This is a genomic window from Vibrio sp. 05-20-BW147 (assembly GCF_013369385.1).
Lineage (GTDB): Bacteria > Pseudomonadota > Gammaproteobacteria > Enterobacterales > Vibrionaceae > Vibrio > Vibrio floridensis.
This window is the reverse complement of record NZ_SZTO01000023.1, coordinates 1-42924: the sequence shown is the minus strand read 5'-3', so window position 1 is coordinate 42924 and position 42924 is coordinate 1. Positions and strand designations below refer to the sequence as shown.

Sequence of the window (42924 nt, the reverse complement as noted above, 5' to 3'; positions counted from 1 at the left end):
GCTGTTGAAAACATCGCGTTGTTTAGACGTTTTGTCATGAATATGCTCAAGCAATGCGACTGTGGTGCTCCGAGCCAAAAAGTGAAGATGAAGAAAGCGGGTTGGAACGATGATTATAGGGCAAGAGTCTTCTTGGGGTTATAAATCCACCAAAGTATGCTCCCGCCCTGTTTTTTAACCGACTTCACAATTCTGTTGGCATGGGTGTGAGCTCGTCCTAATCACAATGAAAAAAAGGGATGCTTGTTAAAGCATCCCAAACTAGCGGGCAGTGGTGCCCAGCTCTATGCCGCCGAGTTGGCGTTACTCAGCACATTTTGATGCCATCATGTTCAATGGCGCTCCTTGTTCGTTAAACTGTAAACTCCACACATAAAGACCTTCATCCATGATGGTAATGGTAGTGTCTTTGCCATAGCCACCGTAGCTGAGTGCACTCTCTTGGCCAAGCATCAAACTCTGTCCCGTTGCGGTAAACTGTGGTTCCCAAGTTTTTGTGGCATATTGCATGCGGTAGCTACCGGGTTTCTCCGTGGTCACGACTTGATAGACGCCGCTGCCTTTGTAGTCGAATTGACGATGCGTTTGGTGTTGCCAGCCGGAATCGCTGAAATCGCCGACCACATAAAGAGTTTGCTTCAATGGGCCTGATTCATTGACGCTAGGGTTGTCACATTGCGCCATAAACCCCTCACCCACGCCACTGGTTGAAGCCGCTGTTTTTTTCGTTGGGCCTGCAGCAGAAGGCAGATTGACTTTGAGGAAGCGTGCTTCTAATGGGGCCAAAGTAATCTGATATTGACCGTCGGTCAGTGTGATTTCTTCGTCATTGATGAGGTCTGTTAAGCTGCCCTCAGAGCCGGCTTGGATGGCATCGAGCGATACGTGTTGCAAGTTCTTACTGATGTTTGCCACGTAGATGATGGTTTCATCATCGGTGCTTTTGTGGTCTGAATAGGTTTTCGCATCCGCGAGCAGATTCACTCGTTTTCCTTTGGAGAGTGCAGGATGTGCCGCTCTCATCTCCATCAAACGTTTGACGTAGTGTTTGAGCTCTTGCTCGTTGGCATTCAGGGTCGCTGTCACACCTTCAATTTTGCCACTTGAGCGCGCAACGTGATCATCGCATAAGCCTTTGACCGCACAATCTAGTTCCACTTTTGTTGCGAAGTTATCGACTTGGTCACCGATTTCGTCACCGTAATAGAAAGTGATAGGGCCGGTATACGCGGCTTGAAAAGCAAACACCGCTTTGTGTCGTAGCCAATACTCTTCGTCTTGTGGCTGAGCAATATTGCCACGCTGTAGGAGGTCGCCAAAGCGAACCAGGTCGTGGTTGCCGATCATCAGATTCGGTTGGGCATGCTCAGGATAAAGCCCATGGAGATTCATGCCTTCTGCTAGCCATTGTCCCGATTTACCGCCAACACCCGCTTCATTCACACCAAAAGTCTCTACCAAACGGTAGCGGACCGGAAAATCAAACGCGGAGCAAAGGGCCGGACTTTCATTGCTGCCATAGCCGGTTTCAATGATGCGGTTTTCTCCCGCCCAGATTTCCGCCACCATGTATCCAAGCGGATTGACGGTTTCGCCTTTGCTGTTGGTGTACGTCACGGCTTTAGAAGCGTTATCTACCGTTTTGCGAATCTCCACCCAAGCCTCTTTTGGTACTTGATAGGCTTGGTCTAAACGCCAACCATCAATCTTCAACTCTTTGATCCAAAATTCGGCCACTTCTTGATAGAAGGCGAGGCTCTCTGGATAGTCGACCGGGTTGTTGCTTCCTGCAGGCAGCTTGCCTGTGGGGGATGCCGCTACATTGCCTTTGTGATGACCAAATACGCCATCAAAGAACACGTACAAGCCACGGGCATGCGCTTCTTCGACCAAACGTTTAGCGTCTTGCATCGTGCCAAAACGCGGATCGACCTCGAAGTAATTGGTGGCAAAGTAGCCAGTGGCATCAAGGCGATCTGCCCAATGGTCTTGCCCTGCTTTAGGCTCGGAATTGAAAATCGGCGTCAGCCAAATGCCATTCATACCCAAAGATTGAATGTAATCGAGCGAATCAATAATCCCTTGAATATCGCCTTGGTGATGACTGGTTCCATAACCAGTGCCATGGCCAATTTGATCATCGCCGTTGACAAAGCTCTCCACCATCACCTGATAGATACGTAAGTCATCGGCTTGCTCCGTTGCGAATATGTCGCAGCGGTATGGGTTGTCGATAACCGGTATCTCAATGTTAGAGGAAGTATTACAACCAATGAGTAAAGCGGTGGTTATAGCCAATGGGAGCGTTGTCAGTGCCAGTTTCACGTTGATTTCCTTGTTAGATTTTTATCCAAGTATTGATGAATAATTAATTAATATAATCAGCCTCTTAACGTGAAATTGAGGAGGAGATAAAAGGATGAGAGATCGGAATCACAACGATTGGCCACTTTTGTTATACAAAGCATCTAGCCGGTCACGAAATGGGCAGGTGTATAAAAAAACACCTTCTAAAAAAGAAGGTGTTTTTGTCGTCAGTGTCACAAAGGTGTTTTTTTGAGCACTGGCTGCAATCTTATTATCGGCTGCGGTTGTGGTATCGCGCAGCTTCCGCCACTTCGACCGGCACGATGGTTTGGCCAATCGGTGCCAGTGAGATCACCGCCAGTTTGAGATGTTGCAGCGCGAATGGAATACCAATGATGGTAATAAAACACGCTACAGCAGAGAGAATATGACCAATGGCCAGCCACACGCCTGCGACCAAGAACCAAATCACGTTGCCAATGAGCCCTAGTGGTCCTGTGCCAATATCGCGCTTATTGGTCAGTTCGTCACGATAGACCGCCTCTGAACCAAAAGGAAAGAAGGAGAAATTACCGATGACGAAGCACGCTCTTCCCCACGGGATCCCGATGATACTGATAAAAGCCAAAATGCCGAAAAACCACCAAGCGAGCCCCATAAAAACGCCGCCAAACAAAAACCAAATAATATTTCCGAGAGTTCGCATATGTGTTCCTAAACCCAGTGAAATGAAGCGTTGAGTATCCATAGACTAGATTAATCTGAGATGAACGAGAAGCGGGTAAGCCAAATAAAAACGTCATAAAACAAAGGGGGCCAATTTAGGCCCCTAGTATAATATTGCTCTTTATTTGTCCTTATTGAGCACGACACTGCATAAAGAGATCAAGGGTCGCATCGTACTCACTGGTACTCACATCCATCACGCCGAGCAGTGAATGGAAAATGTAATCATGCGAGTAGGTATCGGTTTGCTTGGCTTGCTGCTTAAGGCAGTCAGCATTGATCTGTTTTGCCTGGGCAAAACCCGGTGACATCCAAAGCATCAGCGGTACTTTTGTTTGGTATTCCGGGGCTAAACTGTAAGGCATGCCATGTAGGAACAAACCATTCTCGCCAAGAGATTCCCCGTGGTCAGAAACGTAAATCAGCGCCGTGTTGTAACGCTCCTCAAGTGCCTTGAGCTTATTGATAGTTTGGCTCAGTACATAATCGGTATAGAGAATGGTGTTGTCGTAAGTGTTGACGATCTGTTCTACCGAACAGTTTTCGATGTCGGCACGCGGACAATCGGGCATAAAGGCCGCTTTGTCTTTCGGATAACGTTGGAAATACGTTGGGCCGTGGCTGCCAATCAAATGGAGTGCCAACACACGGTTACCCTTTAGATTCTCGACATCCTGCTCGAAGTTTTCCAGTAACGCCATGTCATAGCAGGTGCTGCCATTACAAAGCGCATCTTTACGAGAGCGATCGACGGTAAACAGAGGAATGTTTTTCGCCACATCTTTGTCGCCACCGTCATTTTCTTTCCACAGAAGTGACACACCTGCACGGTTTAAGATGTCCAGTGCATTATCTTGATTGTCTGCTGTTGGGCGGTCAAAGTTTGAGCGTGTCATGTTAGAGAACATACATGGTACGGAGACTGCGGTTGCGGTACCACATGAGCTGACATCTTGGAATGAGATCATGCCCAATTCGTTGGTGTATTGGTTCGTAGGACGGGCATAACCGTTCGCTTGGTAGTTTTGCGAACGTGCCGTTTCACCGACGACAAAAACCAGCAAGGTCGGCTTTTGCTCCGCTTGTTGTAGAGCCTGTTCTGACTGTTTGGCATCAAGGCCCAATTGGCGGTAGGGCTGCGGTGTGGAAAAGTAGGTATCGCGAACATACTTTGTGGCACTGTACACATACTGAGTCGGGATGATCATCTTTTTCAGATGGGTATTGTTTCGCCCAATAGATGCGTAATCTTGGTAATAAAGGCCTGCAATCACCGCGATCACGGCCAAAGAAGCGAGCATACTCGCTGCTTTCTTCGCCACCATGTGCAGCGTAGAGCCTGATAGGCTCAAATTCAGTTTGCACACCAACAGCGCAGGTACTACGCCCATCAACAAGGTCCAGATGACAGAATATGTGCTGAGGTATGATCCTGCTTCGCTGCTGTCTGTTTCCATGATGTTGGCAATCATGCCGTAATCAAACAAAGTGCCATAGTTGTAGCCGGCATAGCTTACCATCGCAGAGAGCAGAAGCAGCACCGCAAAGAAAGGCTTACTTAGCCAAGGCCAACTGAATAAGTTGAACAAGAAGTTCAATGCCGCAAGGAAGAAGATAGGGACTGAAATTACAAAACCCACCTTGACAGAGTCAAGGTGGCTAATGATGCTGAACAGTTCTTTGTAAATCGGCAAATTAACGATGGTGGCGAAATAGATCGCCAGCACCAAAGTGAATGTGGTGTAAGAGCATTCACGATTAAACAAGGTTTTGATTCGATTCATTGTGGTCACAGCAATACACTCGCCCAAACAAACAGCGCCAGTGCTAAGGCGACGAAGACGGCAGCAGAGCCGATGTCTTTCGCTCGGCCGCTGAGTTCATGCCAATCGTCACTAATGCGGTCTACGACGGCTTCTACCGCAGAGTTGATCAGCTCAACAATAACCACCAACAATAAGCTAGAAACCATGAGAATTCGCTCAATGGTCGTCACTGGGAGGAAGAACGCGGTGATGGTTAGCGCGGCGGTCAGAAGAATTTCCTGACGAAAAGCAGCCTCGTTAATCCATGCGGCTTTCAAGCCTTTCATTGAATAGCCCGTTGCGTCGACAATACGACGAATACCTGTTTTTCCTGGTTTCAAAATATAACCCTACTACTTGTTATTAATGGGAAGCTCAAAGCTGGTTGTGGCAAATGAGTAGTTAGCGGTCGCTAAGCGACTTCAACGCTCGTCAAGCAAATGTGAAAAGAAGTGAAAATAGAGGCGTTGGGAAAGATTAAGCTCGTCAACTGCGCGTTTCGGCACCAGTAACGTAAGAATCACAACGTAAAGTTGTCCTTGTTATCACTTCTGTCAATGACTAGGTTGAAATGTACAGCGTTTTATTATGGAAATCAGTCACGCACGTGTAATGAATTGTCGCGCTTTGTAAGATTGGTAAGGTGAATGATGCCGAGGGCATCATTCTGTGTTAGAGGGAAAAACGAATGATGAAGCAGGCACCGCCCAGCGGGCTATGGGCAACGTGTGCACTGCCGTTGTGAATCTGGCAAATCTGTTTGACGATCGCCAATCCCAAGCCATAACCGCTGGTGGATTTGTTACGCGATTTGTCGGCGCTGTAAAAGGCATCGAACAGGTAAGGCCAATCTTGTTCGGCGACGCCTTTGCCATCATCGTGTACTTGAAATTCCAACTGCTCGGCAGTGTGTGTCACTTGAATGCGAACTTGTGTTTGGGTGTAGCGCATCGCATTACGCACCAAATTGTCGAGCGCTCTTTTCACAAGGTGAGGATCAACATTGACTTGATCACAACAGCTCTCGATCTGCAAATGGATGGGATGATAGGTTTCGCTCTGCCATTTTCTCACGAGGGTTTCACACCAAGGCTGGAGAGAAATCGCCTGTGTGTGCAACTGAGCTTCGGGCCTTTCCATTTTTGCGTAGTAGAGCATCTCTTCTACCATGGCTTCCATTTCATCAATGTCTTCCACCATGCTGGAAACCGATTTTTGTTGCTTCTCGTTGAGTGGCGAGTCGGCAAGTAAATCGGCTTGCCATTGCAGACGAAAAATGGGTGTGCGTAGCTCATGAGCCACAGCATTAGTCAAAACCTTGTTGCTGGTGATCAGATTGGCGATCTTATCCGCCATGACGTTGAAGCTTTTGTTCAAGGAGCCGACGGAATACCGGGCGGTGGTACGGGCTCGCGCGGACAAATCACCCGATGCAAAGGCCAATGTCACGCGTTCTAACTCACGAACTCGGCGACTTAGAAACCAAATCAAAATGACGCAATAGATAGCAAAGCCGATAATGAAGAACACCCAAACTAAATTACCGCTAAAATCGATGGCTTGCCTTAACGGTGATTGCAGATCTTCTTCTAAGTGATAGATGGTCGAGTTGGCGGAAAAGCGCATCCAAACATCAAAATCATCATCCAGATAAACCAGCATTGCAGGATCAACAAAAACCGCAGCAATCTCTTTTGGCAGCTGCTTTTGCTCGTAGATGGTTAAAATAGAACGCGTGGCTTCGGCGTAATTTTCCATCGCTTCGGTGAAATAGGCTTGGCCTTTTTCCTGATATAGCGGCGTTAGTAGATCATGAAACGCATTGATCTCGAATTCTGTCAGTAAACGATCGTAGTCGGTATTTAACTGATAGACGATAACCTCGTAGCCCCACAATGTGGCAAAAAACAAAAGAATCAGGCCAAAAAAGGCTTCCAGATAAATGCGCTTCATTTTCGGTGTTTATTCATTCCATGTGTCTGGCATAAACATATAGCCCTTGCCTCGAACCGTGAGAATTTTCTTTGGTGGTGTGGTGGTATCGTTGAGTTTTTTCCTCAATGTGACCACACGATTGTCAATGGTGCGATCCACGCCATCGTATTCGATGCCTCGCAAAGCCTTGGTCAAAGATTCGCGCGACAGCACTTGTTCTGCTGACGTGGCCAGCAGCCAGAGCAAATCAAACTCGCCATCGGTTAAATTGATGGTTTGATCGGCCAGTTGGCACTCTCGACGAATACGATTGAGTTTCAGCGCACCGTATCGGCAGTTGTTGGCGTCTTGGTTAACGGCCACATCTGGTCGTCTCAGTAGCATCCTCACCCGAGCCAGCAAAACGCGTGGTTTAATGGGTTTATTGACAAAGTCATCCGCGCCAATTTCCAACGCAGCCACGTGATCGAAATCGTCATCGCTGGCGGTTAACATCAGGATTTTTCCATTATAGGCGTCGCGAATTTGTCGACACGCGCTCAACCCATCTTGACCAGGTAACATCAGGTCAAGCAGGACGAGTGCAGGCTTTTCGTTGAGGATCATTTCAGGCGCATCCGTGCCATTATCAACGGTGATCACTGAAAATCCTTGTGACATAAAATAGTCACTTAACATCTGTTGGAGCTTGATGTCATCTTCAACAATGATCAACTTCTGGTCTTCTACCATGGTGTCATTCTATGCTTTGTTTTGTTGTTATATTGAGTACGTCATCAGAAGTACTGATATGAAACGAGAAGTTATACGACTCACTTCACCTTTTCAAATATAAATGACCACCAAGGAGATTGACAGCAGGAGGTTATCAGAATGGGCACAAAATCAATGTCGTCGTTTTGTATGACTTTGTCATGATCTTGAAGGGGCAACAGACAATGAGGCGCACACCTGAGCGCTTAATACGCTCAGGTGTGCTTGGTCAATTGAAGGGGCAACGGGCGGTGAGTTTAGTAAGCTACGCCAATACGCTGATTGAGGTACTGGTTCGTTTCTAATACATCGAGCATTGCCGCTGCGTAATCTGCCACGGAAATTTGGCTCTTACCTTCGTCGTCGCTGAGCAGTTGATCGCCTCCGACTCGGTAGTGATGGCGTTTCTCTCCCGGAAAAATTTCTGCCGCTGGACTGACAAAGGTCCAATCAACGTCGCTAGAGAGGGAACGAAATTGATCCAGTGCGTCTGATTGTGCTAACGCTTCTGCTTTATATTCTTCAGGAAACTCTGGCACGGTGACAAGTTTGACACCGGGTGCAACTTCCAAAGATCCTGCTCCACCTACCCATAAAAGACGCTTAACACCGACGTTGGCCAACTGCGTCAGTAACAATTGAGCGGTTTCAGCCACGATGCTGTGATCGTTGTTTGCTCTGCCACCAACGGCGGCAATAACGTAATCGGCATCTTGGAATGTTTGCGCCAGGTTGTGTGGCTGGCGAATATCAAATGGACGTCTCTCTACATCATCGCGTTCAATGGCATTGGGATTGCGAGCGATAGCAATCACATCATGACCGCGTTCGCGTGCTTCGTTGACAAGAGTACTGCCGATCCAACCTGTTGCGCCTAATATTGCTATTTTCATTTCTCTTCTCCGGTTCTACGAGGGTTCGTTATGGAGAGAGTCTACTCATGAGATATATCGGGATAAATAAACTTAAATGATATAGATTGTTTCAATAAATCGATCTAATAGAGATAGAAATGGACAGACTCGACGCCATCAAGAGCTTTATTGAAGTGGCTAATTGCCGCAGTTTTACCCAAGCAGCAGAAACTTTATCGCTAAGTCGGCTTCAGGTAACTCGGCATGTTCAAGAAGTAGAAAGCTGGCTTCAACAGCGTTTGCTGCATCGCACGACTCGAAAAGTCAGCCTGACGCACGCAGGCGAGCAAGCATTTATTCGATGCCAGCGAATTTTAGATGAAGCCGCGGCTTTGGAGTTGGATGCGGTTCAAAGCCGGGATTCGCTAACGGGGTCGATTCGCATTTCTGCTCCGATTGGTTTTTCGCAGCACCATCTTATTGATGCGGTCAGTGCATTTACCGAGTTGCATCCGCTTGTAATGGTTGACATCTTGGCCTCTGATCGCTTTTCGCAATTGGTTGATGAGCGCGTAGACGTCGCCTTGCGATATACCGATCAACCCGATGAGACGTTAATTGCGAGAAAACTGATGGATATCGATGCGGTCGTGTGTGCGACACAGGGGTATTTGGATGAACATGAGCCCATTGTCGTGCCGGAAGATTTAGCCAACCACAATTGCTTAGTCCATTTGAGTACCCACTTATGGCGATTCGTTGCCGATAATCAAATCTCAGAAGTATCCGTAAAAGGCAATATTCGGGCGAATGATCTCAGTACCTTATTAGGTGCGGCGCTGGCAGGGAAAGGTGTGATCCGTTTGCCATGTGATTTGGCCAATCCGCTTTTGCAACAGGGTAAGCTTGTCGCACTATTTACCCCCTATACTTTGCCTTCATCTTCCTTGTGGGCTGTTTATCTTTCTCGCAGTTATCAAACCCCGGTGGTGCGTCAGTTTATTGATTTTATTGCGCAGCGATGGGATCAGAATGTGCAATTGTGGCAAAGGCCTGCGTAGTTACAGGCCTTTGTGATGTGATAAGCATGAGCGGTTATGGCTGCTGCTTGGTCGGTGCTAGAGCGATTTCACGAATACAGACGTTTTGAGGTTGTTGGTAGGCAAACAACACAGTTCTCGCGACATCGTCTGCTGCCAACACGCCACCCATATCCACTTTCCATGCATCGTAACCGTCTTTGATTTGTTGCGATGTGGTGTGTGAAAGCAATTCGGTTTCGACCGCACCCGGTGCGATGGTCGTGACACGTACGTTAGAGGCCGCCACTTCTTCACGCACATTTTCAGAAATGGCATGCACAGCGAATTTGGTGCCACAGTATGCCGCGTGATCTGGGAAGGTTTTCTTACCTGCGATCGAGCTGATGTTAATAATGGTGCCGCTGTTGCGTGCTTTCATTGGCGCTAGCACCGCTTGCATACCATTTAGCAAACCAAGGACATTAACATCAAACATACGTTGCCATTCATTGGCTTCTTGAGTGTCAATCTGGCCAAGTAACATCACACCCGCGTTGTTTACTAATACGTCCGCCGGGCCATAGATTTCTTCTGCACGAGTAATCGCAGCATCAAAGGTGTTTTTATCGGTCACGTCCACTTGAGCACAAAGTGTGTTTGGCAAATTAAGCGCTTCTAGGCGCTCGACGCGACGTGCCAAGAGTAACAGTGGATGACCTTCTTCACTGAAACGACGCGCGATGGCTTCACCAATACCAGAGCTTGCACCTGTAATAACGACTAATTTTTTCATTTTGTGATCCTCTTTAAAAGCCGTTTTGGCTTGTTGATGCGTAGTTTATGAAAAGAATTTTTGTTGATATATATCGATCTAGTTGAAACTCTGTTGTTATATGGCAACAATAAAACATCAAAAGAAAAGAGAAACCGCCGATGCAAACACAGATCAATCTAGCGGATATCCGCTCCTTTGTGCTGATCGCACAACTTGGCAATTTCACCAAAGCCGCAGAAGCACTGGGAGTGTCACGCTCGCATGTGTCTCGCCAAATTAGCCAACTGGAGAAACAAATGGGGGTGACGTTGTTGATCAGAACCACGCGCACGCTCAAATTAACGGATGCGGGAAAAGCACTGTTTGCTCAGTGTGAGATGGCGCTGCATAGCATTGATCAAGCGGTATTGGCCGCGGTGGATGATATTGAAGCCGTTCGGGGTGAAATCCGGATTAACTGTGTGGGCGGTTACTTAGGGGAAGAGGTGATTGCGGAGGTCGTGGGTCAGTTTATGCAGCAATATCCGCAAGTACGAGTGGATTTGGATTTTAGCAGCCATCGTGTTGACCTGATTGAGGATGAATTTGATATCGCGTTTCGCATGGGCAAACTGGAAGATTCTGGTTTTGTCGCCCGCAAGCTGATTGATGTGGAAATGGGCACTTATGCCAGCCCGAACTACTTAGCGACGCACGGACGACCAGAACATCCGAAAGAACTGGATAAACACGCTTGTTTAACGGGCTCGGTGACGCGCTGGATCTTCCAACATCGGCAAACCAAGCAAACATCAGATTGCCAGGTGCGTGGGAAACTGCGTTGCAAAAATGGCCGAGTGATGCTGAAAGGGGCTTTGGCCGGAAACGGCATCATTCGTGTACCCACGCTTTACTGTATGCCAGAACTAGAACAAGGCTTACTGCAAGAAGTGTTTGAGGATTGGCATATTCCAAGTGTGGCGTTCTCTGCGCTGTATCATCGTGAACGTTATCAACCTAAGCGCATTCGAACGTTTATCGAGTTCACCAGCGATTATTTTCGTCAGTTACAAAAGAGCATTAAGTCAGTTTGATGCCAAAGTTTTTAACAATGAAAGCCACGCAGGCAAAGGAACTGATGGAAATCAGTGCGCAAAAGAATAAGGAAATCCAGAAGCTAAATCGTTCCATGAGATACGGAAAAATCAGAAACATGGGAAGCGTAGGGAGCACATACCAAAATGTGTAGTAGGCGTGATTCGTCAACTTATCATTACCTTGTCCTTCAAGGTGCATCCAAATCAGCGCGAGAATGGTCACGGTGGGGAGAGCGGCGATAAGCGCGCCCGCTTTGTCACTGCGTTTGGCGACCTCAGAAATAAACACCACGATCGCGGCGGTGATTAAGTATTTGGTGACAATCCAGTACATTGCATTTCCTTTGTTGTTTATTCGGCTCTCCTTACCGTGTTTTGCATAGTAGAGTGACTGAGCAAAAACTCAATGAAAAAAGGCGCATTTTGCGCCTTTCAACTCGATAGAGTGGCCATTGATTGGCCATTATTCGCTGGTCAAGACGAAACCATTGTCGCTACCAAAACTGTTGGCAACATAGCCATCAGCCTGCGGATCGTTACCCCATTGGTTTTGATTGAACAGATAGCGGAACTCCACTTTTTGTTCTTTCGGCAGGCGCGTCTTGAATTTAAATAAGCCACTTTTTTTCACCAAAGTCATAGGCTCTGGCTTCCAGTTGTTAAACTCCCCAACAACGTGCGCGCTTTCCCAGTTTTCTTGTTGAACCTCAAACGTCACTTCAACTTCGTCTTTGGTTTTGAAAAAGCGTTTTTTTAACATAACAATATCCTTATATTTCTCATAACAACGGCATAAGTATTACTCCTGTTTCATAGCGTTTGCAAGTTACCGAAGCTTGTTCGTAAAGATCGTGATAGGCATAGGGAACTGATAGGCAGAGAGAGAGTCTTACTGAGTTGTTTGCTGATAAGCTTTTGTTGTCTGGATTTTTGTTGTTACTCTAATGCCAACGCTGGAACCCAAGGAGAGATCACTTTTGTATTCGATTTTAAAAATGCCGTTTGTGATGGTGTTGGCTTTGATGCTGACGCTATTGGCATCGACAGAAATCGTCAAAAATACGGTGTTGCTCTCTTCTGAAGCGGTGGAACACGTGCAGGAGTCCAACTGCCCAGACGTTCATCATGAAATTCAGTTGGAAAGTCAGCAACCCTCTCATGGTTGCCATTCGGTTTGCATTGGTAAAATGCCCGCATCAAAAGGCAATCACGGGGCTTTTCAACAAGACTATTCCTTGGCATTGATGTCGAAAGATCAATCTGCCAAAGCAACTTCGATGCAAGAAGAGCGCTTTCGCCCTCCGATTTCTTCCCTTGTCTAATGTTCGGAAATTTATAACCACAATTCGATTATTCAAGGTATTAACATGATCAAAAAATTTGTTTTCATGCTCTCAGCGCTTTTGCTGAGTGTATCGGCTTATGCAGCGAAATTTGAGCAAGGCACTCATTACACGGTATTACCTACCGCCAAATCGCAGAAACCTGTCGTGACGGAATATTTCTCTTTCTACTGCCCACACTGTTACCGCTTTGAGGGTGTGGTGGAAAGCATGAAGAAATCTCTGCCTGAAGAGGCAAGATTTGAGAAAGTGCATGTTTCCTTTATGGGAGGCGAGATGGGGGTTCCTGTCGCCAAAGCGTACGCCACCATGGTGTCGCTGGATGCAGAAAAAACCATGGTTCCGGCGATGTTCACGCAAATCCACGAAAAACGCAAAGCACCACAAACGGAAGCTGAGTTGCGTCAACTCTTCATCGATAATGGTGTTGATGCCAAGAAATACGATGCGGCTTACAACAGCTTTGCTGTTAACTCGATGCAAAAGCGTTTTGATAAGCAGTTTAAGGAAAGTACCTTAACGGGTGTTCCGGGCGTGATCGTAAATAACAAGTACATCGTGAAAGCAGACAAAATCACGACAATTCAAGAATACAATGAATTGGTGAATTATCTGCTGACACTGTAAAGCAGAAAGAACCGCGAAGGCCAGCAACGCTGGCCTTATTCATACAGTATCTTTGAAGGTATTTTACGCCAATTTGAGATCGTACTGATTGCGGTACATCACCATGTCTTCAATGGTGAGCACTGGCATATTGTGCTGCTTGCCGAAGGCAATAATCTCGGGCGTTTTGGCCATGGTTCCGTCAGGATTGGTCAACTCGCACAATACACCCGCAGGTTGTAATCCAGCCATTTGCATCAGATCAACCGTGCCTTCGGTATGACCGCGACGAGCCAACACACCGCCTGGACGAGCACGCAACGGGAAGACATGACCCGGGCGCGCTAAGTCGTCTGCTTTTGCTAACGGGTTGGCCGCGGTTTTGATGGTGGTTACTCGGTCTTGTGCAGAAACACCTGTGGTGACACCTTGCTTTGCTTCAATGGAGACGGTAAACGCGGTTTGGTTGGCACTGTTGTTGTTAACGACCATGGGTGGCAGTTCCAACTTGTTGGCGTGCTCGTCGGTGAGGCACAAACACACAATGCCGCTGCATTCGCGAATCATCAACGCCATTTGTGCGTTAGTAAGGTGTTCAACGGAATAGATAATGTCGCCTTCGTTTTCACGATCTTCATCATCGAGCAGCAGTACGCCACGGCCCTCTTTGAGCGCAAGCAAAGCGTTTTCAACGCGAGTAATCGGATCGCCAAATTCGGCAAGTAGAGATGACTGATTCATGGTTAACTCCTAATAATCACCAGAATCAGGGCAGCATGAGGCTGGAAGTGTTTCTTCCAAAACGAAATGCACCAGAGCCAGAGGGCACTGGTGAAGTTTCATTCTCTCTCATCCGGACTATAACCGTCGGCTCTGGCCTCTCACCAGATCTGCTGACCTCGACGAATCGAGCGCTCGCGGGCTCACCTCATTCGGTATACCGCCGGTGGGGAATTTCGCCCCGCCCTGAGAATAAAAAATAATTTAGCTAAACGTCTGTCTCATACAGCACGTCAGCCGAAGTATGTTACTGCGGAAAAAGCATCAGGAAAAGTCACGCGTGTCTGTTTGTTTGATTTATGCACAGCTCTTATTGGCCTTTGGTCGTGATGTAGGCAACTGAAAAGCAAGCTATAGTGAAAGCAAACAGACGGGTTGGATGGATAGAGGTCAGCATGCTAGAGAAAGAAAAAACTGGGCTAATTGTAGTGGATGTGCAAGGGAAACTGGCGCAGATGGTGGATCAAAGTGAACAGATGATCACCAACATCACTAAGTTGATTGAAGGGGCAAAAATTTTGGGTCTGCCCATCATCTGGTTGGAACAAATCCCTGAAAACTTAGGTGCTACGGTTGCGCCTATCGCCAATGCGTTGCAGGGGCTTGAACCATTGCATAAATCGACTTTTTCTGGATGCGGTACAGCAGCTATCTGCAATGCCATCCAAGCGTGCAAAGTAGAGCAGTGGTTACTATGCGGCATTGAAGCGCACATTTGTGTCTATCAAACGGCAATGGACTTAAAGCAGCAAGGCTTTGAAGCCCATATTGTATGTGATGGGGTATCGTCTCGAGATCCGCAGAACAAAGCCTTAGCATTGAGAAAATTTGAAGCCAATGGCATCGCTTTGACGGGGGTGGAAATGTGCTTGTTCGAACTACTAAAAGATGGAAAAACGGCTGAATTTAAGCGCATGCTCCCTTTGTTTAGGTAGCGTCTATTCATTGAGTAAGACACTTTAGCAGTAAGCACGCTACCCTACGTGCTCTGTACATTTGAGCTAATTTCTGTTCACATGACAGCGTTTTTATCCATTTGAGCTTGAATGAAATGTCGTTACCAGAAATCAAATTTATTGCTGCCGATATGGACGGTACCTTGTTAGACGAATCGGGCCATTTAGACCCGATGTTTTTTGAACTTTTCCAGGCGCTTGATGAGCGAGGAATACTTTTCTCGGCCGCTTCTGGACGCCAATACTATAGTTTGCTTGAGACCTTCAAACCCATCAAAGATCAAATGATGTTTATTGCTGAAAATGGCACTTTGGTGATGCATCAAGACAAAGAGCTTTACAGTTGTGTGATTGATGATCATGACATCGTTGAGATTATTCAAGCTGCGCGTTCAGTCAAAGGCGCTCATATCGTTTTGTGTGGCAAAGATTCTGCTTACGTTGAAACAGACGATTCGCGTGCTTTGCAAGAGATCAGCAAATATTACCACCGTTGTCAGTCAGTGCCCGATTTGCTCGAGGTAAAAGGACCTTTTATCAAAGTCGCTATTTGTCATTTCGAAGGCTCACAAGAAAAGATTTTTCCAACAATGAATGCTGCATTTGGTCAAACGCATCAGGTGGTGATCAGCGCGAAGATTTGGCTCGACGTTATGAATGCCGAGGCGTCGAAAGGGTCGGCGATTAAGTACTTGCAACAATCGTTGGGTTTCACCTACGAGCAGACGATGAGTTTTGGTGACTATCTCAACGACGTTGAAATGCTAAAACAGAGCTACCATTCCTATGCGATGGCGAATGCTCACGAAACGGTCAAGCAAATAGCACGATTTGAAGCGCCAAGTAATCGTGAGGCTGGGGTTATGCACATCATTAAACAGCAAGTTTTAGGCTGATTTTCTCCTTACGGTGAGTTGCTATATCGAATAGCGCATTAGTTGGGGCTTTCTTAACTTGGATCAACATAAGGGGTGATTTCTCTTTGGGTTGTGTTTTTCTCTTCTACACTAACGTTGGGTTGCTACAAAAATGTTTGGAGGGAATCATGATTACGGTACATAGGGAATATCGGGTCAGCACCAAGCCAGAGCAATATGCGCACGTTGAAATCAATCCTGTTGGTCAGCTTGATGTTGAGATGATGGGAGAACAGAAACACTACGTTGCTGATTTTGAGCATTTGTCTTTCTCCAGTCATAGCCATGGTGTGGTCATCGAGTGCCAAAAGCTAAGTTCGCCTTGGAAAATGATGCTTGAGAAGGCAGACGCGCAAGAATTACGACATCTTGTTGAAGACGCTCAAGAAGAGTTTGAAATATTGATGCGAGATCTTTGACTAAGCAGTGCTGACAACTCAACATCATTGAACATTTGATATCTTCATTCAATCCTTCACCTTTTTGTGAGGGATTTTTTATATGTACTGATAAAGTTAGTATTCATTAAACAAATGGGTTGATCCTGGATGATTAATATAGGATGTTATCTTCTATTTTTGGGGTGGCGAGGTGGTTATAAAATGATATTGTCTAGATTTATTGGTATCAATAATTGATGCATATCGATTGTTTCTTGTGCTTTTTGAGCCTTATTGATAATAATAATAACGGATGATATGTGAAAGGATTCCGCTAAAGTCGGACCACTTTTTGTTGTTAGGACCTTGAGCCAACGTAAGGGAAGCGATAGGATTTGCCTGCTTTTAGCAGGAGGGGATTATGCCAAGAGTTAGTCAAGCTACGGCCAAAAAAACACGTCAAGCCATCGTTGATGCCTCATTTAAAATACTCCTGTTGGAAGGGTATGAGCATCTCACCTACAGCAGAATTGCAGAAAAAACAGGGGTGAGTCGTTCCTGCGTTAATGGCCATTTTAAGCGTAAAGAAGAATTATTAGGTGAGCTGAAGCCGAAAGCTGTTGAACAGATTGTTCAAGCACTTGAGTTCTCATCACCTGACGAGTTTTACAGCTCTTGGGTGAAGGCAGTGAACGAAGACCGTATGTTTAGAAATCTGATCCAAAATGTTGGTGAAATGATTTGCAGTGCAGAAGGGCGACAGTCGTTAATGAGCCGAATTTCAGGAGATCAAGAAGAAGTAGAGAAGGCGCTCTATATGGCGATAGGTTACGCAATCGTCCATATTAGCTGCCCGATATGCTGAGCTTTAAAGGAAAGTGTTCTTTGCAATAAATAGCCTATTATTCCTTATGTCAATATCACAAAAAAAACAGTAAATAACGGATGATAGGTTTTATTTCTTTCTTTTCCAATTCGTGTCGCTATAATGACCCCGTCTAAGTGAGTTGGTCCTCACAGACAACACTTTCTATGCTTTGGTTGTAAAACTAACTTAGCTTAAATAGCTTTTGGTCGCTTGGTTGTCCTACTTTTACCAATCGACCTTCTTTTCTCTCCCATTTTGAACACTATTCAGTTTTTGTCATTTTACCGCTTCATTATTGATCCCCATTTCTACCGTTTGCCTAATCTTGCCTCTTTGAGTTTTCGTCGGAAGCGATGATGCCCTTATCCAACAAAGTTTTCTCAATGTACTCAGGCAGTGGTAGCGAGTGGGGTAGAAGCAAGACCATCAAGAAGATAAATGCCAATGAGCCATAGAGATCGGCTGGGTGGTGCATACCCAACCACAAGCGGCTGTATGCCACAGCTATTGCCCAAGTGAGCGTCAACGTCAAAGCCAAATAGCGTTTTTGGTTAAGAAAAATACCACCAAAGAAAGCAACACAAAGGCTTGCAAATAGAGTGTGACCTGAAGGGAAAGAATAGTCAGTTTCTCCTAACCAATGTTGAAGTCGCCATTGACTCACTTCACCATCAAGGCGTTTTATGACCTCGTTTTGTTGCAGTCGGCTTAACTGATAGAAAGCACCGGGCGAATCAATCAGTTGGTGTGTGCTGATGACTTCCGTATAGGGGCGAGGTACTTCGGTCCCGAGTTTGAGAGCAGATTTACCGACAAAACTGAGTAAGAGCAATAGAACCAAAATAGGCATTTGTTTTACTACCGCAGCCCTTGTTATTGTTTTCGATAAGGCCAGTAGGGAAAAGGCGATAAGCGTAATGATGAAGCCTTTGCTGCCTGCTGAGTCGGTGAGCAGTGAAAAGAGTAATCCGTTTGCATCGGAGACACGAGAGAACAGGTCGATATGTTGTCCCAAGATAATGATCGGTACAAGGCCCAAACTCAAAACAGTCAGGGCCAGTAATCGTTGGCGTTTGGCAATCAGTAGCGTTTTCATTAAATGGCTTATGTGATGAAAAACGCTGATTATAGGCGACGGGGTCGTTCCTCTATATCAAGTTGCTGTCAAATCATGTGGATAAAAGAAAGATGAGTTTTCATAATTCAACGAACATGCATGTGCCCAGCAAAAAAGTGGTTAACAGGCCCTCTTCCTTTGCCGACAGAAAGTTCGTCAGCATGTGAAATGGCTTGCGATATATACTGTTTCGCAAGAAACACCGCTTTGTGCAGGCGATGTCCTTGGGCCAGATACGATGCGATGGCCGATGAAAGTGTGCATCCGGTGCCGTGTGTGTTGCGAGTCGCGTGTCTTTTACTGCGAATAAACTCACACACGTCAGGGGTGATCAAGAGATCACTGCTGTTTTCCCCATATTCTAAATGCCCTCCTTTGAGCAACACATTGCGACAGCCCAAATGCATTAACTCAGAGATCCCTTCGCTCATTTCGGTTTCACTATTGGGTAAAGGTTGGCCAGTCAGTTCCACATACTCAGGTAGGTTTGGCGTGATGATATCGGCCAACGGAATGAGTTCCTGCTTGAGTGCTGATACAGCTTTAGGTTCGAGTAAGGCGTGCCCGCTGGTGGATATCATCACAGGATCAAGAACGACATTTGAAGGGCGATAGTGACGAATTTTGTCTGCGACAAGTTGAATGATTTGGCTATCTGCCAGCATACCGATTTTTACGGCTTGGACATTTAAATCTGAAAACACCGCATCAAGTTGTGCAGCAATATGTTGTTCAGGAATAGGGAATACAGCGGTGACCCCTTGAGTATTTTGAGCGGTAATAGCGGTGATCACAGAGCACGCATAACCGCCAGTCGCGGAAATGGCCTTGATATCGGCTTGAATGCCAGCTCCTCCACTGCTATCTGAGCCTGCAATGGTTAAAACGGTGGGAATGGAAGGTCGATTGAGAGAAGTCAGTATCATCTTGCATCCTATGACAAGACGTACAGGAACTGTGTTTATCACGGTTTAGATGATAGAGCATGGACGAAAACGCCCCCGCTTCACAATAGTTCCCTACGTCAGTATTAACTGAATCAGGTTCTACGGGTCTCGCGCTGCGATCTCAGCCTCATGGCTCCCCGACTATATGGGCCGAATCATAGCAGCGAACAGAGAGGATGTAACTAGAGAATCTCAGGGAGAGAAAAATCTTTATCTGTGTCGTAAGGGAAGGCAGAAAGCAAGATCGCAAAGGAACTGAGCGATGATGAGGTGGATGGTTTTTAAATGAACGTTGGATAGAAAAGTAGAGATTTGGCTCATCCCATATAACGCATCAACTCATTCACAATGTTAACTATTTCTGGTCAGAAGGTGGAATAGGACGATAAAATTCAGTGGTGATTGCTAACCCAAATGGACGTGAAATGGTTTTAAATGCGCTTAAAGCAGCATTGCTTTGTCTCTGTTTTTTTTCCCCAATCGCAGTGGCGATTCCCAGTAGCTTATTACTTGGCATGACAGAAGAGCAAAATGTCAGTGCGACCACCGCCAGTGATGCGGAGCTCTCGTTGCCCTATCAGTATAAAGACAGCTTACAACGCGACACGCCTCGCGGCGCGTTGAATGGCTTTTTGGAATCTGCGTATGCGCAAAATTATGCCAAGGCGGCGAAATATCTTGATATGCGCTATTTGCCCTCTCATTTGAATCCAAATCAAGCCGAAGAGTACGCCCGTCAGCTGCACGCGATTATTGAGCGTAACGTTTGGATTAATTTGCAAGAGATCAATGACACGCCCGCTGGTGCACAAGAGGATTTTCTCCCGGAATATCGAGACTCGTTTGGTATCATCACCATCAAGGATGCCGATATTACCTTGTTGTTGCAGCAAGTACCGAGTAAAAGCCTAGGAAAAATTTGGAAAATCTCCAATGCCACGGTGTCGATGGTACCCAAACTTTATGAAGAACTGGGTTATGGGCCACTCAGCGAGTGGTTCATTGAGAACGTGCCACGTGGATATGTTTTCAAACTTAATTTGTGGGAGATCGCGTTACTGCTTTCCTATCTTGTTGCTTCATTCTTAGTGATTACCCCATTCGCTCTTTTGGTGAGTTGGTTGGTCCGGCGCAGCAAAATGAAGATGAAAGAGGATTTAGCCAATCTTTTTTCTGGCCCACTGCTTTTTTTCTTGGCGTTGGGGCTGGATCACTCATTGCTCTCCAACACGACGCTTACCGTAACGGCACGAGACTTTATTGATAACGGTTACCTGTTTTTCATTTCCAGCTTGTGGTTAGGGTGGGCGCTCATCGGTTTATTGCAGTATGCGATGCGTGAGCGTTTGATTGGCAAAGGCAATAAGCAAAGTGCCGCGATGGTGAGGCCATTTCTTACTTTCTTTCGCATTATCGTACTCGTGTTTGCTGTGCTTGCTTGGATGGAGTATCACGGTTTTAACGCAACTGCGTTGTTAGCGGGGATGGGGGTTGGTGGTGTTGCTTTAGCGTTGGCGTCGAAGCAGTCATTGGAGAACTTCATCGGTACCATGACGCTCTATTCTGCCGCTCCCGTTAAAGTAGGTAACTTCTGCAGTTTTGGCAGTATTCGTGGCACGGTAGAAGAGATTGGCCTGCGCTGTACTCGTGTGCGAACGATTGACCGCACCGTGATCCATGTGCCCAATGCCAAGTTGGCTGAGATGGAAATTGAGAACATTTCCGAACGAGAAAAAATCCGTTTTAAAACAGACATTCGTTTGGATTACAGCACCACCACGGCACAGTTAAAAAAGATCATCGAAGAGATCAAAGCGCTGCTGGAAAATCACGAAAAAGTAGATAAAAAACCGCTGCGCGTGACCTTTAGAGGATTCGGTGCCCATGGTTTAGAGATTAACGTGTTTGCCTACATTGGCAGCAAGAGCTTACCTGTCTATCAAGTGGCGGCGCAGGAGCTTCATTTAGGCATTATGGAAATTGTTGAAAACAATGGTTCTCGTATCGTGCCTGCCACGTTTGACGCACAAGCCTTGCCGTAGGGGTTTCGTGATACAACGCCGCGAATGACCACGATGCTCAAGCACACTGTTTGAGCTTTTCGTGACTTAACTCCCCAACTCGCACAATGAAAAAGCCCTATTCTTCGCAGGACAAGTCGTCTGCAAGAGAACAGGGCTTTGTTGTTGGGATAATGGCAACGCGCAGTGCTATTTTTTCTTGGTTCTGGTGTAAAGACGAGCGGTTGATTTGGCGCTTTGTGGCTGTTTTTGCCCTAACTTAAGCACCGCTTTTTGCAACATCAAGTTATTGGGGTAGGTGATCACATGGCCATTATCGTGCTTGATCAGCACATGGAACATGCTGATATCGAGAATTTCCCCGCTTATGTCTTCATCTTTGTCCACCACTTTGATTCGATCGCCCACTTTGTAAGGGAAGACGAAAAAGATCAAAAAACTGGCGGTGACATTGCTAAGAATTGACCACTGAGCAATGAAGGCGACCCCTAAGACCGCAAAGATAGAAGAGAGGAACAGCGACACATCACCGTATCCGATTCCCGCGATCACCGAAAAAATCGAGGCGAACAGGAAGAGTAACGCGGTGTTAAACGCCCGTTGAATAAAGCTTTGCCTTGCCTTATTCACACCCTTTGAGAGGGCTAAATTGGCCACCGCACGGTTGGTGATTTTTTTGACAACCTGATACGCGGCGAGCAGCACCAGCGCCATAAGGAGTTTAAAGAGGAAGGAGTCAGAAGGAATGTACTGACTCCACTGTTCAAAATTAGTCCACTGATTCATCAAGCTGTTACTCATTGGTTTGTTGAGCGTTTTTATAACCTATTTATGCTAAAGCACCAATAAAAAAGAGTGTTCATAATAAGTGTCAATGGCTTGGTTCGTATCTATTCTTTTTTAAGAGTAAATCCACCATAAAGATCCATTCGTCGATGACGTAAGTTGGTCACTGAGCCTTCCATGTTCAGTTGCTTGAGTTTATCCAAATCTACATCGGCAAAGATGATCATTTCCGTATTTGGGCTTGCTTCTGCAATGGTGGCGTCGTGTGGGAAGAACACGTCTGAAGGTGAGAACACTGCCGATTGAGCGTATTGGATATCGACGTTATCGACCCTAGGCAGGTTGCCAACACTACCACCAATGGCGACATAACATTCATTTTCAATCGCGCGCGCTTGGGAGCAAATTCTCACACGTTGATAACCATTTTTGGTATCCGTCCAGAACGGAACAAAAATGATCTGCACGCCTTGTTCAGCCAGCATACGTCCGAGCTCTGGAAACTCACTGTCGTAACAAATCAAAATCCCAATACGTCCCGCATCGGTGTCAAACACAGAAACTTTGTCGCCGCCATCGATAACCCAATCTCGTTGTTCATGCGGGGTAATGTGGATTTTATGCTGGGACTCGACCGTGCCATCACGACGAAGCAAGTAAGAAATGTTGTAAAGCTGGCCGTTTTCTAAAACAGGCATGCTGCCTGCGATGATATTAATGTTGTAGGTCACGGCAAGTTGAGACATGGTCAGTTTGACACGCTCAGAGAACGAGGCGAGGAAGCGAATCGCTTCAACAGAGTTTTGATCTTCTGCCAATCCCATTAAAGGCGCGTTAAAGAACTCCGGAAAGAGTGCGAAATCCGCTTTGTATTTTGACAGCGAATCAATAAAAAACTCCGCCTGATCCAACAAGTCTTCCAAATCGTTCACCATGCGCATTTGCCACTGCACAATGCCGATACGAACAATCGTTTTCTCGATGTCATGAACGGAATAGACGTCTTCTTCATAAAAGAAGTTGTCCCATTCCAGTAACGTTGCGTAACCGTGTGAGCTGTCATCTTCGGGAAGATAATGGCGCATGATGCGCTTCACATCGAAATCGTTTGAGAGCTGAAATGAGAGAATTGGGTCATGAAGCTCTTTGCGTGAGACTTTTTCTATGTACTCTGCCACAGGCAGTTTTCCACCGTATGGCTTGTATCCGGGAATTCGACCACCTGCCAAGATGGCTTTGAGGTTATTGCTTCGACACAGCTCTTTTCGCGCTTCATACAGTCTTCGACCTAAACGTAGCCCGCGATAATCCGGGTGAACAAATACGTCGAGGCCATACAAGGCATCGCCATTTGATTTGTGTTGTATTACGTTGTTTTCATTGATGATATCGGTATAGACATGGGGGAGAGAGAAGCGGTTATAATCCACTTTGATGGTGAGCGCTGCCGCAATGATTTTACCGGAATCCTCTATGCAGATTTGTCCATCAGGGAATTGATGAATGAGATCCATTATGGTCATTCTTGGCCAAGCGCCGCCGACGTCGTGAAAAACCAAATCCATTAAACTGGCCACTTGATCGTAATCACTTTTTTTCAATATGCGTAATGAAAGCTTTGGGGTGGGTGTCTTCATATATCCTTATCCTGAATAACCGTTTTTTATACTCTAACATTATCGCAACGGTTTTTTCAAAGCGGGGGCTTTGGCGAATTTTTCTACGCAGTCAACTCAGTGAGTGCGCTCATTGCCTCGTGAGCTTTTCCTTTTGGTACAAAAATATGATCGTGATAATAACCAGCAATCACGTTGGCGCTAATGCCATAACTGGCTAACTTGCTGGCAAAAGCGGCGGTTAGCCCGACGGCTTCTAAGCTTGAATGGACGGTGAGGGTAATCAAACAAAAACGGCTATCGGTAGTCAACCCTGCTTGTTCGGCTTGCTGAGCTTCGAGCACCAAAGTGAGCCCTTCTTGCTCACGAAATGTGGCGATGGGGTTAAGGTGTAGATAGTCCTTAAGTGGGCCGTCGACGGTGCAAAAAACATATTCGCCCTCAATCAATTTCGGGGACATTGATTGAAGTAAGCGCTGTAAATCGGTTATGCCGGCCATGATCTTTCCTTGTATTGCGTGACGGGATATGTGTTCACGCAGCATAGGAAGCAAGAGAGAATAAGTCCATTGAATCAAACTAATGGCGGATCAGTTTAGCTAATTTGAGTGAGCATTCAAAAAAAAAAGATCCGCCCTTTGAGCGGATCTTTCGGCAAAACAAGCATTAAAGAAGTGCAGGAATGCCCGGTAATTGACCCACCGCCGCTAATGCGCCAACACAAACCAATACGGTTGCGAGTGGAATGCCTAAACGGTCAGTACGGTTTAAGGTTTCGCTGCGTTCACGGTTGCCAATGAGGCCGGTATTATCAAGCAGCATGGTAATTGCCCAACCGAAAACGGGGTTAACCAGCGCACAAGCAAACATACAAATCCCCGCACTTTGCGAGTTACGAGCGTTACGTACCATCTGCATGCCCGCTTCCAGTAGCGGTAGGAATACGCCCACTAACAGCGCAACGCGCAGTACCGGTTCCCACATCGCCAGATCCATCGGATAGCCCAACACAGCAGCAACGATACAGAGAATACCCGTAAGCAGAGCACCTCCTGGGATGGGGCGTTTGGCAATCGCCGCAGGGATCATGTACGTTCCCCAAGAAGAGGCGAGGTTACCGCCACCAAGGCCAGCACCGATGATCTGACGAATAGAACAAACCGTCATGGTGTCGTCCACATCCATCAGTGCATCTTTGGCGGTTTTTGGGTAGTTCAGTTCTTGGAATACGCGGTGGCCAAGAAAATCGGGTGACCACATGGCAACCGCCAAAATCGCGAAAGGAATCACCGCAATGTAGTGCTCAAACTCAGGCCAGCCCAATTGCCACCCTGTCTCTTCGCCCCACCAGTAGAATGGGCTCATGTTTGGTAAGCCAGGCTCTGTGGTGAACTCAAAAGGCACGCCCATTAAGTAGGAAACCACGCCAGCAATTAACGAACACAGCGGGATCGCCAACCAGCGTTTTTCAATTTTTGCCAAATAGGCGTAGATCACGATAGTCGTAGAGATCACCACAAACGAAACGGATTCCATACCCGAAGCGATAGACCAGTTTTCAAAGCTGCTCAGTTGGCTAATCAGCCCCACCGCGCCCAAGTAGATTAGCAATCCACCGCGAACCCCTTCACCGGTTAAGCGAACCAGTTTTGAGCCGCCTTTGGTGGCGCTGAGGATCAAACCAAACACGCCAACCATGATGCCTAGAGCGAGTGGGTGTCCACCCGCTGCGGCAACAAGTGGAATCAATGGAATCATGGGCCCGTGCGTGCCGGCTAAGTTGGCTCTAGGGTTTAAAATCGCGGAAAAAAAGATAACAAACAAAAGACCTGCGATGATCAACTCATAGCGTACGTTTTCAGCAACAAATTCAGGTGAAAGGCCAAACTGGGCGGCGAAAGCGGCCACCATTGCGGTGACCATCACCACTTTACCAATAGTCGCGGCAATGGCAGGTACCCAGTCTTCGATCTCAATACCGAAGTCACGGAAAGGTAAGTGTACACGCCATTTTTTGAAAGAAAGAATATTCAGCTCATGCTCTAAGTATTCCGATCGAGTTGAAAACTCGTTCGCCTTGCGACGACGAGACTGATAGCTAGATGATTCGTGTTGGCTCATGGTAACTCCATAATAAATCCTTTTTGATTGATTTATTATTAGAGGTGGAAGGTGATTTATTTTTGACGTGAATCATTATTTGTTTTTCATTGATTGAACGAAGTTAATTAAGTCGAGCCAGTGCACGTTTTTAGTAAAATAGAATATAAAACCAAATGTATGCATGTGTTTTTACACTAAAAAAACATGATGTGTACATCATGTTTATTGGTGGTGTTTCATATGTGCCACAAGATTTTGTTTATTTAAGTTGTTGTTTTTAAGTGAAATTTAATTTTTTCTGGATGAGTTTGTAAACTTCTTATTGTTAGGGATTAATAAGAATATTCATCTGACTATCAATTTGTTGGAGATATTTAAATCGGTATGGCTATTATTAAATATATTCTTACACTTTTTAGGTTGAGTGACTATTTTAAACAAACGTGGATATGTGTTGGTTAATTGTTCTATTGGTTGCATATTTAATGAGGGATTAATAACAGCGATCAAATATTTAGGTACTATTATTTAATTAAGACTGTGTTTAACTGCCGTTGTTCATTCAGATCGAGTTTTTTGCTTTGCACCATAAACAACTCCGCACAAGCCAGGGCATCACTGGCGGCAGAATGAGAATGGTAATCGGGTAAGTGATAACAACGACGTAAATCATCAAGTTGAAAACTGCTGCGTTGGCCGCTTTTCCCTGCGTAGCTAAAGCGCTTTTCAATTTGCAGTGTATCCACGAAGTGGCAAGGCAATTTGGCAAGCTGAAAATGTTGTTGAGCAAAGGCTTGGAGAAAACCTTGTTCAATGATTGCGCTGTGCGCGAGCAGAACTTTGCCTTGCGCACGTTCAAATAAACGCATCATCCCTTGCTCTAGCGAGCAACCTTGCTCCAGCGCCTGTGGCGTTAAGCCATTAATGCGCGCAGATTCGGCTTTAATGTACGCGCCATGGTTGAGCAGGATCTCTTCTGCGCTTGAGAGGTTAATGCCTTCGAGCGTCAAATCCACCATGCCGATGGACAGTATTTTATCGCGTTTTGCGTCAAGCCCAGTGGTTTCAAAATCCAAAGCAAGAAACGAGACTTGATGAAGCGGCGTCACTTCAGCAATGAGCGGCGTATTCAGGTAGTTTTGCAGTGCTTCGGGCCACGCCGACTCAACGACGATCTGTTGGCGTATCTGTTCTTGGCTGGGCATGGTGTCCCAGCGCTTGAACCATTTCTTTATCATCATCTAGCCTTTAACAAACTTCAGTTTAGCGACATCTTGCAATTCGCTGATGATCTTAAAGGCATCTTTGAGGTGTTTGCGCTCAAAGCTGCTGATCTCATCCGGAGAGATATGATTGTCGGGTGTTTTTCCTGCCAAAATGGCATTCAACTGGTGACGAAAACGGACCTGAGTAATGAAACGATAAGCGCCAATGATGTTGTCGCAACTGCCTTTCGATAGGGTGCCGTGTTCGACCGCAAAACGGAACCGCTCTTCGGTGCCGGTTAGGGAACCACCTGCGGCCAAGCTGAAAATACGCGCCAGATCGATGATGAGATTAAGTGCGTATTTCTTGATGTTTAACGTGTTGCTGTTTTGGCCGCCTTTTTCCAGCACCAAATGGTTAAAAATGCCCAATGGCGGTTGAGTGTCGATCGCATCGCGCACCAAAACAGGAATAAAACTCGGACTTTGCTGAATACAATGGTGCAGATGCTGTTGGATCTGCTCTACCAATTCACGGCTGCCGTGAATTGAGCGAACTTCTAAGAACACGCTGATGGAGAGCAGTTTGTTGTATTCCGGGCTCGCCACCCACTTTTGGTAATACTCTTTCCAACGTGAGACAGGCTGGCACCATTTGGGAGACGCCGCCATGTATTTGCCATCGCAGAGCGGATAGCCACACGCAGCGAGCCCATTACACACGCGCATCGCCAAATGGGTAAAGTAGAGCTTGTGTTCTTCGGTTGCGTCGTCGGAAAGGACGATCGCACTGTCTTGATCTGAGAGCATGTGTACTTCGTTGCGCGCGTGCGATCCTGCCACCATCCAAGCGTAATCGCATGGGGGAGGGCCAAGTACCTCTTCGTTGAGTTGAATGAGACGACGGGTAAAGGCATCCATGATCATCGACATCACTTTGCCTTGGATCTCTGCGCTGACGCCGCTTTCGACCAATGCTTGGAAAATGGTTTGGCGCTCTTCTTTTAACGCCGCTAACGCGTTGATCGAGCTGGCGTATTTGATTTTCTCAATCAAAAACAGCGATTGGGTGCGGTGGTTGTGTACCAAATGTGTTGTGGTGAGTAAGCCCGACACCTTGCCATTGTTCACCACGGGTAAGCAGCGAATGTTGTATTGCAGCATGAGGGAGATCGCTTGGATCACTTTGGCATCACTTTCAATCAGCACGGGGTTGAGGGTCATGACCGTTTCAATGCTGTCGCTGACATCTCGCTCTAGTGCAACGACGAAAGCTGTCATATCGCGATCGGTCACCAAACCGACAATGTCATTGCCATCCATCACCACCGCACAAGAACTGCGCTGTTTGCCACACATGGTGCGCGCGACATCACGGATGGAATCCGTCACGCTGACAATGGCAATGTTTTCGCTCGCGATCTCACCAACCGTGCGGAAAAACAGCCCTTTTTCTTCTTTCTGACAGACGAAGTTGACCGCTGAACTCAAGCGCAGGTTAGCTTGCGCCGCGAAGTAATCGGCAAACTCAGGATGCGAGTCGCACACTTTCTTCAGTTCATGATGTGGGATCAAGTAAAGCAGGGCATCTTCAATGGCTTCGGCTTGATAACCGTTTTCGGCACTATCGAGAGGGGCGAGGAAGGTAAAACCAAACTGATCCTCGTGGCCAAGCCGAGCACGAAGTTCACCCGTTGGCGTGCGCTGTTCAATCGCACCCGTGCGAATGATGTAGAGATAACGCCTTTCGCAAAGTGAGCTAAAACTGATGGTTTCACCTTTCACCAGATATTTGATCTGTACTGAATTGGCTAGGGACTCAACCAAAGCCTTGGGTAACTTATCAAACGGATCAATGCGGATTAGGAAATCAACAATGTTTGGAGTAACGGATGTGCCCATCGCTCACCTCTAAATTAAAACGGCGTTTCATCATTTAATGTTGCGCCCAAAAAAAGCAGCCCGAGGGCTGCTCGTCAATCATTAAGCAGGGTAGCTGTGGTAGCCAAGCTGCTCAGAAACGTTTTTACCCGCTTGATGAAGCAGACCCACATAGTAATCTTTGCGCTCTTCATCAAAACGGATGGTTGGGAATGAAATCGACACCGCCGCAATGATATGACCAAAACGATCATAAATCGGAGCCGCGATACAACGTAAACCCGGTTCTTGCTCTTCGTTATCTTCAGCGAAATGTTGCTCACGCACTTTCGCCAGTTCTTCAAGCACTTGTTCCGTGTTTTCTAGTGTTTTTTCTGTGTGTTTGATGAACTCAACATCGGCAAGAGATTCACGGATAAAGCTCTCTTCACGTTCGGAAAGTAACACTTTGCCAATGGCAGTACTGTAAAGAGGGTTGCGACGGCCAATGCGCGATTGCATGCGCAGGTTGTAACCGGAATCTATCTTATGGATATAAATAATGGCATTGTCATCGAGTGCTCCCAAGTGAAGCGCTTCATTGGTCAGTTGAGAGATTTGGCGCATTTCTTTGTCGGCCAATTCAATCAGATCAACGTATTCCAGTGAGCGAGCACCCAGCTCAAACACTTTTAACGTGAGTGAATACTTATCCGCTTCGCCTTCTTGAGAAACATACCCAAGTGACTTCATGGTTTGTAAAAAGCGGTAAGTGGTTGCCTTAGACATCATAAGACGTTGCGACAATTCTGATACGCCAATCGCTTTCTGCTCACCCAGTGCTTGAAGGATGTGGAACACCTTCATCACTGACGAAACAGCTTCTGGCTGTGTCGACTTTTCCATTGTTTTCCCTTCTTTAGTTGTATTTTTTGCCATTATATCGTTGATTTTCTGTATCACCACTATTTTTAAAATACCTTTTCATAATTTTGAAACCGCTCACTTAGTTCGTTTTATTAAAATTCGATCTCTATCTATATTTTTGAAACGTCTTTTCAAAAATATTTGCAAGGGTTGCCGTTTTACTGTTATGTTTGCCCTACCACAGTGAACAACAACCAGAACGTCGGTTCACTTCTTTCAGTATTCTAGAGGATGCATTACATGATTCTTGATTCATTTAGCTTGCAAGGCAAAGTAGCAGTCGTCACGGGGTGTGATACCGGTTTAGGTCAAGGCATGGCGCTGGGTTTAGCAAAGGCAGGTTGCGATATCGTTGGTGTAAACATCAGTGAACCAACAGAAACCATGGAAAAAATCCAAGCAACAGGACGTAAGTTCGTCGATATCCGCGCTAACCTAATGAAACTAGATGATATTCCTTCAATTGTTGATCGCGCAGTGACTGAGCTTGGCCGCATCGACATTTTGGTGAACAACGCAGGCATCATTCGCCGCAACGACGCGATCGAGTTCTCTGAGCAAGATTGGGATGACGTCATGAACATCAACATCAAATCGGTGTTCTTTATGTCTCAAGCGGTGGCGAAACAATTTATTGCGCAAGGCGAAGGCGGCAAGATCATCAACATCGCATCCATGCTTTCTTTCCAAGGCGGTATCCGTGTTCCTTCATACACTGCGTCTAAGAGTGGTGTGATGGGTGTGACTCGCCTTATGGCAAACGAGTGGGCAAAACACGGCATCAATGTGAACGCGATTGCACCGGGCTACATGGCAACCAACAACACCGCGGCACTGCGAGCCGATGAGCAACGCAACCAAGAAATCCTAGAGCGTATTCCTGCAAACCGCTGGGGCACGCCAGAAGATTTGGCTGGCCCATGTGTGTTCCTAGCATCAAAAGCGTCTGACTACATTAACGGTTACACCGTTGCGGTAGATGGCGGCTGGCTATCACGCTAATCCAATTGTGAGAAGATGATGGCTGAGATTGATTTGGCACAAGCGTTAGGGTTTCTCAGTTTTGGTTTGGGAATCTCCACCTTTTACCAGAAAAATGACAGGCATTTGAAAATCCTAATGCTGGTGTTCAATCTCAATCATCTTCTCCATTTTTTGCTGCTTGGATCGATGCTTTCGGCGCTCAGCGCACTGCTTTCTGCGTTACGAACCACAACATCGATCTTCACCTCTTCCAAATGGGTGGCAGCCATTTTTATTCTTATCGGTATCGTTAGCGGCCTAGGAATGGCTGAGCACTGGTGGGAACTATGGCCAATTGTTGGGACGGTAATTGGTACATATTCACTGTTCGTATTGAGTGGCATCCGCATGCGGATTGGCTTTCTAGCAGGGGCAACCTGCTGGTTAATCAACAACATATTGGTGGGCTCTATCGGCGGTACCTTACTAGAGATGACGGTCATCATAATGAACCTCATCACGATTTATCGGCTCTATCGGCAACCATTATTGCCGGTGACCCAAAAAACAGGCTAATAGGTGAACCATGTTTGTATTGAATCACGACATCGCGCTGGAAGATCTTGGCCAAGGCATTTCGCGCAAAGTGCTGGCACACAGCGACAACATGATGTCAGTCGAAGTGCATTTTGAAACGGGTGCGATTGGTGCCATGCACTCACATCCTCACGAGCAACTGACTTACGTGCTGTCAGGTGAATTTGAGTTCACCATTGGCGATGAGAAAAAAATCGTCAAAACAGGCGATACTATGTACAAAGAGCCAAACATCGAACATGGCTGTGTTTGTCTGAAAGCGGGTGTACTGATTGATACCTTCACCCCTATGCGTAAAGATTTCGTTTAAGATTTATTTTTGAATTGCGGCTTAACCGCAGGAGTAACCGATGAAAATTGCACTAATGATGGAAAACAGCCAAGCACCGAAAAACGCGATGGTTGCAGCAGAGTTAAACAGCGTAGCGGGTGGCCTAGGCCACGACGTGTTCAACGTTGGCATGAAAGATGAAAATGACCACCATCTGACTTACATCCACCTAGGCATCATGGCAAGCATTCTACTGAACTCAAAAGCGGTAGACTTTGTGGTCACGGGTTGTGGTACTGGTCAAGGTGCAATGATGTCGAGCAACCTGCACCCAGGTGTGGTGTGTGGCTACTGCCTAGAGCCGTCAGATGCGTTTTTGTTCAACCAAATCAACAACGGCAATGCGATTTCTCTCGCGTTTGCCAAAGGTTTTGGCTGGGCAGGCGAGCTTAATGTCCGTTACATCTTCGAAAAAGCATTCACTGGTAACCGTGGTGAAGGCTACCCAATCGAGCGTGCGGCACCACAGCAAGCGAATGCGGCGATCCTAAACAACGTAAAAGCAGCGGTTGCGAAAGATGTGGTTGAAGGCCTACGCGCAATTGACCAAGAGTTGGTGAAAACAGCGGTTGGCGGTGCACAGTTCCAAGAGTGCTTCTTCGCAAACTGCCAAGTGCCAGAAATCGCCGAGTACGTACGCTCGCTGATCGACTAAGCACTCAGTTATCACTACTTTTTCGGGAACTAATACAAAGCCAGCACTCGCTGGCTTTTGTTTTATTTGGGAGCTTGGGGATGGTTTTTCTGAGGTATTTTTCCCCCCAACTTTGCTAGAGTCGGATCGAACTTGATATCAAATTGTGCGTTGTAGATTACTCTTCCTTACGCTTTAAAAGTCGAGCTAAATGGCCAAATGTGCTCATCCATTATAGACGGTGACGAAGGGCAAAATGGTATTTAATCTAAACTGCATCGTCGTAGTGTCTTCTTGCGCCACTACTATCGGCACAAGACATTATTACTTCTACAGTTGTAGGAACTCATCCTACATACACGATTAACGTACTTTCTTGAGTGCGATTAGCCTAGTTGGGTGTCAAACCCACTAAGGCAGATTTGTGGCTTCTCTCGTTCAAAAACTCGTTGGAATTTCTGTATTCGTCTTCATACCGTTTGGGGACGTATTGGCTGCCGAATTTACTATTCAAGGTTTATCCAAACCGCTTGAGCGGAATCTGGAATATCACCTCATGCCGTTAGCGAATACTTCAGCCAATGACATTCCCGTAAGTCAGCTCAGTAAGTTGGTTAGGTCAGCATTGAACCCTTATGGCTACTACCATTCTAAGCTCAGTGTTCAGAGAGAGCCGAACGATCTCATTGTATTAGATGTGGAGCTTGGTGAGGTCGTGTTGGTAGCAAAATCTAATATCGTCGTGTCTGGTGAAGCCTCAAACGATGAAGATTTCCTCGGGTTAGTCAATCAAGCCCAGCTTAAACAAGGGCAGCCGCTACTGCATTCTGAGTATGATACGCTAAAACGAAACTTGACTTCATTAGCCCAGAAAAAAGGTTACTTGGATGGGCGCTTTATCGAATCGTCTTTGGAAGTCATCCCGAGCATGAATCAAGCAAATGTGAACCTACATTTCTCGAGTGGTTCTCGTTACCAGTTTGGTTCGTTATCGGTACCAACGTCGGGTATTGAGCCAGCTCGAATAGAAATAATGCGAACGTTTGAGCGGGGTGACGATTTCGACACCTTGAAACTGAACCAATATCAAGCAAATCTCTCTGAGACCAATTGGTTTCGTAGTGTAATTGTGAAAGCGGATTTTGATGGGATATCCAATAACCTTGAGGTGCCGATAGAAGTGATTGCAGAGCCAAACGCACGAAATATCGTGCAAGTCGGTGGTGGATATTCGACAGACTTGGGATTACGCGCTTCGTTGAATTGGACCAAACCATGGTACAACACGCGAGGACATAGCTTTGAGACACAGGCGTACGCGTCAAAAGCGGAACAGTCGCTATTGCTTGGTTACAAAATTCCGACCCAAAATGTCCTGACGGATTACTACGGTATTCAGTTTGAATCTAAACATGTCGACTATCGTGATACGTCGAGTTTTTCCAATGATTTGTCGTTTGAAAAGCATTGGCAGCTAGACAGTGATTGGCAAAGCACTATGCACGTTCGTTATTTGCAAGAGCGTTATCAACAAGCGTCGGAAAATAACGACTCACAGATGCTATTGCCGGGAGTAACGTTTTCATTGCTTGATCGCAAGAATGATCAATTAGAAATAAAACACCGTCACGTTTACTCATTGGAATACTCGGATCCGAACTTTTTCTCGGATTCTCGTTTGCTGCGTATTGAAGGCAACAGTGTGCTGTCTTGGGATATCAGCGAAAAACATAAGTTTCACTTTCGTTCGAATGTCGGTATCAATGTCGCTGACGCTCTGAGCGATATCCCCTCATCATTACGCTTCTTTGCGGGCGGTGATGGCAACCTTCGTGGTTATGGTTATGAGTCAATCTCTCCGAGAGATGAAAATGGCGATTTAACGGGTGCCCGTTACATGTTTACTGCTGGTTTGGAATATCAATATCAGGTCTACCACCAACTATGGCTTGGTGCATTTTACGATGTTGGTGATGCCTTCAACGATAGCGTAGATTGGAAAAGTGGAACAGGGTTGAGTTTGATATGGAACTCAAAATACGTGCCCGTTAAAGTGGATTTTGCTTACGGTTTAGATGCTCCTCAAGGAGACCAATTCCGCGTTCACTTCTCACTAGGCACGCAGTTTTAGCGGGCATAAAAAAGGCTCTCATCCATGTAGATAGAGAGCCTTTTTTATGTTTGATGGCTCAGAGTTCGAACTCACCATTCAGTTGCTTGAATATCCAGTTAGGCGCTTTGTGCCATCCACCATAGTTTGGATTCTTAGTATGGGTTTCATTCATTGATTGCCACTGAGTTTGGCCTTGTTCATCTCGAGATACTCGCCAAAACAGTTCATCTTGTTGTCGAGTTAAGTAGTGCATGACATGTTCTGCAAAGGTTTCGCTTTGGATCAACACACCAAATTCCACATTGAGGAAGTCCGATCTCGGGTCGAAGTTTGATGAGCCTATATAAGTCAGCCGATCATCGAGTATCACGGTCTTGTTGTGATAATAAGTATCCGCATGGAAGTAGTGGTCGTCATTTTTCGCTTGTTTTTTGTACTCCAGTATATTTACGCCTTTATCCAACAACGTTTGACGATGTTCCTCGTAATAAGCCGGAATAAACCCAGAATCATTAGAAGCAGAGGAGTTCGTTATTAAAGTGATGTCCGTTTTTTGCTCCATTAAGGTATCAATAAAGGTAAACTCATGGTTGCTTGGTACCACGTAAGGGGTTGAAATCACCGCTTTGTTCGCTGTAGTTATTTGTTGCCAAACTTGGCGCTCTGCCCGCTTTCTAAAGTAAGGCTTGTTGTTCTCTAACTTTTTTAATGAATCGAAAACAGGGGTGACTTGCGCAGTGATGAAATTGGGGCTGGTCAGTTGTTTAACCTGTTTTTCAACTTCAGCCAGAATGATGTTTCTGTCTATCTCCTCTTTATTGACTGCTTTGGCAAACGCGGAATAGTTTGGGTTTACTTTAACGATATTTTCTATTGGTGTGACATGCTTGCTGTGCCAAAGCTGTTGGTAGTTTTGATCGAACGCTTGAATGATGCTGCCTTTAAACAACACATCCATATCAAAGAAGTTGGCTTTGCGGCTGTAACCAAAATAGTCGTTGCCAATGTTGCGTCCACCTAGAATCATCCATTGATGGTCGACGTTGAAATACTTCTCGTGTAGACGATTGTCCAAACGTTGTTGATGAGTAGAGAAGTTGATGGCGCGCCCAATCCAGCCTGACTTACGTGAATCAAACGGATTGAATAAACGGATTTGAATGTTGTTGTGAGCGCTGAGATCAGCAAGCCATTTCTCATTAAACACCAATAAATCATCGAGAGTGAGTCGAACTTGCACGCCTCGATCCGCTGCATGTTTGAGCTCATTGAGTAGCATCAAGCCAAGCGTATCACTTTCCCAAGAAAAGTAGGTCATATCGATGCTTTGTTGAGCATTTCTAACCAGTTCAACGCGACGAGCAAAGGCTTCTGGAGCGGTAGGAATTAAGTAAACATCGGCTTGATGCTGAGTAGTTTGCCAATTGGCTTCAAAATCCGGTTCAACTTCAGGGTAAGGCTGGGCACAGCCGACCAATAGCGTGCTGAAGGTAAAGATCAGCAGAGCACGAAGGGCGTTAGGAAACATGAGTAAACCTTCCTAATTATGTTCAAGGAATAAGGATGAAAAAAGCCAGCGAACTGGCTTTTAGACATTCGGTAATGAGTTTTTAGTGACTGAGGATGACGTTACATGTGACTAAGAATCAGCCCAAGTTCCTCGAGACCGTTGAGGCGGCCTTTGCGCAGTTTCGGATCGATGCCTGAGTGATGAGCATTGTCCCAGTCTTGTGTGGATTGAATACCGCCATCGTTATCGATCAGCAATACTCGGTCAGTCGCGGTGTTGTATTGGAAGTCCTCAAATAGACGTTCGCTAAACCACACGCGAGAGAGTTTGTTCATCATCGCTTTGTCTTTGCTGCTTGGTCGAACACTTGAGCCATCAAGCTTAAATGCTTTGTTAAATACAAATGGTAGTTCCGATGCATTGCAAGCGGCCACAATACAACTGATGCTCTTAAGTAAATCGCCAACATCGAGATCGCCATTTTCACCTTTGGTGTTGTAAGTCCATACGTTGAATCCAGGTGTGTAGTCAAAGTAGTAGAAGCTTGGTGTCGCTCCTGTTGCTTCTTCACGTGAGACCTTATGACGATTTGGACCCGTGAAGAGCAAATCATGCAACACAGTTTTGAATTGCTGCATGTTTTTGGCCGCACCATTCAGTTCGCGTTCATCGTTGGGGAAGAAGTCAGCCAGAGCAAGTAACTCAGTGGTCGAATCAGAGTTCCCCAAACCGAAGAACAACTTAGTCATCGCCTCATATGCTGTACTCGGCAGCAGTTCCAATAAGTCAGAAAGATCGAGTTCAACCGATGCCGAATCGCTGAGTAGTGAACGATATTCCGCGCGCAAGCGATTCAGATTTGTTTCCGATTCTAGCCACTCCACCATGGATTCGACAATTAAGGTCTCATCGCCACTTTCAATGATTTCTGGCGCTTCTTGGCTCAAGATTTCAAGGATAGTAGGGATCAAAAAAGTCAGGCTCGGCAGCATGCCCAGAGTATTGCTTTCTGCACTGTTTGAGCCAATTACAGTCGGTACGATCCAATCACTCTCAATGGCTTGTTCAATAAAGTGATGGCCTGGTACTTCTTTCACTAGAAACGCCGGTGGGCGGTGCTCGATGTAAGGAGCAAATGGCATCAACGTGGCTAATGGGCTGTTGTCTCGTGTTGGACTTATAACCGGAATATTCGCAGCGGTCAGTACCCAGTTCTTAAGGCGTTGAATAGGGTCAAGCATGTCGCTCTGAACTTTCATGACCTCATCAAGTGGTACTAATGCAAGATCTTCAACGCTTTGCTCTGGTCGTTGGCTCTTGGCAACATCGTAACTTTTGTACTCAAAGCCGTAAGCGTTGCTTTGCATGATGGCACGTTGAAAGTGCTCACCAGCGATTGCAGCATCGCCTTTTGATTGCTGCAAAATACCTACCGACATTGCACCTGCCCCTTGACCCATAAGTGTCACGTTTTGCGGATTACCGCCAAATGCCGCTATGTTTTGCTGAACCCATTCAAGCGCGTGTTTTTGATCGCCTAGACCAAAGTTACCACCTTCTGGGTTGTCCAAACCATCGACCCAAACACTGCCCAACAAGCCCAAACGATAGTTAAAAGTAACAGCAATAAACGGGTTACCATCGTCTGCACCTTGTGCAACAACCATATCACCATGAATGAGAGGTTCTGAGCCCGCGCCGTGTTCAAAGTCTCCACCGTGAATAAAGACGTAAACCGGTAAATCAGCGTACGCTTCTGTCCCGGCTGGTCGCCAAATGTTCAGGTTCAAGCAATCTTCTGATTGCGTTTGGGCCGTGGTTTTTAACTGCGGACACGCATCACCGAACTGAGTTGCATCAATGTTGCCTTCAAGCGGTGCGACAATACTGTGTTGAAAGCGGTCTGCTTGCGCAAACTGGATACCTTTGAACGCTTCTACTGCTGCCAGTTTTTCACCTGAATCAAGAGGCGTGATGACAAGAGACTCTTTGGTGGCTTGAATGGTCGCATCGCCAATTTCCAAAGAGATTTGCTCTGGTGGTGACGGTTGCAACGGCTGTGGATTGTAAGGAACGCTTGGTTTACTTGAATCATCACCACAGGCAGCTAAGGCAAGAGTGATAGTAATAGCTAAAGTTGAGCGATTGAGTAAAGTCATTGTTATGTCCAAAAAGTCATTTGGTGCGTGCACCGAAAATGTTAAACGGCATCGAACAAGCGACGTCCTAACGCTTTGGTATTAATCCGTGAATGATTGGATGGCTTGCTGTATTGATGGCTCAAATGGTAGGGCATTGATGACAAATTCAATAATCGCCTTTGTAGGATTCAGTCCTACCATCCAATGGCCTACCAATGTGTGTTGTTTCTTTGTGTGCTATTTCTTTGTGTGATTAGAAGCGATAACCCAAGTTCAAGGTCAGTGAGTCACGTGTTTCGCCTTTGTTGTAAAGCATGGTCAAGTTGTAGTTCTTACCTATTTGCTTATTGAAACCTGCCAGGAATGCCCACTCGTCAAGCTCGACACCGATGTCGTAATCGAACTCGATATCACCGGTTTTTACTCGGCCATCCATACGAGAGTCCAAACCTTGGTATTCAGCACCCACAAAGAACTGAGTCCGGTAATCCACTAACTGATAGCCAAGCATTGGTTGAACGGTATAAATGCCGTCACCCCAGTCGTCTAAGCCCTTTAAACGTGTTTGAGAGTACGTGCCGGTAACGGAAGCAAAAAACTCTCTGTAACCAACTGATAACGTTGTACCCACACCGCGCAAGTCGTACTCAAGATGAATCGGCACATTGACTCGTCCGCGATTACATAGAGCAGACAATCCATCGCAGAACTTATCCCCCAAGCCTGGTAGACGGTCATTGAGCTTGTCTTTGAGGTATTGGCCTCCTTCGCCTGTGTAAGCTGCATCCACATTGGCATCGACATTGATTTTGCCGACATAACCAAAAACATTCCAAAAGGGAAGAATGTTAACGTCACCACGAATACTGAAACTTTCTGCGTTTACAATACCAACAGTGTCTTCTGGATCGAATAGGTCGTTCAAACGTACGCCATCAATAACGAAATCGTTAAAAGGGATGTTCATATTCTGGTTACGGTAAGCCATCGACACGCCAAACGGCAGAGGCAAATCGATACCTTGACGGCGTACTATATCGCCCATTAACGGGAAAGTGCGGTCAAGCTTTACACCTGTTTCTTGCATGCGTGGGTCAGAAACTTCATTCAAGTGTTTCTCATCCAACACTTGCACACCAATGTCATCCTCATAGATGGCAACAGGCTTAAGAGTGCTGACCACTTTGAGCGGTTTCTTTTTGCTTGAGCCAACGATTTCAGTGTGTTTGCTCGCAATCACAAGCTTGCCAGAATCCAGCTTTTGAAAGCGGATCTCTTGGTGGTACGTATCCACGTTGTATATGTGGTGTGTGAATGGCTTATCGTTGGTAATGACCATGCGCTTTGGTTCGCCGTTGACGATTTGGATATCAACGCTTAAGAAACGAAAATAGGCGATATCTTGCGGAAGGCCGTATTTCGAGTAGTTGAAGCTGACAATGACATTGCCGTTTTTATCTTCTTTTGCTCGTACCGATGAAGGATCAAAGCTCTCTGCGTAGTTGCGTAGACGATATTCTGTACGCGTGAAGGCTTCGATTTCATCGAGCACTTTTTCGTTCTTATCGAGCTCCTTAGGGTTGTATTTGATGCGTAGATCGATATTGCCCTTGCTGTCCGTGTTCTTTACAAGAAACACCGAAGAGTCACGTGCCTCGTTGCCGATTTGAACGGTTCGGTGAACATGCTCAACCAAGTGTTCACCTTGTGCTAGAGAACTGATGGCCAGTTTCGGTAGATCACGGCTGATACCGTATTTGTCGAATAGCTCGCGACCTTGTTCCATAACTTCACGATAAGTTGTCTCTTCTGCGGCGAAGCTAAAAGTGGGGGTAGTAAGCATTAGTGCGCTCGCTAGCACAGTAAGAGAAGATGTCTTGCTAGCGCGTATTTCAAAAAAACTCATGACGATTTCCACTCTGAATAGCCTCAAACCTTTGAGACTCAGACAGTTAATGTGTCACTGAACATCTTGTTCAGTTAGATAGATGCGTTTGCTGTGATTGACATTGTGAATGCAGTGTTTTTAATTGCATTTCGTTAATCAATGAGAGGATTTTATGAGGAGCAGAGAAATCCCGTTAATCGCTTTTGATGGATAGTATCCTCGCTTTATGGGTGAGGTAGGAATCGAGCCCAGCGAAAAAACAAAACGCCCCGCAGAGCAGAAGCAATGCAGGGCTTTAGTGTTAAAAACAGAGACGATAGTTAGGCGATAACGCGAGCACGGAACAGATCAGTAAATACCTTGGCAATCATCAAAATGATCAGAATGTTTACCAGCATCAGCAAAGGTGTTTCGATACGATATACAGGGGTTAAGTTGAGTGCACCCGATGTCAAAACAACCAGTAAATTAACGCCTAAAATTCTGTGCACCATCAGCTTTGGTGTCGCAAAAATTTTCCAAATTACGATGATGTTGATGAAGTAGAACAGTCCAAGTTGCCATAGCTCGGTCATCATTGGCATTAAGAAAATGTATTGCAGAAGAATCACTGTGCCAGTACCTATTACACCAAAAAAAGCATCCTTAATAATGCTTGGTGGCATGGTAGGGACGAGTGACGAGAATATGCCAGCCATCATCGGGAATATGAACCCGCCGGGAACCGGAAGATAAATCCAAATCAATAATGACGTGATGAACATGGAGATACCTTGCAGTACCTTTCTGCCATCTTCATGCCAATGCTGTATGAAAGTACGGTGATCATGATGCCACATGGAGTCTTTATCTGTCTTTACCACAAAAGGTACTTGACCGATTAAGGACGTACTAGGCTTGGCCATATCAAAGCATTGAAGTTGCTGAGCAAGAGTTGGCCAATCGATCTTACTTCGTTGCTGTTTTTCCACTTGTTCAAGCAGTCTCTCTTGGATCTGAGCCATTTCACTTAAGCGTAGGCGCCATAATTGACGATGCTCTTTCAAGTAGTAGGCACCAGTAAGTGGTAAGCTGAGCAGTTGGAACAATTTCTCTATGTTAGCGGTGTTGGTTTCCAGTGCTTTGATATCAATTTGGTTGGGCGTTTTCATGGCGTTAAGCAAAATCTCACGGCTTGCCTCAAAGCGGTGAATGAAGTTCTGTTCGGTGTTAATTGGCCATACTAAACGGTACACCACAGAGAAGGAGATTACGCCAAGAATGGTTTCCTGCATGCGCAGTACAGCGAAGTGGAATGTTGCTTGGTTATCAAATCCCCCCATACAGGCGATGATCGAACACACTGAAAAACCGACGGTAAACACATCACCATATTTTTTGTCACTCGACATATAAATGCACACACCTAGAAACAAAGTGAAAAAGGTGAGAAACAAAAAACGGTCTTGAGAGAACATTGCGATTAGGAAAAAGGCATAACCGGTGCCCAATAGGGTTCCACGCAACCTGTTATGGCCTTTGTTTATCGAGTGAGCGAAGCTTTCATTCAACGCCATTACCCCGACAGCGATGGCTGCCCAATAAGGTTTCTCCCATTGAAACCAGAAGGCAAGGGAGATTGCGACAACAATGGATAGCGCAGCTTTGATCGCTTCTTTGGTTGAGGTGTTGAACATAACAATCACCTAATTACTTAATGATTTTAATGGAAGCGGTCATACCCACACGAAGCTGTAGATCGTCTGGCAGTTCATCCAGTTTTACTTTGATGGGAATACGTTGAGCTAAACGAATCCACTGGAAGTTCGGATTGACATTAGGCAGGAGGTCGTTGCCTGTGCTGCCATCTTGCTTCGCAATACCGTAGCCAATACTTTTGATTTCACCTTTCAGTTGCACATCGCTGTGCATCATCAAAGTTACATAAGCGGTGTCTTCAGGATTGACGCCAACCAGATCTGTCTCTTTGAAGTAACCTTCTACCCAGAAACTGTCTTCATCTATTAAAGCAACAATCGGAGAGTTGGCCACAACTTGAGAGCCTACTCGTAAGTTCAAATTAGTGATGTAACCGTTGGTTGGCGCATAAATTTTGGTGTAATCGAGGTTCAACTTCGCTTCTTCAATATTGGCTTTCGCGAGTTCTACGTTGGCGACCGCCGTTTCTACCGCATTGTTTAGGTTATTCAATGTCAGTACCGGAACAGCGCCTGGCGTGCGTTTTTCTAGCTCGAGTGCGCGCTTTTCTTCGTTATTTGCTTTTGCTAACAGAGCCACAGCTTGCTTTTGAGTCGCCAACGCTTTGTGGTATGCCGCTTTATAGATGCTAGGGTCGATCTCAAACAGTAAATCACCTTGCTTCACTTGCGAGTTGTCTTCGACATACACGTTAATGACTTGTCCTGTTACACGGGGTGTTATCGAAACGATGTGCGCGCTGACCTGACCATCTCTCGTCCAAGGGTTGTTTGTGTATGATTGGTAGTAGCTGAAAATAACAGTGCCAGCGGAACACAGTAATAACAGAGTGATGAGATAACGTTTAATCACGGGATTTGCCTCAAAAGATGGTAATGAATTGACCAATAACGCCAGTAAAAATCACAGTTAGGCTCAGCTCAGCGAGTGCAGGAAATGCAACGTATTTATGGAACCCCAGTTTTGTCGCAACGGTTCCAACCAAAATGGTGAGCATATAAGCCAATGTGATAACCAGCAACAAGGGTGGGAAGTAGACTTCGCCCCACACGAGTTCATGTGGCATTGAGTTCATGGTGCTTTTCTCTATTAACTTGATGAATGGAAAGATAAGGCAAATGATGATGGCGGTGATAATCGCATTTGTAGGGCCGAACCCATCAAACGAAAGGTGTTATGTGCTATATGGAGTGAATCAGGGCGGGATCGCACTTTGTTAACAAATATGATCTAATTGTGCCAAACCCTCAGCAGCACAGTCATTTTGAACCTTATTGAACACTTATCTGTTGTAGAAGATACTCGCTCGGACATCAACCAAAAACACGACCTTATCGATGTTATGTTCCTTGTTATTAGCGCTA

At 46.0% G+C, this 42924-nt stretch carries 40 protein-coding genes, 1 pseudogene and 2 riboswitches; of the genes and pseudogenes, 15 read left to right on the top strand and 26 right to left on the bottom strand.

The window, feature by feature from the left end:
- Window positions 1-144 (top strand): annotated as a pseudogene (locus FC652_RS17735) (ISAs1 family transposase); the annotation flags it as partial.
- A gap of 159 nt (window positions 145-303) precedes the next feature.
- On the opposite strand, the gene FC652_RS17730 reads toward FC652_RS17735, so the two are convergent.
- The 7 genes from FC652_RS17730 to FC652_RS17700 all read right to left on the bottom strand — a co-directional run bounded on the left by FC652_RS17730 (window position 304) and on the right by FC652_RS17700 (window position 8419).
- Window positions 304-2325 carry an alpha-amylase family glycosyl hydrolase gene (locus tag FC652_RS17730; RefSeq protein WP_176299617.1) on the bottom strand — a complete coding sequence of 674 codons (2022 nt, stop codon included), beginning with the start codon at window positions 2323-2325 and terminating at the stop codon, window positions 304-306.
- A gap of 253 nt (window positions 2326-2578) precedes the next feature.
- Window positions 2579-3013 (bottom strand): YccF domain-containing protein, encoded by a 435-nt coding sequence (locus tag FC652_RS17725; RefSeq protein ID WP_011151663.1) that lies wholly within the window; start codon window positions 3011-3013, stop codon window positions 2579-2581.
- Window positions 3014-3164: 151 nt separating this feature from the next.
- Entirely contained in the window at window positions 3165-4817 is a 1653-nt protein-coding gene (locus tag FC652_RS17720; RefSeq protein WP_176299616.1) for a phosphoethanolamine transferase, read from the bottom strand.
- Between the two features lie 5 nt (window positions 4818-4822).
- Window positions 4823-5179: a diacylglycerol kinase gene (locus tag FC652_RS17715; protein ID WP_011082289.1), complete on the bottom strand. Its 357-nt coding sequence runs from the start codon at window positions 5177-5179 to the stop codon at window positions 4823-4825.
- 331 nt (window positions 5180-5510) lie between these two features.
- Window positions 5511-6791 carry an ATP-binding protein gene (locus FC652_RS17710; protein ID WP_176299615.1) on the bottom strand — a complete coding sequence of 427 codons (1281 nt, stop codon included), beginning with the start codon at window positions 6789-6791 and terminating at the stop codon, window positions 5511-5513.
- A 9-nt stretch (window positions 6792-6800) separates the two neighbouring features.
- The gene (locus FC652_RS17705; protein ID WP_176299614.1) at window positions 6801-7505 is read right to left on the bottom strand and encodes a response regulator; all 705 of its coding nucleotides are present in this window, start codon (window positions 7503-7505) and stop codon (window positions 6801-6803) included.
- Window positions 7506-7783: 278 nt separating this feature from the next.
- The gene (locus tag FC652_RS17700; RefSeq protein WP_176299613.1) at window positions 7784-8419 is read right to left on the bottom strand and encodes an NAD(P)-dependent oxidoreductase; all 636 of its coding nucleotides are present in this window, start codon (window positions 8417-8419) and stop codon (window positions 7784-7786) included.
- Window positions 8420-8538: 119 nt separating this feature from the next.
- Here FC652_RS17700 and FC652_RS17695 point away from each other — a divergent pair, with 119 nt between their 5' ends.
- Window positions 8539-9441, top strand: a complete 903-nt coding sequence (locus FC652_RS17695) for a LysR family transcriptional regulator (protein WP_176299612.1) — start codon at window positions 8539-8541, stop codon at window positions 9439-9441.
- A gap of 34 nt (window positions 9442-9475) precedes the next feature.
- Here FC652_RS17695 and FC652_RS17690 read toward each other — a convergent pair whose 3' ends face one another.
- Entirely contained in the window at window positions 9476-10195 is a 720-nt protein-coding gene (locus FC652_RS17690) for an SDR family oxidoreductase (RefSeq protein ID WP_130341491.1), read from the bottom strand.
- A gap of 140 nt (window positions 10196-10335) precedes the next feature.
- Between FC652_RS17690 and FC652_RS17685 the strand changes: the two genes are divergently transcribed.
- Window positions 10336-11250: a LysR family transcriptional regulator gene (locus FC652_RS17685; RefSeq protein ID WP_176299611.1), complete on the top strand. Its 915-nt coding sequence runs from the start codon at window positions 10336-10338 to the stop codon at window positions 11248-11250.
- On the opposite strand, the gene FC652_RS17680 is transcribed toward FC652_RS17685, so the two are convergent.
- Both FC652_RS17680 and FC652_RS17675 read right to left on the bottom strand, forming a co-directional pair.
- Window positions 11237-11587, bottom strand: a complete 351-nt coding sequence (locus tag FC652_RS17680) for a DUF3147 family protein (protein WP_176299610.1) — start codon at window positions 11585-11587, stop codon at window positions 11237-11239. The two genes, FC652_RS17685 and FC652_RS17680, sit on opposite strands and share 14 nt — an antisense overlap.
- A gap of 129 nt (window positions 11588-11716) precedes the next feature.
- Window positions 11717-12013 (bottom strand): isoamylase early set domain-containing protein, encoded by a 297-nt coding sequence (locus FC652_RS17675; protein ID WP_176299609.1) that lies wholly within the window; start codon window positions 12011-12013, stop codon window positions 11717-11719.
- 217 nt (window positions 12014-12230) lie between these two features.
- On the opposite strand from FC652_RS17675, the gene FC652_RS17670 reads away from it, so the two are divergent.
- Window positions 12231-12575, top strand: coding sequence for a hypothetical protein (locus FC652_RS17670; RefSeq protein ID WP_255199183.1), 345 nt, complete (start codon window positions 12231-12233; stop codon window positions 12573-12575).
- Between the two features lie 48 nt (window positions 12576-12623).
- Window positions 12624-13223: a thiol:disulfide interchange protein DsbA/DsbL gene (locus tag FC652_RS17665; protein WP_173652436.1), complete on the top strand. Its 600-nt coding sequence runs from the start codon at window positions 12624-12626 to the stop codon at window positions 13221-13223.
- Window positions 13224-13286: 63 nt separating this feature from the next.
- Here FC652_RS17665 and ribB read toward each other — a convergent pair whose 3' ends face one another.
- Window positions 13287-13943, bottom strand: coding sequence for a 3,4-dihydroxy-2-butanone-4-phosphate synthase (gene ribB, locus FC652_RS17660; RefSeq protein WP_017791512.1), 657 nt, complete (start codon window positions 13941-13943; stop codon window positions 13287-13289).
- A 96-nt stretch (window positions 13944-14039) separates the two neighbouring features.
- A riboswitch (FMN riboswitch) is annotated at window positions 14040-14180 on the bottom strand.
- Between the two features lie 197 nt (window positions 14181-14377).
- On the opposite strand from ribB, the gene FC652_RS17655 reads away from it, so the two are divergent.
- The 4 genes from FC652_RS17655 to FC652_RS17640 all read left to right on the top strand — a co-directional run bounded on the left by FC652_RS17655 (window position 14378) and on the right by FC652_RS17640 (window position 17100).
- Window positions 14378-14917 (top strand): hydrolase, encoded by a 540-nt coding sequence (locus tag FC652_RS17655; protein WP_176299608.1) that lies wholly within the window; start codon window positions 14378-14380, stop codon window positions 14915-14917.
- Window positions 14918-15033: 116 nt separating this feature from the next.
- The gene (locus FC652_RS17650; RefSeq protein WP_176299607.1) at window positions 15034-15834 is read left to right on the top strand and encodes an HAD family hydrolase; all 801 of its coding nucleotides are present in this window, start codon (window positions 15034-15036) and stop codon (window positions 15832-15834) included.
- A gap of 149 nt (window positions 15835-15983) precedes the next feature.
- Window positions 15984-16274, top strand: coding sequence for a hypothetical protein (locus FC652_RS17645; RefSeq protein WP_176299606.1), 291 nt, complete (start codon window positions 15984-15986; stop codon window positions 16272-16274).
- Window positions 16275-16656: 382 nt separating this feature from the next.
- Window positions 16657-17100 (top strand): TetR/AcrR family transcriptional regulator, encoded by a 444-nt coding sequence (locus FC652_RS17640; protein ID WP_176299605.1) that lies wholly within the window; start codon window positions 16657-16659, stop codon window positions 17098-17100.
- A 322-nt stretch (window positions 17101-17422) separates the two neighbouring features.
- On the opposite strand, the gene FC652_RS17635 is transcribed toward FC652_RS17640, so the two are convergent.
- Together FC652_RS17635 and thiD are read right to left on the bottom strand one after the other, a co-directional pair.
- Window positions 17423-18199 carry a phosphatase PAP2 family protein gene (locus FC652_RS17635; RefSeq protein ID WP_176299604.1) on the bottom strand — a complete coding sequence of 259 codons (777 nt, stop codon included), beginning with the start codon at window positions 18197-18199 and terminating at the stop codon, window positions 17423-17425.
- Between the two features lie 107 nt (window positions 18200-18306).
- Window positions 18307-19146: a bifunctional hydroxymethylpyrimidine kinase/phosphomethylpyrimidine kinase gene (gene thiD / locus FC652_RS17630; protein WP_176299603.1), complete on the bottom strand. Its 840-nt coding sequence runs from the start codon at window positions 19144-19146 to the stop codon at window positions 18307-18309.
- 73 nt (window positions 19147-19219) lie between these two features.
- Window positions 19220-19317, bottom strand: a riboswitch (TPP riboswitch).
- 275 nt (window positions 19318-19592) lie between these two features.
- Between thiD and FC652_RS17625 the strand changes: the two genes are divergently transcribed.
- Complete coding sequence (locus FC652_RS17625) at window positions 19593-21209, top strand: mechanosensitive ion channel family protein (RefSeq protein ID WP_176299602.1); 1617 nt, start codon at window positions 19593-19595, stop codon at window positions 21207-21209.
- Between the two features lie 168 nt (window positions 21210-21377).
- Here FC652_RS17625 and FC652_RS17620 read toward each other — a convergent pair whose 3' ends face one another.
- The 7 genes from FC652_RS17620 to kdgR all read right to left on the bottom strand — a co-directional run bounded on the left by FC652_RS17620 (window position 21378) and on the right by kdgR (window position 29664).
- Window positions 21378-21974, bottom strand: coding sequence for a mechanosensitive ion channel family protein (locus FC652_RS17620; protein WP_176299601.1), 597 nt, complete (start codon window positions 21972-21974; stop codon window positions 21378-21380).
- A gap of 104 nt (window positions 21975-22078) precedes the next feature.
- Complete coding sequence (locus tag FC652_RS17615; protein WP_176299600.1) at window positions 22079-23611, bottom strand: bifunctional GNAT family N-acetyltransferase/carbon-nitrogen hydrolase family protein; 1533 nt, start codon at window positions 23609-23611, stop codon at window positions 22079-22081.
- A gap of 83 nt (window positions 23612-23694) precedes the next feature.
- Window positions 23695-24090, bottom strand: a complete 396-nt coding sequence (locus FC652_RS17610; protein WP_176299599.1) for an ACT domain-containing protein — start codon at window positions 24088-24090, stop codon at window positions 23695-23697.
- A 166-nt stretch (window positions 24091-24256) separates the two neighbouring features.
- Complete coding sequence (locus tag FC652_RS17605; protein WP_176299598.1) at window positions 24257-25711, bottom strand: DUF3360 family protein; 1455 nt, start codon at window positions 25709-25711, stop codon at window positions 24257-24259.
- A 506-nt stretch (window positions 25712-26217) separates the two neighbouring features.
- The gene (locus FC652_RS17600; RefSeq protein ID WP_176299597.1) at window positions 26218-26931 is read right to left on the bottom strand and encodes an exonuclease domain-containing protein; all 714 of its coding nucleotides are present in this window, start codon (window positions 26929-26931) and stop codon (window positions 26218-26220) included.
- Window positions 26932-26934: 3 nt separating this feature from the next.
- A complete protein-coding gene (locus FC652_RS17595; protein ID WP_176299596.1) occupies window positions 26935-28800 on the bottom strand; it encodes a DUF294 nucleotidyltransferase-like domain-containing protein in 1866 nt (621 codons plus the stop codon).
- Window positions 28801-28881: 81 nt separating this feature from the next.
- Window positions 28882-29664 carry a DNA-binding transcriptional regulator KdgR gene (gene kdgR / locus FC652_RS17590; protein ID WP_038968212.1) on the bottom strand — a complete coding sequence of 261 codons (783 nt, stop codon included), beginning with the start codon at window positions 29662-29664 and terminating at the stop codon, window positions 28882-28884.
- Window positions 29665-29925: 261 nt separating this feature from the next.
- On the opposite strand from kdgR, the gene kduD reads away from it, so the two are divergent.
- The 5 genes from kduD (at window position 29926) to FC652_RS17565 (ending at window position 34341) form a co-directional block, all read left to right on the top strand.
- Window positions 29926-30687 (top strand): 2-dehydro-3-deoxy-D-gluconate 5-dehydrogenase KduD, encoded by a 762-nt coding sequence (gene kduD, locus FC652_RS17585; RefSeq protein ID WP_011081824.1) that lies wholly within the window; start codon window positions 29926-29928, stop codon window positions 30685-30687.
- A gap of 15 nt (window positions 30688-30702) precedes the next feature.
- The gene (locus tag FC652_RS17580) at window positions 30703-31224 is read left to right on the top strand and encodes a YgjV family protein (RefSeq protein ID WP_039448050.1); all 522 of its coding nucleotides are present in this window, start codon (window positions 30703-30705) and stop codon (window positions 31222-31224) included.
- 10 nt (window positions 31225-31234) lie between these two features.
- Window positions 31235-31555: a cupin domain-containing protein gene (locus FC652_RS17575; RefSeq protein ID WP_017791213.1), complete on the top strand. Its 321-nt coding sequence runs from the start codon at window positions 31235-31237 to the stop codon at window positions 31553-31555.
- A 40-nt stretch (window positions 31556-31595) separates the two neighbouring features.
- Window positions 31596-32231: an RpiB/LacA/LacB family sugar-phosphate isomerase gene (locus tag FC652_RS17570; RefSeq protein ID WP_011081821.1), complete on the top strand. Its 636-nt coding sequence runs from the start codon at window positions 31596-31598 to the stop codon at window positions 32229-32231.
- A 403-nt stretch (window positions 32232-32634) separates the two neighbouring features.
- The gene (locus tag FC652_RS17565) at window positions 32635-34341 is read left to right on the top strand and encodes an autotransporter assembly complex family protein (RefSeq protein ID WP_038963365.1); all 1707 of its coding nucleotides are present in this window, start codon (window positions 32635-32637) and stop codon (window positions 34339-34341) included.
- A gap of 58 nt (window positions 34342-34399) precedes the next feature.
- On the opposite strand, the gene FC652_RS17560 is transcribed toward FC652_RS17565, so the two are convergent.
- The 6 genes from FC652_RS17560 to FC652_RS17535 all read right to left on the bottom strand — a co-directional run bounded on the left by FC652_RS17560 (window position 34400) and on the right by FC652_RS17535 (window position 42635).
- A complete protein-coding gene (locus FC652_RS17560; protein WP_039448057.1) occupies window positions 34400-35851 on the bottom strand; it encodes a phospholipase D family protein in 1452 nt (483 codons plus the stop codon).
- Between the two features lie 101 nt (window positions 35852-35952).
- Window positions 35953-37992 carry a carboxylesterase family protein gene (locus tag FC652_RS17555; RefSeq protein ID WP_039467193.1) on the bottom strand — a complete coding sequence of 680 codons (2040 nt, stop codon included), beginning with the start codon at window positions 37990-37992 and terminating at the stop codon, window positions 35953-35955.
- Between the two features lie 235 nt (window positions 37993-38227).
- Window positions 38228-39880 carry a hypothetical protein gene (locus tag FC652_RS17550; protein WP_017421512.1) on the bottom strand — a complete coding sequence of 551 codons (1653 nt, stop codon included), beginning with the start codon at window positions 39878-39880 and terminating at the stop codon, window positions 38228-38230.
- Window positions 39881-40182: 302 nt separating this feature from the next.
- Window positions 40183-41538, bottom strand: coding sequence for an FUSC family protein (locus FC652_RS17545; RefSeq protein ID WP_038963363.1), 1356 nt, complete (start codon window positions 41536-41538; stop codon window positions 40183-40185).
- Between the two features lie 13 nt (window positions 41539-41551).
- Window positions 41552-42412: an HlyD family secretion protein gene (locus FC652_RS17540; protein ID WP_017421514.1), complete on the bottom strand. Its 861-nt coding sequence runs from the start codon at window positions 42410-42412 to the stop codon at window positions 41552-41554.
- Between the two features lie 10 nt (window positions 42413-42422).
- On the bottom strand, window positions 42423-42635 hold the full coding sequence (locus tag FC652_RS17535; RefSeq protein WP_017421515.1) for a DUF1656 domain-containing protein: 213 nt from the start codon (window positions 42633-42635) through the stop codon (window positions 42423-42425).
- Window positions 42636-42924: the final 289 nt, after the last annotated feature.

Excerpts from the sequence above, each read along its gene's own strand:
- FC652_RS17725 (WP_011151663.1), bottom strand. The coding sequence starts at position 3,013 with ATGCGAACTCTCGGAAATATTATTTGGTTTTTGTTTGGCGGCGTTTTT.
- FC652_RS17720 (WP_176299616.1), bottom strand. The coding sequence starts at position 4,817 with ATGAATCGAATCAAAACCTTGTTTAATCGTGAATGCTCTTACACCACA.
- FC652_RS17710 (WP_176299615.1), bottom strand. The coding sequence starts at position 6,791 with ATGAAGCGCATTTATCTGGAAGCCTTTTTTGGCCTGATTCTTTTGTTT.
- FC652_RS17705 (WP_176299614.1), bottom strand. The coding sequence starts at position 7,505 with ATGGTAGAAGACCAGAAGTTGATCATTGTTGAAGATGACATCAAGCTC.
- FC652_RS17700 (WP_176299613.1), bottom strand. The coding sequence starts at position 8,419 with ATGAAAATAGCAATATTAGGCGCAACAGGTTGGATCGGCAGTACTCTT.
- FC652_RS17695 (WP_176299612.1), top strand. The coding sequence starts at position 8,539 with ATGGACAGACTCGACGCCATCAAGAGCTTTATTGAAGTGGCTAATTGC.
- FC652_RS17690 (WP_130341491.1), bottom strand. The coding sequence starts at position 10,195 with ATGAAAAAATTAGTCGTTATTACAGGTGCAAGCTCTGGTATTGGTGAA.
- FC652_RS17685 (WP_176299611.1), top strand. The coding sequence starts at position 10,336 with ATGCAAACACAGATCAATCTAGCGGATATCCGCTCCTTTGTGCTGATC.
- FC652_RS17680 (WP_176299610.1), bottom strand. The coding sequence starts at position 11,587 with ATGTACTGGATTGTCACCAAATACTTAATCACCGCCGCGATCGTGGTG.
- FC652_RS17675 (WP_176299609.1), bottom strand. The coding sequence starts at position 12,013 with ATGTTAAAAAAACGCTTTTTCAAAACCAAAGACGAAGTTGAAGTGACG.
- ribB (WP_017791512.1), bottom strand. The coding sequence starts at position 13,943 with ATGAATCAGTCATCTCTACTTGCCGAATTTGGCGATCCGATTACTCGC.
- FC652_RS17655 (WP_176299608.1), top strand. The coding sequence starts at position 14,378 with ATGCTAGAGAAAGAAAAAACTGGGCTAATTGTAGTGGATGTGCAAGGG.
- FC652_RS17650 (WP_176299607.1), top strand. The coding sequence starts at position 15,034 with ATGTCGTTACCAGAAATCAAATTTATTGCTGCCGATATGGACGGTACC.
- FC652_RS17645 (WP_176299606.1), top strand. The coding sequence starts at position 15,984 with ATGATTACGGTACATAGGGAATATCGGGTCAGCACCAAGCCAGAGCAA.
- FC652_RS17640 (WP_176299605.1), top strand. The coding sequence starts at position 16,657 with ATGCCAAGAGTTAGTCAAGCTACGGCCAAAAAAACACGTCAAGCCATC.
- FC652_RS17635 (WP_176299604.1), bottom strand. The coding sequence starts at position 18,199 with ATGAAAACGCTACTGATTGCCAAACGCCAACGATTACTGGCCCTGACT.
- thiD (WP_176299603.1), bottom strand. The coding sequence starts at position 19,146 with ATGATACTGACTTCTCTCAATCGACCTTCCATTCCCACCGTTTTAACC.
- FC652_RS17625 (WP_176299602.1), top strand. The coding sequence starts at position 19,593 with ATGGTTTTAAATGCGCTTAAAGCAGCATTGCTTTGTCTCTGTTTTTTT.
- FC652_RS17620 (WP_176299601.1), bottom strand. The coding sequence starts at position 21,974 with ATGAATCAGTGGACTAATTTTGAACAGTGGAGTCAGTACATTCCTTCT.
- FC652_RS17615 (WP_176299600.1), bottom strand. The coding sequence starts at position 23,611 with ATGAAGACACCCACCCCAAAGCTTTCATTACGCATATTGAAAAAAAGT.
- FC652_RS17610 (WP_176299599.1), bottom strand. The coding sequence starts at position 24,090 with ATGGCCGGCATAACCGATTTACAGCGCTTACTTCAATCAATGTCCCCG.
- FC652_RS17605 (WP_176299598.1), bottom strand. The coding sequence starts at position 25,711 with ATGAGCCAACACGAATCATCTAGCTATCAGTCTCGTCGTCGCAAGGCG.
- FC652_RS17600 (WP_176299597.1), bottom strand. The coding sequence starts at position 26,931 with ATGATAAAGAAATGGTTCAAGCGCTGGGACACCATGCCCAGCCAAGAA.
- FC652_RS17595 (WP_176299596.1), bottom strand. The coding sequence starts at position 28,800 with ATGGGCACATCCGTTACTCCAAACATTGTTGATTTCCTAATCCGCATT.
- kdgR (WP_038968212.1), bottom strand. The coding sequence starts at position 29,664 with ATGGAAAAGTCGACACAGCCAGAAGCTGTTTCGTCAGTGATGAAGGTG.
- kduD (WP_011081824.1), top strand. The coding sequence starts at position 29,926 with ATGATTCTTGATTCATTTAGCTTGCAAGGCAAAGTAGCAGTCGTCACG.
- FC652_RS17580 (WP_039448050.1), top strand. The coding sequence starts at position 30,703 with ATGATGGCTGAGATTGATTTGGCACAAGCGTTAGGGTTTCTCAGTTTT.
- FC652_RS17575 (WP_017791213.1), top strand. The coding sequence starts at position 31,235 with ATGTTTGTATTGAATCACGACATCGCGCTGGAAGATCTTGGCCAAGGC.
- FC652_RS17570 (WP_011081821.1), top strand. The coding sequence starts at position 31,596 with ATGAAAATTGCACTAATGATGGAAAACAGCCAAGCACCGAAAAACGCG.
- FC652_RS17560 (WP_039448057.1), bottom strand. The coding sequence starts at position 35,851 with ATGTTTCCTAACGCCCTTCGTGCTCTGCTGATCTTTACCTTCAGCACG.
- FC652_RS17555 (WP_039467193.1), bottom strand. The coding sequence starts at position 37,992 with ATGACTTTACTCAATCGCTCAACTTTAGCTATTACTATCACTCTTGCC.
- FC652_RS17550 (WP_017421512.1), bottom strand. The coding sequence starts at position 39,880 with ATGAGTTTTTTTGAAATACGCGCTAGCAAGACATCTTCTCTTACTGTG.
- FC652_RS17545 (WP_038963363.1), bottom strand. The coding sequence starts at position 41,538 with ATGTTCAACACCTCAACCAAAGAAGCGATCAAAGCTGCGCTATCCATT.
- FC652_RS17535 (WP_017421515.1), bottom strand. The coding sequence starts at position 42,635 with ATGAACTCAATGCCACATGAACTCGTGTGGGGCGAAGTCTACTTCCCA.